At 70.0% G+C, this 48,836-nt stretch carries 43 protein-coding genes and 1 pseudogene (1 of these 44 only partly in view); 16 read left to right on the top strand and 28 right to left on the bottom strand.

The features are described from left to right. From ACIA6T_RS29340 to ACIA6T_RS29305, 8 genes are all read right to left on the bottom strand, one after another. The coding region (locus tag ACIA6T_RS29340) for an IS3 family transposase (RefSeq protein ID WP_399449514.1) at nucleotides 1-689 on the bottom strand (689 nt) is incomplete at its 3' end. Continuing rightward, nucleotides 686-994 carry a transposase gene (locus ACIA6T_RS29335; RefSeq protein ID WP_399449513.1) on the bottom strand — a complete coding sequence of 103 codons (309 nt, stop codon included), beginning with the start codon at nucleotides 992-994 and terminating at the stop codon, nucleotides 686-688. The genes ACIA6T_RS29340 and ACIA6T_RS29335, both read right to left, overlap by 4 nt. A 39-nt stretch (nucleotides 995-1,033) precedes the next feature. Then, entirely contained in the window at nucleotides 1,034-1,801 is a 768-nt protein-coding gene (locus tag ACIA6T_RS29330; protein ID WP_399449512.1) for a hypothetical protein, read from the bottom strand. Between the two features lie 20 nt (nucleotides 1,802-1,821). After that, the gene (gene uppS / locus ACIA6T_RS29325) at nucleotides 1,822-3,639 is read right to left on the bottom strand and encodes a polyprenyl diphosphate synthase (RefSeq protein WP_399449518.1); all 1,818 of its coding nucleotides are present in this window, start codon (nucleotides 3,637-3,639) and stop codon (nucleotides 1,822-1,824) included. A gap of 55 nt (nucleotides 3,640-3,694) precedes the next feature. Then, complete coding sequence (locus tag ACIA6T_RS29320; RefSeq protein WP_399449511.1) at nucleotides 3,695-4,519, bottom strand: ABC transporter permease; 825 nt, start codon at nucleotides 4,517-4,519, stop codon at nucleotides 3,695-3,697. Beyond that, nucleotides 4,516-5,121: an ABC transporter ATP-binding protein gene (locus ACIA6T_RS29315; RefSeq protein WP_399449509.1), complete on the bottom strand. Its 606-nt coding sequence runs from the start codon at nucleotides 5,119-5,121 to the stop codon at nucleotides 4,516-4,518. The genes ACIA6T_RS29320 and ACIA6T_RS29315 overlap by 4 nt, the downstream gene beginning before the upstream one ends. 93 nt (nucleotides 5,122-5,214) lie before the next feature. After that, nucleotides 5,215-5,433, bottom strand: coding sequence for a hypothetical protein (locus tag ACIA6T_RS29310; RefSeq protein ID WP_399449508.1), 219 nt, complete (start codon nucleotides 5,431-5,433; stop codon nucleotides 5,215-5,217). Between the two features lie 150 nt (nucleotides 5,434-5,583). Further along, on the bottom strand, nucleotides 5,584-6,981 hold the full coding sequence (locus tag ACIA6T_RS29305; RefSeq protein ID WP_399449507.1) for an MFS transporter: 1,398 nt from the start codon (nucleotides 6,979-6,981) through the stop codon (nucleotides 5,584-5,586). Nucleotides 6,982-7,087: 106 nt separating this feature from the next. On the opposite strand from ACIA6T_RS29305, the gene ACIA6T_RS29300 reads away from it, so the two are divergent. The 5 genes from ACIA6T_RS29300 to ACIA6T_RS29280 all read left to right on the top strand — a co-directional run bounded on the left by ACIA6T_RS29300 (nucleotide 7,088) and on the right by ACIA6T_RS29280 (nucleotide 10,616). Beyond that, a complete protein-coding gene (locus ACIA6T_RS29300; RefSeq protein WP_399449506.1) occupies nucleotides 7,088-7,729 on the top strand; it encodes a TetR/AcrR family transcriptional regulator in 642 nt (213 codons plus the stop codon). A gap of 89 nt (nucleotides 7,730-7,818) precedes the next feature. After that, on the top strand, nucleotides 7,819-8,220 hold the full coding sequence (locus tag ACIA6T_RS29295) for a DUF6153 family protein (RefSeq protein ID WP_399449505.1): 402 nt from the start codon (nucleotides 7,819-7,821) through the stop codon (nucleotides 8,218-8,220). 121 nt (nucleotides 8,221-8,341) lie between these two features. Next, the gene (locus ACIA6T_RS29290; protein WP_399449504.1) at nucleotides 8,342-8,980 is read left to right on the top strand and encodes a DUF305 domain-containing protein; all 639 of its coding nucleotides are present in this window, start codon (nucleotides 8,342-8,344) and stop codon (nucleotides 8,978-8,980) included. Nucleotides 8,981-9,074: 94 nt separating this feature from the next. Further along, on the top strand, nucleotides 9,075-9,977 hold the full coding sequence (locus ACIA6T_RS29285) for a F510_1955 family glycosylhydrolase (protein WP_399449503.1): 903 nt from the start codon (nucleotides 9,075-9,077) through the stop codon (nucleotides 9,975-9,977). Between the two features lie 84 nt (nucleotides 9,978-10,061). Further along, complete coding sequence (locus ACIA6T_RS29280; protein WP_399449502.1) at nucleotides 10,062-10,616, top strand: DUF4396 domain-containing protein; 555 nt, start codon at nucleotides 10,062-10,064, stop codon at nucleotides 10,614-10,616. A gap of 83 nt (nucleotides 10,617-10,699) precedes the next feature. On the opposite strand, the gene ACIA6T_RS29275 is transcribed toward ACIA6T_RS29280, so the two are convergent. The 4 genes from ACIA6T_RS29275 to ACIA6T_RS29260 all read right to left on the bottom strand — a co-directional run bounded on the left by ACIA6T_RS29275 (nucleotide 10,700) and on the right by ACIA6T_RS29260 (nucleotide 12,697). Further along, a complete protein-coding gene (locus tag ACIA6T_RS29275; RefSeq protein WP_399449501.1) occupies nucleotides 10,700-11,110 on the bottom strand; it encodes a four-helix bundle copper-binding protein in 411 nt (136 codons plus the stop codon). 294 nt (nucleotides 11,111-11,404) lie between these two features. Next, nucleotides 11,405-12,142: a hypothetical protein gene (locus ACIA6T_RS29270; RefSeq protein ID WP_399449500.1), complete on the bottom strand. Its 738-nt coding sequence runs from the start codon at nucleotides 12,140-12,142 to the stop codon at nucleotides 11,405-11,407. A gap of 35 nt (nucleotides 12,143-12,177) precedes the next feature. Then, nucleotides 12,178-12,390, bottom strand: a complete 213-nt coding sequence (locus tag ACIA6T_RS29265; protein ID WP_399449499.1) for a DUF2933 domain-containing protein — start codon at nucleotides 12,388-12,390, stop codon at nucleotides 12,178-12,180. A 43-nt stretch (nucleotides 12,391-12,433) separates the two neighbouring features. Continuing rightward, entirely contained in the window at nucleotides 12,434-12,697 is a 264-nt protein-coding gene (locus tag ACIA6T_RS29260; RefSeq protein WP_399449517.1) for an SHOCT domain-containing protein, read from the bottom strand. Nucleotides 12,698-12,910: 213 nt separating this feature from the next. Here ACIA6T_RS29260 and ACIA6T_RS29255 point away from each other — a divergent pair, with 213 nt between their 5' ends. Together ACIA6T_RS29255 and ACIA6T_RS29250 are read left to right on the top strand one after the other, a co-directional pair. Next, entirely contained in the window at nucleotides 12,911-15,712 is a 2,802-nt protein-coding gene (locus ACIA6T_RS29255; RefSeq protein ID WP_399449498.1) for a heavy metal translocating P-type ATPase, read from the top strand. Then, complete coding sequence (locus ACIA6T_RS29250) at nucleotides 15,709-15,990, top strand: metal-sensitive transcriptional regulator (protein WP_399449497.1); 282 nt, start codon at nucleotides 15,709-15,711, stop codon at nucleotides 15,988-15,990. Before ACIA6T_RS29255 ends, ACIA6T_RS29250 begins: the two co-directional genes overlap by 4 nt. Here ACIA6T_RS29250 and ACIA6T_RS29245 read toward each other — a convergent pair. Beyond that, nucleotides 15,882-16,820 (bottom strand): helix-turn-helix transcriptional regulator, encoded by a 939-nt coding sequence (locus ACIA6T_RS29245; protein WP_399449495.1) that lies wholly within the window; start codon nucleotides 16,818-16,820, stop codon nucleotides 15,882-15,884. The two genes, ACIA6T_RS29250 and ACIA6T_RS29245, sit on opposite strands and share 109 nt — an antisense overlap. 93 nt (nucleotides 16,821-16,913) lie before the next feature. Between ACIA6T_RS29245 and ACIA6T_RS29240 the strand changes: the two genes are divergently transcribed. The 3 genes from ACIA6T_RS29240 (at nucleotide 16,914) to ACIA6T_RS29230 (ending at nucleotide 19,025) form a co-directional block, all read left to right on the top strand. Next, nucleotides 16,914-17,312 (top strand): VOC family protein, encoded by a 399-nt coding sequence (locus ACIA6T_RS29240; RefSeq protein ID WP_399449493.1) that lies wholly within the window; start codon nucleotides 16,914-16,916, stop codon nucleotides 17,310-17,312. A 619-nt stretch (nucleotides 17,313-17,931) separates the two neighbouring features. Beyond that, the gene (locus ACIA6T_RS29235) at nucleotides 17,932-18,465 is read left to right on the top strand and encodes a GNAT family N-acetyltransferase (protein WP_399449492.1); all 534 of its coding nucleotides are present in this window, start codon (nucleotides 17,932-17,934) and stop codon (nucleotides 18,463-18,465) included. Nucleotides 18,466-18,689: 224 nt separating this feature from the next. After that, complete coding sequence (locus ACIA6T_RS29230; protein ID WP_399449491.1) at nucleotides 18,690-19,025, top strand: hypothetical protein; 336 nt, start codon at nucleotides 18,690-18,692, stop codon at nucleotides 19,023-19,025. Between the two features lie 83 nt (nucleotides 19,026-19,108). On the opposite strand, the gene ACIA6T_RS29225 is transcribed toward ACIA6T_RS29230, so the two are convergent. The 5 genes from ACIA6T_RS29225 to ACIA6T_RS29205 form a co-directional block, all read right to left on the bottom strand. Next, entirely contained in the window at nucleotides 19,109-23,944 is a 4,836-nt protein-coding gene (locus ACIA6T_RS29225) for a hypothetical protein (protein ID WP_399449490.1), read from the bottom strand. Further along, nucleotides 23,941-24,561 (bottom strand): hypothetical protein, encoded by a 621-nt coding sequence (locus tag ACIA6T_RS29220; protein ID WP_399449489.1) that lies wholly within the window; start codon nucleotides 24,559-24,561, stop codon nucleotides 23,941-23,943. Before ACIA6T_RS29220 ends, ACIA6T_RS29225 begins: the two co-directional genes overlap by 4 nt. Beyond that, a complete protein-coding gene (locus tag ACIA6T_RS29215; protein WP_399449488.1) occupies nucleotides 24,558-24,884 on the bottom strand; it encodes a hypothetical protein in 327 nt (108 codons plus the stop codon). Before ACIA6T_RS29215 ends, ACIA6T_RS29220 begins: the two co-directional genes overlap by 4 nt. 45 nt (nucleotides 24,885-24,929) lie before the next feature. Next, nucleotides 24,930-26,174: a CHAT domain-containing protein gene (locus ACIA6T_RS29210; protein ID WP_399449487.1), complete on the bottom strand. Its 1,245-nt coding sequence runs from the start codon at nucleotides 26,172-26,174 to the stop codon at nucleotides 24,930-24,932. Nucleotides 26,175-26,565: 391 nt separating this feature from the next. Beyond that, nucleotides 26,566-27,333, bottom strand: coding sequence for a transposase (locus tag ACIA6T_RS29205; RefSeq protein WP_399449486.1), 768 nt, complete (start codon nucleotides 27,331-27,333; stop codon nucleotides 26,566-26,568). A 76-nt stretch (nucleotides 27,334-27,409) separates the two neighbouring features. Here ACIA6T_RS29205 and ACIA6T_RS29200 point away from each other — a divergent pair, with 76 nt between their 5' ends. From ACIA6T_RS29200 to ACIA6T_RS29190, 3 genes and pseudogenes are all read left to right on the top strand, one after another. Continuing rightward, a complete protein-coding gene (locus ACIA6T_RS29200; protein WP_399449485.1) occupies nucleotides 27,410-27,892 on the top strand; it encodes a hypothetical protein in 483 nt (160 codons plus the stop codon). A gap of 97 nt (nucleotides 27,893-27,989) precedes the next feature. Continuing rightward, nucleotides 27,990-28,886: an aminoglycoside phosphotransferase family protein gene (locus tag ACIA6T_RS29195; protein ID WP_399449484.1), complete on the top strand. Its 897-nt coding sequence runs from the start codon at nucleotides 27,990-27,992 to the stop codon at nucleotides 28,884-28,886. A 515-nt stretch (nucleotides 28,887-29,401) separates the two neighbouring features. Continuing rightward, nucleotides 29,402-29,851: pseudogene (locus ACIA6T_RS29190) on the top strand (ISL3 family transposase); the annotation flags it as partial. On the opposite strand, the gene ACIA6T_RS29185 reads toward ACIA6T_RS29190, so the two are convergent. From ACIA6T_RS29185 to ACIA6T_RS29170, 4 genes are all read right to left on the bottom strand, one after another. After that, complete coding sequence (locus tag ACIA6T_RS29185) at nucleotides 29,781-30,401, bottom strand: winged helix-turn-helix domain-containing protein (protein WP_399449483.1); 621 nt, start codon at nucleotides 30,399-30,401, stop codon at nucleotides 29,781-29,783. The pseudogene ACIA6T_RS29190 and the gene ACIA6T_RS29185 overlap by 71 nt on opposite strands. Then, nucleotides 30,398-30,718, bottom strand: coding sequence for a helix-turn-helix domain-containing protein (locus ACIA6T_RS29180; protein WP_399449482.1), 321 nt, complete (start codon nucleotides 30,716-30,718; stop codon nucleotides 30,398-30,400). Before ACIA6T_RS29180 ends, ACIA6T_RS29185 begins: the two co-directional genes overlap by 4 nt. A 91-nt stretch (nucleotides 30,719-30,809) precedes the next feature. After that, nucleotides 30,810-32,231: an MATE family efflux transporter gene (locus ACIA6T_RS29175; RefSeq protein WP_399449481.1), complete on the bottom strand. Its 1,422-nt coding sequence runs from the start codon at nucleotides 32,229-32,231 to the stop codon at nucleotides 30,810-30,812. A 126-nt stretch (nucleotides 32,232-32,357) separates the two neighbouring features. After that, complete coding sequence (locus ACIA6T_RS29170) at nucleotides 32,358-33,542, bottom strand: glycosyltransferase (protein WP_399449479.1); 1,185 nt, start codon at nucleotides 33,540-33,542, stop codon at nucleotides 32,358-32,360. A gap of 1,846 nt (nucleotides 33,543-35,388) precedes the next feature. On the opposite strand from ACIA6T_RS29170, the gene ACIA6T_RS29165 reads away from it, so the two are divergent. Further along, nucleotides 35,389-36,630, top strand: coding sequence for a helix-turn-helix domain-containing protein (locus ACIA6T_RS29165; protein WP_399449478.1), 1,242 nt, complete (start codon nucleotides 35,389-35,391; stop codon nucleotides 36,628-36,630). Between the two features lie 344 nt (nucleotides 36,631-36,974). Here ACIA6T_RS29165 and ACIA6T_RS29160 read toward each other — a convergent pair whose 3' ends face one another. From ACIA6T_RS29160 to ACIA6T_RS29145, 4 genes are read right to left on the bottom strand one after another with little or no spacing between them, the layout of a single operon-like run. Continuing rightward, nucleotides 36,975-38,009, bottom strand: a complete 1,035-nt coding sequence (locus ACIA6T_RS29160) for an alpha/beta hydrolase (protein WP_399449477.1) — start codon at nucleotides 38,007-38,009, stop codon at nucleotides 36,975-36,977. A gap of 48 nt (nucleotides 38,010-38,057) precedes the next feature. Next, nucleotides 38,058-38,480, bottom strand: a complete 423-nt coding sequence (locus ACIA6T_RS29155; protein ID WP_399449476.1) for a RidA family protein — start codon at nucleotides 38,478-38,480, stop codon at nucleotides 38,058-38,060. Continuing rightward, on the bottom strand, nucleotides 38,477-39,694 hold the full coding sequence (locus ACIA6T_RS29150; RefSeq protein ID WP_399449475.1) for a cytochrome P450: 1,218 nt from the start codon (nucleotides 39,692-39,694) through the stop codon (nucleotides 38,477-38,479). The genes ACIA6T_RS29155 and ACIA6T_RS29150 overlap by 4 nt, the downstream gene beginning before the upstream one ends. Continuing rightward, nucleotides 39,691-42,885, bottom strand: coding sequence for an amino acid adenylation domain-containing protein (locus ACIA6T_RS29145; protein WP_399449474.1), 3,195 nt, complete (start codon nucleotides 42,883-42,885; stop codon nucleotides 39,691-39,693). Before ACIA6T_RS29145 ends, ACIA6T_RS29150 begins: the two co-directional genes overlap by 4 nt. A 129-nt stretch (nucleotides 42,886-43,014) precedes the next feature. Between ACIA6T_RS29145 and ACIA6T_RS29140 the strand changes: the two genes are divergently transcribed. Continuing rightward, nucleotides 43,015-45,969, top strand: a complete 2,955-nt coding sequence (locus ACIA6T_RS29140; RefSeq protein WP_399449473.1) for a type I polyketide synthase — start codon at nucleotides 43,015-43,017, stop codon at nucleotides 45,967-45,969. Nucleotides 45,970-46,074: 105 nt separating this feature from the next. After that, nucleotides 46,075-46,971 carry a TauD/TfdA dioxygenase family protein gene (locus ACIA6T_RS29135; RefSeq protein WP_399449472.1) on the top strand — a complete coding sequence of 299 codons (897 nt, stop codon included), beginning with the start codon at nucleotides 46,075-46,077 and terminating at the stop codon, nucleotides 46,969-46,971. Nucleotides 46,972-47,065: 94 nt separating this feature from the next. Here the strand turns inward: ACIA6T_RS29135 and ACIA6T_RS29130 are convergent, their stop codons facing one another. Further along, entirely contained in the window at nucleotides 47,066-48,400 is a 1,335-nt protein-coding gene (locus ACIA6T_RS29130; RefSeq protein WP_399449471.1) for an aspartate aminotransferase family protein, read from the bottom strand. A gap of 78 nt (nucleotides 48,401-48,478) precedes the next feature. Continuing rightward, nucleotides 48,479-48,836, bottom strand: partial view of an SDR family NAD(P)-dependent oxidoreductase gene (locus ACIA6T_RS29125; RefSeq protein ID WP_399449470.1) — the 3' end only. 380 nt of this gene lie beyond the right edge of the window; 358 of the gene's 738 nt are visible here — the last part of the coding sequence; the start codon falls outside the window, past its right edge; it ends in the stop codon at nucleotides 48,479-48,481.

The following is a 48,836-nucleotide window of genomic DNA, read 5'->3' as shown; positions in this document are numbered from 1 at the left end:
TCGGCGACCGTCCGGTCAACGACGCCATCCACTCTGCTGGCCTGCCCATCAACACCTCCGAGGACGAGGTGTTGCAACGACCGATTGAATCCGCCTTGGCAGCCGTGGTCGGCGTGGTGAATGAGCTGGCCGGGGGCGGGTTCGCGGCTGGCCAGGGCGTATTCCAGCGAGGTGAGGACCAGGTCGGCGTCTGCGCGGGCGGAGGTTTCCCAGGCCACCACCCGGCGGGAGAACGCGTCGCGGATCGCCGACAACCACAGCGGTCCCTCCAGTGTCGGGATTATGGTCAGGTCGGTGACCCACAGCCGGTTCGGCCCGTTCGCGGTGAAGTCACGTTGCACCAGGTCAGGAGCCAGATCCGCATCCGGGTCCCGGCGGGTGAAACTCTTGCCCCGCCTGGGGCTGATCCCGGCCAGGCCGGCCTGGCGCATGAGCCGTTCGACGCGCTTGCGACCGACGTGAACGCCCTCGCGCTTGAGAACGGCGTGCACGCGCGGTGAGCCGTAGATCCCACCGGACTCGTCGTGGACCTGCCGGATCCTGCTGGTCAGCGCGGCATCCTGGCGGCGGCGTTCGCACGGCTCGGTCTCGGCCTGGCGCCAGCGGTAGTAGGTGGAGGAAGGGATGTGCAGTTCCCGGAGAGTGGGCTCGACCTCCAGGTGAGGGTGCTCGTCGAAGAGCGCCGTCACCTGGACCGGGTCGGGTCGAGCTGTGCCGCGAAAAAAGCCGAGGCCGTCCGCAGGATCTCGTTCGACCGCTTGAGCTGGGTGTTCTCCTTGCGCAGCGCGGCCAGCTCGGCGCGTTCGTCGCTGGTCAGCAGATCGTCACGTTCGCCGGTGTCGGCCTCGGCCTGGCGGATCCAGCCGCGCAGGGCCTCGTGATGGACACCGATCTCCTCGGCCATACGGCGGATCACGGGCTTCGGCTCCGCGGCGCGGTACATCCGCACCGCACGCTCACGCAACTCCAGCGGGTACTTCCTCGGGGCAGGCATCAACAGGGCTCCTCTCTGTGAGTCCCATCTGACCTACTGTCACCGCTTCCCGCATCTCGGGGGAACCTCAAAGACGATTTGGTCGCACAGCACCTCGTTGGTCAGTTCCTCGCTGTCGGATGCCAGCAGGAGTCCCAGGACGTCGTCGTGCGTCGCGCCGGTGCGGCGTCGCCGTGCGATTTCCTCGCGCACCAGGTGGAGGCAGGCTCTCCAAGCCCTGTGTCCTGTGGGCCACCAGGGCAGCATGCCCAGCGCGTAGGCCATCACCGCGGGGCGCACGGTGGACTGGCGGAGCCGGGCGATGGCCTTGGTCCAGGTGTGCACAACGCGGGGGTCGTCGACGCTGAGGCACGCGCTGACGTTGGCTTCGGAGACGGCCGTGTCCAGCATGGGGAGCAGGCGAAACGGCTTTCCCACGGGGCAGGCATGCGCCATGCGCTGTGCCGCGGCGGCGGTGGCAGCCAGGTGGGCGGACAGGTGGTCACCGCGCAACGCGGTGATCATCAGCCGGCTCACCGCACGGTGCTGTTCGCCGCTGAGCTGGTTCAGCATCGCCGTCGCGCCCATGGCGCGACCCAGGAGACGGCCGGTCGTGTTGTGCTCCACTCCGGGGCTGCGCAGCACTTCCTCGATCAGGCCAGGGTCACGGAGCCATACGACTCTGCCACCGGGCAGCCAGTCGGGGACGATCGCGCCGTGCCGGGCGAAGTGGCGTTCCAGGGAGCGGGGGCCCAGCACGAGACGGCCCACCAGGAGTGGCGTGGCGGCGGGGGCGGCCAGTGGCCTGGGCAGTGGCTTGTCGGTCATATGGATGCCAATCCACGAGTTCACGGGACGCGACTGCCGACGGAGGCTCCGTGGCGGCGCTGTCGGCGGGTGTATTCGCCGATGGCCTGCCACAGGTGGCGCCGGTCGGTTTCGGGCCAGTGGTCCGGGGTGAAGTACAGCTCGGCATAAGAGGTGTGCCAGGGCAGGAAGTTCGACATGCGCTGCTCGGCGCCGGTACGCCACAGCAGATCGACATCCGGCATGTCGGGCTGGGGAAGATGCCGCGCGACGTCTTCTTCACTGATCGTGTCAGGATCGAGCTCACCGCTGCGCACCCGCCGGGCCAGGGCGGCAGCGGTACGGGTGATCTCGTCCCGGCCGCCGTAGTTGATGCAGGTGGTCAGCGTCAGGCCCGTGCGGTCACGCGTGCCGCGCTCCCGCAGCCGCATGAGGTCGACCACGTCTTGCGGCAGCCTTTCCGGTCGGCCGTGCCAGCGCATCCGGACGTCAAGGTCCTGGAAGGGGTAGTCCTCCATCTCCTGTCGCACGATGTCGAGAATGGCGCCGATCTCCTCGCCATCGCGCTTCCAGTTCTCGGTGGAAAACGTGTAGAGAGTCAGGTGCCGCAGGCCGATCTCCAGGGCGCCGTAGACCATCTCGCGGGCGGCGGCGCGGCCGGCGCGGTGGCCTTCTTGCCGAGGCAGGCCGCGGTGCTGGGCCCACCGGCCGTTGCCGTCCATGATCACGGCGACGTGGGTGGGCATCCGGTCGACAGGGATCAGTGGTGGCCGCGCACCGCCGGGGTGTGGCGGCGGACGGTCGAACACCGAGCGCCGCACGGGCGGGTTCTGCGCGGGCACGGTGTGGTTCCGGGCGCGGCGTGGAGGTGGAACGGTCACCGGGGTCAGGCTCCAGGCCAGGGCGGACCGTGCCCTGGCCGGGACGAGGAGACGGGCGGTGGTGGCGGACGAGGGCCTGGGCGGGGTGCGCAGGAGGGCGGGACCGGCGGCGCTGACGGCATCGAGCTGTGTGCGCAGCAGTCCGGCCATGGTGTCGAGGACGACGGCGGGGCCGGGGTGCATGCCGTGGGCAAGTGAGGGCTGGGTCACCCATCGGCGGGCAAGCCGCGTCAGGTCAGCGATCAGGGCGGCGGTGGCGGGGCTCCAGCGCCGGTGCGCCAAGTCGTCCGTACACCCCGGGAAACGGTCCAGGAACTGACCGGGCAGGAGAAGGTCCCCTTGGGCGAGGTCGGCGGACAGGTCGGTGAGGATGTCGGTGAGCCGGACCCCGTCGAGAAACTCCTCGTAGACCTCCTGCCTGTCCAGGCGCAGTGCCACCCCCACACCGGCCTTGTCGAAGAGGTCACGGACCTGGTCGAACCAGGGCAGCAGCGTGCCGCGACCCCAGGCGCGCCAGCTGTTCCAGTCGGAGAACCGCTGCCCAAGGCCATCCCGCTGGACCAGCGTCATGGCGCTGTGCAGCCCTGAGGTATCCAGGTGCCATCGCCGGGCAGTGTCCACCAAAGCCCGGCGGACCGGGTCTGTGCTTGATCCGGTCGCCACGTCACGATCCAACGCGGCGATCCATTCTCCGACCCGCTCGGCACGTTGCTCCGCGCCGACCGTGCGGTCGTCGGCGAGATCGTCGATGGCGTTGGCCGCTGCCCACAGCGCCCAGCACGCCGGACGCATCACCGCAGGCACGAGTTGGATCAGGGCGTATTCCGCCGGGTCCTGTCGCCTGGTTTTGGTTCGGCAGAGCCGGTATGCCGCCCGTAGCGCCGGGTCGTCACCGACCGCTTCCCACAGCGACCTCGTCGTGCGGCGGTCGGCCCGCAGGACGGCAGGTCGCCGTGGGCCTGATGAGGTGGAAAACACAATGATCACAACGAGATCCGGGCGACGAGGTTGCGCCGGTGATCAAAAGTGCTGGTCAGTGGTCCGGCAGCGGCTGCCGTTCGGCGGGCCGCGGGCCGCGTCCCCGTGCATGCCGGGTGGAGGACAGGGTGCTGCGGGTGCGCCACTGGAAGGTCAGCAGACCCAGGAGCGCTGCCGCGGCGAACCAGGACAGTTCGACGAGCAGGTACCCGGGGACGGCGGTGCGGGAGTAGGCCGCCGCGGTGGCCGCCTGCATGGCCCCGTAGGAAGGCAGATAGCGTGTGATGGCGCTGTCCGCACTGGAACTGATGACGGGGTTCTGCAGCGCGAGGTCGACGACACTCGTCATCACGATGGCGAACATACCCTCCACTTCTTTGCGCAGCAGGGCACCGAAGCCGATCCCGAGAATGCCGTAGGTCAGCCCGGCGCTGAACAGCGCCCCGGCGAGCAGCAGGGGTTGATGCGGCGCCCAAGCCAGGCAGATGACGCCTGTCGCGTAGGCAGCCACCAGGGCCGACGCGAGGGTGAGGCCGGCCAGCTTCGCCGCGATCAGATGAGGCCGGGGAAAGCCGGCCATGGCGAGGCGCCGGTCGAACATGCCGCCGCTGAAGGTCGCGGCGAACATCAGGAACGCAGTGATCAAGGTGACCGCGTTGAGCGCACCGCTGACCGCGGTGAGCTCGTTGCCGCGGGGCACCAGCAGTTCCCCGGTGGCCCGAAGGCGCAGCTGTACCGGCTTGTCCGGCATCGACACGTACGCCAGTAGCGTCCACAGGGGAAGGAAGACCGCGATGAGCACCGCGGCGAATCGGTTCCGGGTGTGTTCGACCAGCGTGTACCGGGTGGCCGTGACGAGCAGCACCACCTGCTCCCTCATGCGCCTTCCCTCTCCTGCGTGCGGAGGTGGCCGCCGTCCAGGCGCCACAGTGCGTCCAGGCGCTCGGCGTCGTAGGCGAGATGAGAGACGACCAGAACCGAACGCCCCCGCTCGCGCAGCCGGGCGGCAAGATCCCAGAACCGCAGGTAGGTCTCCCAGTCGAAGCCCTGGTAGGGCTCATCCAGCAGCAGCACCTGCGGGTCGTGCATCAACGCGAGTGTCACGTTCAGCTTCTGCCGCGTCCCCCCGCTGAGCACGCCGGCCCGCTCGTCCATGTAGTCGGCGAAGCCGAGCACGTCCATGACCTCCCTCGCGTGGGCGAGGTCGTCGAGACGGAATGCCGCCTGGAAGTACGTCAAATGCTGGCGCACCGTCAATGCGTCGTTGAGCACCACCTGCTGCGGGCAGTAGCCGAAGCGGCCACCGTGACGCACGCTGCCCCGCGTGGGGCGCAACTCCCCGGCGAGGATCTTCAGCAAAGTGGACTTGCCCGTGCCGTTCTCCCCCACCACCCCGGTCAACGAGCCGGTGGGCAAGGTGAAGTCGACACCCCGCAGCACCAGCCTCTTGCCGTACTGATGATGCACATCCACAACTTCCACGCTGCGACACTCCCACGCTGCTTGCCCAGGCGACCGAAGGCTTCAACGAACCCAACCGGCCACAGGCACGCAGCCATACGTTGTCGCCATCTGCTACTGGGAACTGGTCGAGCCGGTTCTGGCGGCCTGGCGATCCGAGCGCCACCGTCGAGCCCCGGCGTTCGGCGTCACCAAGGTCAGGCCGGAGACGGCCATGGCGGTGAGGACGGGGCCGAGGACGAGAACGAACGGGCCGCCGCCGACGAGGGCAGTGCGCTCGTCCTGCTCCACCCCCACGCGCCAGGAGGCTCCCACGGCATGCTGCGCGGCCAAGGCGGGGTACGGCCCCCTGCTGCCAGCCGCATCCCGGACGGCGTTCGGTGACCTCCCGCATGATGCCGGGCTGCGCCCGAACCAGGCGCCTCAACGGATGCGAGATCGAAACGAGCCTCCGGCTGCTCGGGCGGGCGGTGAGCGCAGTGCTTATTCGCTTTTCGACGGGATCAGCCACAGGGCGGTCACGGCGGAGACCGTGGCGATGCCCGCGGCGACGAGGAACGCGTCGTCGAAACCGGCCGCCGAGGTGGTGCCGGTGTGGGCGGCGATGCCGGTGGCTGCGGCGCTCGAGACGGCTGCGGCGCCGACCGAGGCACCGAACTCGTGGAAGGTGCTGACGATTCCGGAAGTCACGCCGGCTTCGTGCGGGGCGACGCTGCCCAGTGCGGTGGCCGAGGCGACCACGAACAGGGCACCCAGACCGGCCGCGGCGATGGACACGCCGGTGACCATGGCGGCGGTGCCGGACCAGAGCACGGGGACGAGGAACCCAGCGGCCGCCACGCCCAGGGCCACCACGGCCGGCACCCGGGCCCCGAGACGGCCGATCACGCGGCCGGCTCCCGTGGCGGCGGCCATGGTCACCAGCGCCACCGGAAGGAACAGCACCCCGGTCATCAGGGCACCGTGGTTCTGGTGGTTCTGGAGGTAGAAGGAGCCGAGGAAGAACACGCCCACCATCAGGGCAGTGGCTACCGCGATGACGAAGATGCCCGCCACCACCGGGCGCCGGCCGAGCAGGCGCAGGTCCATCAGGGGAGCGGAGGTCCGGCGCTGCCAGGCGGCGAAGGCGGCGTAGGCGGCTGCCGCGACGGCGAGCAGGACGAGGGAGGCGGTGCTGAGCCAGCCGTGGTCGCCGGCGCGGATCAACGCATAGATGAGGGCGGCGGTTGCCGCGGCGACCAGGGCGGCGCCCGGCACGTCCAGGGAGCCGGTGGTCGCCCGTGGCAGGTCGGGCAGCATCCGGGCGAGCGCGACGAGGACGATCAGGCCGACGGGGACGTTGACGAAGAAGACCCAGGCCCAGCCCGGTCCGGCCGTGATCAGCCCGCCCAGCAGCACGCCGAGGGCGGCACCGCCGCCGCCGAGCGCCGACCAGATGCCCAGTGCCTTGTTGCGTTCGTCGCCGTCGAACAGCCTCACCACCACCGACAGGGCGGCCGGCGAGAGCATCGCGGCGCCCGCGCCTTGGGCGATCCGTGCGGCCAGCAGCAGGGGGGCGTCGGTGGCGAGCCCGCCGGCCAGGGAGGCGGCGGTGAAGACGGCGAGCCCTGCCAGGACGATGCGCTTGGCGCCGAACAGGTCGGTGGCCCGGCCGCCGAGCAGCATCAGGCTGCCGAAGGTGAGGGCATAGCCGCTGACCACCCAGGTCAGGGCGGCGCGGTCCAGATCTAGTTCGGCACCCATGTGGGGGAGCGCGATGGCGACCACGGTGATGTCGAGGATCAGCATCAGCTGGGCCAGCCCCAGCAGGCCGAGGACCGGCCAGCGCTGCGAGTGGGGTGTTTCCGGCGCATGTGTGCTCGTGGTTTCCGTGTCGCTCATGACACTCACCTCTCCGTAGCTAATCCGTACAGTGCTGTTCAGGTTAGATCCGAGGGTCTCATAAGCCAAACAGTACTGTTCGACTTATTCGGGTAGGGTGGGATGCATGGGCAGTAAAAGCACCGCCAAACGCGCCGACGCCCTGCGGAGCATCGACGCGATCGTCAAGGCCGCGGCCGAGTGCCTGGGGGAGAACCCGGAGGCGAGCCTCAGCGAGATCGCGCGCGCCGCGGGCGTGGGCCGGGTGACGCTGTACGCGCACTTCGCCTCCCGGGCGGAAGTCGTCGATGCGGCGATGAGCCGCGCCGTCGACCGGGGCAATCAAGCGCTGGACGCGGTCGATCTGACCGGGGACCCGCTGCTCGCACTGGCGCGCTACGTCGAGGCCGGCTGGCATCTGGTGGACCAGGCGCGTGCACTGCTGGTCGCCGCCCAGAGGGAACTGTCCCCCGGGCGCATCCGCGAACTGCACAACGGCCCGGCCGCCCGGGTCGAGACGCTGGTCGCCCGCGGCCGTGCCGAGGGGGTCTTCCGCACCGACCTGCCGATCACATGGCTGGTCAACGTCCTGCACTCGGTCATGCACAGCGCCGCCGACGAGATCCGCGCGGGCCGTCTCACCTCCGAGCATGCCGCCGGCCACATCACCGCCACGGTGCTGGCCGCCTTCGCCCCTCCGGGAAAGCCGGTCCCGGAACCCGGCGCGGGCGCGTGGCGCGCGTCAGACGGCAACCACCGGCAGGCGTAACAGCAGGCATGCGCGTCGGGGGAGGGCGAGGTGGTACGGCAACTGGCGGGTGCACCCGCTCGACGCAGAGCTCCCCGTACTATGAGTTCGTGACCGCAAGCACCCGTTCAAGCAGCCGCCCGGCCGGGCGGCTGTTCGTGTTGCTGGTGCTGGCGGTGCTGGCCGGTGTGCTGGGCATGCACGGCCTGGCCCCGGGCGGGGTGCCGACGGCGCAGACAGCGGCGGGCCACGGGATGGTGATGGCCGCGGCGGACGGCGTGCCGCACGCGGACGGGGGATGCGCGCACACGGACGGCGGATCAGGCCATCTCGATCACGCCGACGGAACGTGCGCGGCCACCGGCACCGCTTCGGCATACACGCCGCCGGCGCTGACCGGCACGGTGCTTCACGCGCCCGCCGCCCTTCCCCCCACCATGGCGGCCACCGGCTCGCCCCATGACGGACGAGCCCCGCCCGACCTGTCTGAGCTGCAACTCCTGCGGATATAGAGCGGCCCGCCCGGCACCTCTTGCGCCCCGTGATGACCGGTGGCGGGTGCCGTGCTCTCATACGCCCCATATTCGATCCACCGCGCGCCGTGACCGGCGCGTGCGAAGGAGTTGCACCACCATGAACCGCAAGCGTTCCCTCGTCCGCCGTGCCGCCGCCGTCGCTGCCTCAGGTGTGGCAGCGCTCGTCCTGGCCGCCTGCGGCGGCAACGGCGACGACACCGGCTCGGCCGGACACGGCGGCCACAACGCCGCCGCTTCCCCGTCCGCCTCGGCACCGACCTCGCAAGGACAGCACAACGCGGCCGACGTGGCCTTCGCCAAGGGAATGATTCCCCACCACCGCCAGGCCGTGGAGATGGCCGACCTCGCGCCCGAGCGAGCTGAGTCGGCCGAGGTGAAGAAGCTCGCCGCCGACATCAAGCAGGCCCAGGACCCGGAGATCAAGACCCTGTCCGGCTGGCTCTCCTCCTGGGGCGAGGAGGTTCCCGCCGAGGGCGCCATGGACCACTCCATGCACGGCGGCATGGAGGGCATGATGACGGAGCGGGAGATGACCGAGCTCGAGGGCACCTCGGGCAAGGCGTTCGACACCGCCTTCATGGAGATGATGATCAAGCACCACGAGGGTGCGGTCGAGATGGCGAAGACCGAGCAGGCCGACGGCGTCCACGCCCCGGCCCGGGGAATGGCCGCGGACATCATCGCCTCGCAGAGCGCGGAGATCGAGCAGATGAACAAGCTGCTCGGCAAGGACTGATCCCCACCACGCGAGTGTGGGGCGGGCACCGCTCGGTGCCCGCCCCACACCGGCATGCCCGCCTGCCGTCCTCCTCCTGCCTGGACTTCACACCATGACTCGCATACCGCGGCGCCGCCCGCGTGCCCTGATCCTGCTCGCCGCGGTCGGCCTGCTGCCGGCCGCCTGCTCCGCCACCGACATCACGGCCGGGACCGGCCAGGACGGCACAGTCCCTGACCCGGGGACCGGCCACCTGCACGGCCTGGGCGTCGACCCGGCCGACGGCGCCGTCTACGCCGCCGGCCACCACGGCGTCTTCCGCCTGGACGGCGGCGAAGCGCCCCGGGTGGCCGGCCGCTACCAGGACACCATGGGCTTCACCGTCACCGGGCCCTCCACATTCCTGGCCGGCGGCCACCCCGCCCCGGCCGACCCCGATGCCCGCTCACCGCACCTGGGGCTGATCCGCAGCACGGACGCGGGCCGGACCTGGCAGACGCTCTCCGCCGAGGGCGAGGCCGACTTCCACTCCCTCGTACAAGCCGGGGATGTGCTCTACGGGTTCGACAGCCAAAGCGGCAGGGTATGGGCCAGCACCGACGACGGCCGCAGCTGGGACAGGCGCGCAAAGGCCGAAGCGTTCGACCTGGCCTCCCACCCCGGCAGCACCAAAACCGTGTGGGCCGCCACCGGCACGGGCCTTCAGCGCAGCACCGACGGCGGACGCACCTTCCGTCCCGTCCCTTCCGCGCCCGCCGTGGTCGCGGTGGAGGAGCCGCAACCCGGCCGGCTCGTTGCGCTCACGGCCGACGGCCGCACACTCACCGCCGAAGGTGGCCGGCGGTGGACGCAGGCGGGCCGCCTGCCCGGGGGCGGTGAGGCCATCGTGCTGACCGCGGTGAGCGCCCGGCGGCTGCTGGCCGCGGACAGTACCGACGCCGTCTACGAGTCCGCCGACGGCGGCCGTACCTGGAAGGTCCTCCACCGTCCGGCGATCGGTCAGGAACACCCCTAGTTATATACCCCCTGGGGGTATATGGTTCCGGGTGTGGGGCCGCCACCGGCCCATGTGGGGAAGTCGAACAGGGGATGACAGGTCATGGACCACAGCACGCACCGCACCGGTACCGCGCACGGCCGCACCGCCCCTGAAGGCGGCCACGGCCACCATGGCCATCAGGAACACGCCGGCCACTCGGCACACGGTGGCCACGGCGAGGGCGCGTCCTGGCCGACGGCGGTGAAGGCGACGCTGCACTGCCTGACCGGGTGCGCCATCGGTGAAATCCTCGGCATGGTCATCGGCACTGCCCTGATGTGGGGCAACGTGCCCACCATGATCCTGGCGATCACCCTGGCCTTCGTCTTCGGTTACTCCTTCACCCTCTTCGCCGTGGTGCGCGCCGGGGTGTCCCTGAAGGCCGCCGTCAAGGTGGCGCTGGCCGCCGACACGGTCTCCATCGCGGTGATGGAACTGGTGGACAACGCGATCATCGCGCTGACCCCGGGAGCGATGGACGCGCATCTGTCGGACGGACTGTTCTGGTCGGCGCTGCTCGGCGGCTTCGCCGTCGCCTTCGTGATCACCACGCCGGTCAACAAGTGGATGATCGGCCGCGGCAAGGGCCACGCCGTCGTCCACGCCCACCACTGACGCACTCGCCGCCAGCACACACGCGGGCCGGGCGGTTCCCTCGACAACCAGAGGGAACCGCCCGGCCCGCGCGGTTGCGTCCCTCAGCCCAGGGAGGCGAGCAGGCCGTTGCACGCCTGCTCGCAGCGCCGGCAGGCCTCGGCGCAGATGCGGCAGTGCTCGTGCATGTCCGCGTGGGCGGCGCACTCGTCCGCGCACGCCTTGCAGACGGTGGCGCAGGCCTGAAGCACCGCCCGGGTGATGTTGGCGTCGTAGCCGGTGTGCCGGGACAGAACGGCCGCGGTCGCCGTACAGACATCGGCGCAGTCCATGTCCGTGCGGATGCACTTGGTCAGCTCGCCGACCATGCCCTCCGACAGGCACGCGTCCGCGCACGCGGTACACGCCTGCGCGCAGGCCAGGCATTCCTCGATGCACCGGGCCATGGCCTCCCGGTCCACGCCGCCCAGGTCGGCCGGGTAGGTGCGGAGCATGTCGTTGACGGAAGTGGTCACAGGGTCGCTCCTGTTCTGCCGCGGGGCAGGGTGTGAGAACACCCGCCGGTGGATGCCCCTCGGGTATCACCGCGCCAAGCGCCGCAAACAGCTCCCGCTCCAGGACCTCCCACCTACGGCCTCAGTGATTCGAGGAATTCCGTCGGCGCTGACGGCAAGGCTGCGGTCGGAGCTTGTTCCCGGATGCCGCGGGAGTTGCGGCGGCCGACGCAGGAGGTACGAAGGGGTTGTGAGATGCCCTGACACGAGGCGCTCTCACCGGTGGTGCGTGAGCTAGCCGTATCGCCGTTTGCTTCACCGGCTCGCTCGAGAGGACGTGGGGTCGTGTGCCCAACGCTGCCGGGGCCATCTGAGAACGGTGGCGGTGCGGCGGAAGAGGACGGCTGCGGCGAGGGTGAGGCCGGTCAGCCAGGCGAGGGCGATGAGCGGGGGGCCGGTTCCGTCGAAAGCGGGGGTGAGGGCTGCGTCGATGAGAACGCGGGTGGCGCCATAGCCGGGCAGGGCGTGCGCCCAGCCGGGTGGGTCGGGGCGGAGCATGGGGCTTTGCTCGAGGCCCAGGTCGATGAAGGGCACCAGGAAGGCGATGAGCACTCCGCCGACACGGCCGAACAGCGGGCCGAGCATGACGCCGATGAGGCCGCAGGCGAGGGCGATCAGGACGCTCGCGGCGATGTAGAGGCCCCATTGGCGGGCGCCGAAGACGGCGGCGGTCACCACGAGGGAGGCGGCGGTGGCCAGCAGCGCACCGAGGGCCACCACGGTCAGGCGGGAGGCGAGCAGGGCGGCGGGGCGGAACCCGGCGAGGGACAGGCGCTGGTCACCCGCGCGGGCATTCAGGACGGTGAACAGCCCGGCGAGCGTGACCAGGGATGCGATAGCGATCGGTGCCATGGTGCCGCCGTGGATGTCGGGCAGCCACGCCTGCTGAAGGAGGGTACGGCCGCCCTCGCGTACGGTCAGCGATGTGGATTTCTCTGGGGTGGTGGCCACGGTGAGGAGGATGAAGACCACGGGCACCGCGATGAGCAACATCCACAGCACCCGGTTGCGGCTGGCCTCCCGCAGTACTACTGGTGGCGCTTGTGCAGCAGGTCGTCGTCCCGCTCGTCGCGGCTGTGACCGCCGTGCATGCCCTTCACCATGAAGAACATCATCGGCGGGCAGGCGGCCACGAGGACGAGCCAGATGAGGCTCTCCAACGAGGCGCCGACAATCAGGGCTCCGACGACGACAATCGCGGCGGCAAGCGCGTACATGCCGTAGTTGCGCTGGTTCCTCACGAGCCTCCTTCAGCGGAGGTGCCGTAGCCGGTGCGGCCGGCTTTCAGGGTTTGGCGAGAGGGCCGGCGCGCAGGGCGTTCAGGCGGCGCCGGTACTCCTCTTCGCCGATCTCCCCGCGGGCGAACCGGTCCCCGAGGACTTGCTCGGGTGTCTGCGGCGCGGCGGGGGTGCGGGTGTGTTCGTGAGGCCGGTTCACAGCGCGGAAGAGCAGCACGCCCACTGTGATGATCAACGCCCAGAACAGGATCATGCTGGCGGACATCGCGAACCAGCCCCATCCGCTGACGTCGTGGCCGTACCAGAACATCGCCATTCACCTGCTTCGGATCGTTCGGCGATCGGGTGCGGGCCCGAAGACCCGGCGCCCTTGGGGATCCTGTGTCCTCATATGCATCGTCCCTCCGCCGGGGGCGGCGCGCGGGGGCCGGATGGCCCCGACCGGGTGGGCCGTTCAGCCCCTACCAGGTAGGAGTAGCCGGGCGGAGGCTGGAAGCAGCGAGCCGGAGGGAGGCGGACCGCCGTGGGTGCCATCGACGTCGTCGTTGTCATCGCTGCCGCAGGTCTGATCGCCGCGCTGTGCTGGTTCTTTTTCGGCCCTCGCCGTGCGGGTGCCGCCCGGGTGGAAGGCGGAGTGCAGCGAGTGGAGATCACGGTGCGGGGCGGCTACAGTCCCAGCCTGGTCAAGGTCCGCCAGGGCACGCCCGTGGAGCTGGTCTTCGACCGGCAGGAATCCGGGGAGTGCACCTCCCGGGTGGTCTTCCCCGAGCTCAAGGTCGGCGCCGGACTGCCTGCCCACACGCGTACCGCCGTGCGGCTGACTCCGGACCGGGCGGGGTCCTTCGGCTTCGCCTGCGGCATGAACATGATCCACGGAACACTGCTGGTCGAACCCGCCGACGGCCCCCCGGCAGCCCTTCCGACCTCACGCGACGGCCATGACACCGACGCTGCGCACCCAGCTTCGGCGGGCGGCGAGGAAACGGAGGCCGCCGATGCGGAGGCCGCGGATGCCGCCGAGCGGCAGACGGAGATCAAGGATCTGACCCGCAGGGTGGCCGTGGGTGCGGTGCTCACCGCCCCGGTGCTGTTCGCCGTGATGGCGCACGAGCTCTTCGGCGCCGACTGGGTGCCGGGCTGGATGCTGAACCACTGGCTGCAGCTGGCGCTGATCACGCCGGTGATGTTCTACACGGGCCGGCCGATCCATGTGACGGGCTGGCTGACCCTGCGCCACCGCGCCGCCGACATGAACAGCCTCATCACTCTCGGCACCACTGCCGCGTACGGCTACAGCCTGCTGGTCACCCTCGCCCCCTCCCTGCTGCCGGAAGACGTGCGCGAGGTCTACTACGAAGCCGTCGGCGTCATCCTCACCCTCATCCTCCTCGGGCGACTGCTGGAGGCCCGCGCGAAGGCCGGCACCGGCGAGGCCATCCGCGCCCTGATGGGCCTGCAGGCCCACACCGCCCGCGTCGTGCGCGACGGAACCGAGACCGAGATTCCCGTCGAGGACGTGGCCGTCGGCGACGAGGTGGTCATCCGGCCCGGCGAGAAGATCCCCGTCGACGCCGAGGTCCTCTCCGGTTCCTCCGCGGTGGACGAGTCCATGGTGACCGGCGAGCCCATTCCGGTCACCAAGCACACCGGCGACATCGTCATCGGGGCCACCGTCAACGGCACCGGGTCCCTGCGCGTGAGGGCGGCCAAGGTCGGCGCCGACACCATGCTGGCCCAGATCATCCGGCTCGTGCAGCAGGCCCAGGCGTCCAAGGCTCCCATCCAGCGGCTCGCCGACGCGGTTTCGGCGTACTTCGTGCCCGCAGTGATCGCCATCGCGATCGGCACCTTCGCGGTCTGGTTCACCACCGGTCCCTCGCCCGCGCTGACCCTCGCCCTGGTCTCCGCGGTCGCGGTCCTGATCATCGCCTGCCCGTGCGCGCTGGGGCTTGCCACTCCGCTGTCGGTGATGGTGGGCACCGGCAAAGGCGCCCAGGCCGGCATCCTGATCCGCTCCGCCGAGGCCCTGGAGACCGCGCACAAGCTGGACACCGTGGTGCTGGACAAGACCGGCACCGTCACCGAGGGCAAACCCGTCCTGACCGATGTCCACCCGGCCGACGGTGTCGAGGAAAGCGACCTGCTGCGTCTGGTGGCGGCGGCTGAGGCAGACAGCGAGCATCCGCTGGCACAGGCCATCGTCACCGGCGCCCGTGACCGCGGCCTGCCATGGCCGGCCGCGACCGGCTTCGACTCGGTCACCGGCAAAGGTGTCCAGGCCACCGTGGACGGGCGTGCCGTCCTGGTCGGTACCGCCCGGCTGCTGGGAGCCGTCGGCATCGACACCACCCTGCCGGCGTCCGTCGCCTCCGCCTTGTCGGCCCAGGGCAAGACGCCTGTCCTGGCCGCCATCGACGGGCGGCCCGCCGGGGTGCTCGCAGTCGCCGACACCATCAAGGACGACTCCGCCGCCGCCATCACCACCCTGCAGCGCATGGGCGTCGATGTCGTGATGCTCACCGGCGACAACGCCCGCACCGCCGCCGCCATCGCCGCCCAGGTGGGCATCACCCGAGTGCTGGCCGAGGTGCTGCCCGAGCACAAGGCCGACGAGATCCGCCGCCTGCAGGGCGAGGGCCGCACCGTCGGCATGGTCGGCGACGGCATCAACGACGCCCCCGCCCTGGCCGCCGCCGACGTCGGCCTGGCCATCGGCACCGGCACCGACGTGGCCATCGAGGCCGCCGACATCACCCTCATCTCCGGCTCCCTCAGCGGGGTCGTTACCGCCATCCGACTGTCCCGGGCGACGATGCGCAACATCCGGCAGAACCTGTTCTTCGCCCTGATCTACAACGCCGTCGGTATCCCGCTCGCCGCCGGCGCCCTCTACCCGCTGTGGGGCATCCGGCTCAGCCCGATCATCGCCGCCGCCGCGATGGCCCTGTCCTCCCTGTCCGTCGTCACCAACTCCTCCCGCCTGCGCCGCTGGCACACCAGCCCGCTGCCACCCGCCACACCTCGAGTGGAGTCCGCGGCCAACCGCGTCACGGCCCAGCCCGCTGCTGCCGACGTCGAAGGACAGCCCCACCACTCGCCCGGGTCCGGCACCGGCCACGAGCACCCGCCAGGCGGGGAAGCGATGGCCGTGGACCCGGTGTGCGGGATGCATCTGGACCCGGCAACCGCCGCCGAGCGACGCGACACTGCATCGGGCAGCTACTTCTTCTGCTCCACGCCCTGCGCGGCCGCATTCGAGGCCGACCCGGGCCGATACCCCACACCGGCAGCAGGCGGAACACGCGAGGGAGGACACAACCGATGACCACCATCCCCGCCCACACCCCCATCGCGGATCCGACAGCGAACACCGTCACGCGCGGCTACGCCGACCACAAGGACGACCACCTGTCCCGGCTGCACAAGGTCGAGGGCCAGGTACGAGGTGTCACCCGCATGGTGAACCAGGACCGGTACCGCATCGACATCCTCACTCAGGTCAGCGCCGTCACCCACGCCCTGCAAGAAGTCGCCCTCGGCCTGCTCGACGACCACATCCGGCACTGCGTCCACGACACGGTGAGCGCCGATAACTGGCCCTGACAAATCCCGAGGAACGGGGGAACCTCAGACTTGCACTCCTCCAGGCTCGCGACGCTGGCCGGAAGGCGGGTGCGGATCTGCTCAACTGTCCCGTGGATCCGCAAGGTCACCTCATACTGGTACTCGGCCGTGGCGAACCCCGACAACACGCGCTGTGCCGGACCGGGGCCCACGGGCGCTTCGAATGAACCGGGCAGGGTCCGCGCGTCCGCGATGCGATCGAGCCGGAAGGTCCGGTCCTCGCTGATCCGGGCGTCCTTGCCCGTGACGTACCACCGGCCCGCATGGGCGACGACCCCGTACGTGTGCAGCGTGCGTTCGCTGCGCCGTCCGTCACGGTCGGTATAGCGGATCGAGACCGGTCGGTGGTGGCGCACCGCATCGGCGATCGTGAGCAGGACCCCGGCGTCCGGGGTGTCGAACTCGCCGGGCTGATCCGTGAAGGCGAGAGCGTCCAGGAGTGTGTCGAGCCGACGGGCGAGGTGCTTGGGCAGCACCCGTCGGATCTTCGCCGATGCCGTCTCGCTTGCCGTGTGCTGCGTCGTCGTCAGCCCTGTTCGGCGGCCGGCGACCAGGCCGAGCAGCACGGCCAGCGCCTCGTCGTCGCTGAGCATGAGCGGAGGCAAGCGGTACCCGGGGCCAAGCCGGTACCCGCCGTAGCGGCCGCGCACCGATTCCACGGGCACGTCCAGGTCGATCAGCTGGTCCACGTACCGCCGCACGGTGCGCCCTTCGACGCCGAGCCGGTCGGCCAGTTCTGCCACCGTCCGGGTGCCGCCCGACTGCAGCAGCTCCAGGAGTGTCAGCACGCGGGCGGTGGGTCGAGGCATGTCCGCAGCCTAACGTGAATACAGGACCGATTCTGTCCACTATTTCTCCTAGCCTGCGCGGTGCACGCCCCCAGCACAGCCAAGGAGATCCCCATGGACTTCGTCTCGATCCGCATCATCACCAGCGACGTAGCGCGCCTCGTCGACTTCTACGAGCGAGCCACAGGGACGCGGGCGACGTGGGCCACCGAAGACTTCGCCGAACTCAGGACCGCGGGCGCCACCCTCGCGATCGCCGGCACCCGCACCGTCCCGCTGTTCGCCCCGGGCTCCGCCCGCCCGGCGGACAACCACAGCGTGATCACCGAGTTCCTCGTCGACGACGTGGACCGCGTCCACCGGAACCTGACCGGCTTCGTCACCGACTTCGTCAACGGGCCCGTCACGATGCCCTGGGGCAACCGGTCGCTGCTGTTCCGTGACCCCGACGGCAACCTCGTCAACTTCTTCACCCCCGTCACCCCGGCGGCCGTCGAAAAGTTCTCACGCTGACGCCACGCACGGCCGCTCACGCGGGAGCCCTAAGATCCCAGGGCTCCCGGTGAACGCGTCCGCCGAGTCCAGGAGCGCCACCAGCAGGGCATGTCGGAACGCACCACTGACCCCCGGAGGACGTCTGCGCGGATCCACCGTCCTGGTCTGCGCAGTGTCTGCGCATGGCGTTGACCTGCTGTGGTGGGGGCTGTGGTCGGGTCTGCGTAACGCCTGGCCACGATCCCGACCACGGCCCTGACCATGGTGGTGGTCGGGGGTGGCGGGTGTGCATCCAGCCGACCCGCTGGTCGGGGTGGGCGACGGGCCGTCATGCGGACGCGGTGGGGCCGTGCTGGAGCAGGCAGGTCAATGGGAGCCGCCAGGATGATGGCGCTCCTTGAAATCGGCTCTGGCCGCGATTCTGTGAATGATCTTGGTGTTGCGGCAGGCTGCCACCGAATCGGTCGGGCCGCTCGACCGCACTGTCGAAGCGGCGCGTCGTCCGCCCGGCCGTCGGCCCGATGTTTCCCCCGTCACGGTGTGCGGTGCGAGGGACTGACGCGTTGCGGTTTCGAAGCGGCAGGGCGGGCGAGCGCCGGATTACCGATGTGGTGCCTGCGTTCGGCAGGATGGGCGCATGACCGAGATCCGCACACCCCGTCTTCTCCTCCGTAGCTGGCACGACGACGACCTCGCGCCGATGGCGGACATCAACGCGGACCCACGGGTTATGCGCTGGATTGACGACGGCTCGGTGCGCGACCTGGACCACACGGCCGAGGACATCGAACGGTGGGAGGAGGAGTGGGACGAGGAGGGCTTCGGACTCTTCGCCGTCGAACTGCTGGCTTCGGGCGAACTGATCGGCTTCACGGGACTGTCCGTGCCCGAGTTCCTGCCGGAGGTGATGCCCGCCGTGGCGATCAGCTGGCGGCTCGGCTCACCGTTCTGGGGCCAGGGATACGCGTCCGAAGCCGCGCACGCCACACTGGAGTTCGCACTCCAGGACCGCGGCCTGGACCGTGTCATCAGCATCAACCGGGTGGGGGACAACGCCTCCGAGAACGTCATCCGCAAGCTCGGCATGACGCCCGAGCGGGAGACGGCCCACCCGGTGTACGGCTACCCACTGCGCGTTCACGCCATCGACCTCACCGAGTTCCAGGCATGAACCGGCCCAACCGTCGATCATCACAAGACAGCCGACCACTGTCCCTACGTCCCTGAACGCATTGAACGCGGCGGCACGGACACCCAGGAAGGGACGGCCCCTCCCTGTCACTGACCCGCATCTTCACGGAACTGGGGCCAGAGCCTTGAGAATGGCTCTGGCCCCGGTTCCGCGAACGGACATATGGCAGGGAGCGCACGTGCCGCATGTGGCACTCTGGCCGGATGACAGAGAGCGACCGGGAACGCGCGGTAGAGGGCTGGATCTGGAGCGGGAACGTCCAGCCCTTCTTGGCTCTCCTGGCGCGTTACGCCGGCTATGACTTCGATGGCACCGACTGGCAGGCGGTCGAACTCGGCCTTGCCGCCACCGATGATGAGCACCTGGGTCGCTGGTACAGCTGTCCACTCGTCGGATCGGACCATCACCTTGAAGCGCACCTTGTCCAGGCCGTGGGTGGCGATGAGGTTTCTGTCCGTGTGGCGGGAACTTCCAGCCCTGAGCTGCTGCTGAGGGCGGACACCCTGGTATCGGCCTTTGCCGCCGGATTCGTCCCTTGAGGCGAGCGTGAGTTGCACGCAGCCTTCATGACTGAGTGAGGGTTTTCCATCTTGATCAGTTGGCCCTCGAACTCGCCAACTGATCAAGATGGAAAACCCTCAGTGTCCTGATCAGCTGCGGCATCCGGGTCGGGGGAGTCCGGCGCGTCGGAGGAGTCGGCGGAGAGTCTCGCCAGCATGTCCCTGGCGTGGGCCGCCGACTCCTCCCAGGCTCCGTTGGCGGCCCACTTGAAGGCCTCGACGGCGCCGTCGATGTCATCGGCTCTGCCCAGGCTCATGCCGAGGTTCATGGCTGCCATGCCGCCCTGGACCGGGTGCCCGCTGGTCATGAGGTGGCGGTACGTGCTGCGGGACTCCTCCTCACGACCGGCCTCGCCGAGCATGACCGCCATGTAGAAGGCGGCGGCGAGGGAGAGCTGGGGGTGACCGGCGCGGATCGCCCGCTGGTAGGCGTCGTGGGCGTCGTCGAAGTCCTTGCGACGGTGGTGGTGTGAGGCCTGTGTCAGGGCAGCGACGGTGGCGAGTTCCGCGTCTCCCTGGGTGACGGCGGCGCTGTAGGCGTCGTCGAGGATGCTGATGGCGCCCTCCTGGTCTCCGCGGAGCTCGCGCAAGCGAGATCTGGCGATGAGGGCCAAGGGCGTACCGGTGCCGGGGGACAGGGCGAGCACACGGTGGAGACATTCCGTGCTCCACTGCGGCTCGGGGTTCCCGTGAAGTCTGGTGACGTCGCAGAGGTAGTAGTGGACGCGGGGATCAGCGCACCCTGCCCCGATGGCTTGGTTCAGGGCGGTGAGGGCCTCCTCCATGGGGCGGCGGTGGGCCAGCCAGTAACCGTAGTCGAACGCAAGAGGGGTCTCCTGGGCGTCGGAGGGCTCGTCGGGGGAGGGGACGGAGAGGGCCGCGAGGCGGGCGCGGGCCTCGTCGGCCAAACCAGGGAAGTCCAGGGCGCGGGCATAGGCTGAGCGGGCCTCGTCGAGCGTGTACTCGCAGGTCAGGAGATCACCGAGACGCAGGGCGGCGTACGCGGCGACCTCGGGATCCTCGGCGCTGAGAGCGAGTTCCCAGGCGCTGCGGGCCCCCGGTACGTCACCGGTCCGCTGGCGGACCAGGGCCAGGGACGAGGCCATCGCGGGATGGCCCTCGAACGGGATGCGCGGGAAGGCACGCTCCAGGAAGAGGCGGCACTCGGAGAACTGCCCTTGCTGCAGCAGATGACCTGCCATGGCGAGGAGCTCCGGGACGTCACCGAGAACCAGGAGGCGGGCCGGACCGGGGGCGAGCCGGGTCTCAGCGGCTTCGATCTCGTCGAGCCGCCCCAGCCTCGCGGCCGCCGAAACGGACTCCTCCTGGTCGTCCGAGTCGCGGGCCCGTTCGTAGGCGGCCCGGGCGCCCGCGTAGTCATGGGTCGCCAGCAGCAGGTTGCCCAGCGTGTTGGCTGCGGCGGCGGCGAAGGGGCTGTCGTGTTCGGAGGCACGGACGAGTGCCTCACGGGCGGCTTCCGGTTCCCCGCGGTCGATGAGGGCAAGGCCCCGGCCGAACTCCGCGTAACCGGCGACACGGGGATCGTCGGCACTGGTCAACGGGCCGAGGTGGTCGTACAGGCTGTCCCTGTCGCCGCTCACCGAGATTCGTTGTGCCTCCTGGATCCTCGCGCTCCAGTCGGGGTCGACGGGGGTCGGGGGAACCTGTCCCAAGGGTTCGGTCACCGACGGAAGGTCCGCTGCCTCGCCGTCCGCCGCGGGAGAATCCAGGGCCTCGCGGACCGCGGCGAGCCTGGCGGCGAGCTCAGGGTCCGCCTCCTCGATCTCGGCGAGGTCGGTACGCAGGTTGAGGCTCTGGGACCAGAGGACACTTCTCCCCAGTTCCAGGAACTCCACCGCCTCGGCGGGCCGGCCCGCCTCAAGGGCGGCCAGGGCCGCCATGGGCGTCAGGACCGACTCGTCCTCGAGGACCGCCTCCCGAACGGTCCGGGGGGCTCCCACCCAGGCGACCAGCGGCATCAGCTCCATCAACTGCCGGCAGGCGGCCAGGGTCTCCTCGTCCGGGCGGCCGGTGACCGTGGCCCATCTGCGGGCGGCCTGGAAACGCGTCCTGGAGGGGGCGGAGACGCAGGTAGCCAGGGAACGGAAGGCAGCGGCGGCCTCCCGCCGTGCCTCCGGGACGGAAACCGACGAATCAAGGGCGCACACCATGTCGTCGGTCCGTGAGTGGTGGAGCAGCGTCACTCCCAACACCAGAGCCGACAGCGGGGAGCGTTCGAGGCCTGCCCGGTGGAGCACCTGCCGGAGGAGGGAGATGGAGCGGTCCAGATCCTTGTGGTCTCCGGAGGCACGCCACCGCATGTAGAGCGTGATGGCGGTGTTGTGCGTCAGGGGGATCCAGCTCCTGAGGGGCAGCCCCTCCTCCGACTCGGCCTGCCGGAGACCGAACTCGATGGCCTGGTCGAGCGACTCGGTGTGACCGCCGAGGAGGTCGTCGCCGGGCGCCTCGGCGTCGGGCTCGGTGCCGCCGTTGTCCGCAGAGACGCCGCCATGGGTGTCCCAGCCATGGGCATGGACGGCGAGCAGGGCGGCGACAGCGTTGAAGTGGGCGTGTGATCCCGGATTCGCGGTGGCCGCGGCCTGTTCCGCGTAGGGCAGGGCCTGGCTGAGGTCGTCGGGCGAGTCGTCGCGTGAGCAGCGGCTATAGAGCATGTTCGCCGCGGCGGTCAACCGGTCCGGCCACAGCGAGTGGTTCTCGGGCGTGTGGCGGAGAACGATCGCCATCGTGTCCAGCGCCTCGTCGAGGTCCGAGGGAATGCGGTGGAGGTTGTAGCGCTGGGCGAGTGCGGTCGCCAGGTTGTAGGCGATGGAGAGAGCGTAGTCGCCGTAGCGGGCGGGCGGATCGCCGTCCTCCCCACCGAGCCTCGTGCGGATGGACGACCAGGTCGCACGCCAGATCTCCAGTGCCCGGTCCAAGTGCTCCACCACGCCGCTCTGCTGGTACTTCTGGCTGAGGCAGGTGGCCAGCTGATTACGGGTGGCCGACTCCGGTCCCGTCGGGACGGGAGCGGCGACCGCCTGCTGGGCGTAGTTCAGCGCCTCGTCGAGGTCGGAGGGCCGACCGAAGACGTTGAAGCGGTCGTGATGGGTGGCGGACCGGACGGTCAGGAAGTCTCGCCGCATGCGTGGGGGGACGTCCGGACGCTCCAAAGCCTCGGTCACCCATGAGAGAGCGCGTTCGAAGTCGGCGGGGTCGTGGCCGGCCAGTGCGCGCAGACGGTAGGCCTCGGCGACGGCGTAGACGGTGAGCTGCCCTACTTCGCTCGTCAGGCCCGGCTGTCGGTCGCGCAGCGCGTGTTCGCCGTGGTCGATGGCGCGTGCGAGGTCCCCCACATCCGTCCCGTGGTCGTAGCGACGCCAGTAGTTGATCGCCAGGAGCGCCCGGCACAGAATGGCCGGTCCGGGAAGGGAGCAGGACGTGGCCCGGGCGAGGATGCGTTCCCATGCGGCGAGAGCCGTGTCGTGGGCCGCCGCACTGTCGTCGTGCATCGTCAGCGTGAGCACGTTGACCGCGTAGGCGTGGAGGAACCCGCCCAGTTGCGGTTCGCCGTCCGGCAGGAGGGAGAGAGCTTCGGCCATGGCCTGGTTGGCCTGGTGGAGCTCAGCGGCCGGACGGTCGTCGTGCTCGGCCAGCTGGGCCAGTGTGGACCCGTAATTGATGAGCAGCATGGCGCGAGTTTGTGGCGACAGGGGAAGCGCTAACGCTTCACGGTATGCGTCAAGGGCTTCGGTCTTCAGGTCCCGGTCGTCGGTCACCATGCCCAGCCGCAGTCGCACCATCGCCAGGTTCGGGAGGAAGTTCCGCAGCAGTTGGAAGTTTCCTGTGCGCCTCCCGTGCTCGACGACCTCTGTGGTCTGATCCAGAGCGGCGCGGAGGTTGTCCTCCTGGTCCCGGAATTCGCTCAGGTGGGTGAGGGCGGCGGCCAGATCGCCACGCATCGACACATGGTCGTCGGAGTCCTCGGGAGTGAACTCCAGAGCTGTGAGACCGAAGCCGACGGCCTCCTCGAGGAGTTCCGGGTCCCCGTCGAGTGCGCCGGCTTCCCTGAGGGCGAGACCCAGGTTGGCCACCGACGTGCCCTCGGTGGGGCGCAGCGCCGCAGCCTGGCGGTACGCCTCGATCGACCGTGTCAACAGGCTTCGGTCCCCGGTCCGGTCCCAGACGTGGTTCAACAGTTGCCCCAGCCGGTGGTACCGAAGCCCGCGGACGCTGTCGGACGCGGGCCGGTGGGCGAGCGTCTCCGCCTTGGTGATCAAGGCGAGATGCAGGTCCGGCATGACCGCTTGTGCGTGGACGCAATCGATCAGCGTGTTCCAGACGCAACTTTCCGAAACGGGGTTGGTGGCGGCCTCGTCCAGGAACCGGAAGGCGAGGCCCTGGGCCTCCTCGCGCGGCTCGGGACGATCCGAGCGCTCGGCGACGGCCAGCAGCTCCGGCAGCATGTTGGACACACAGGCGAGGCGCTCCTCGCCGGTCAGCAACTCGAGTGCCTGCCGGTAGGCGCCGACCCCCTCGCTCAGATTGCCGAACGACTCGGCGAGCTCCCCCTTGGTGAGCAGGTTGCCGAGGTTGAAGAGAAGAGTGCCACGGAGACCGGGTGGGGTTTGCGGGTTGGCTGTCGCCGCCCTCAGCAGCTCCACGGCCCTGACCAGGTCCTCCCGGCTCTCCGTCCGCTTGCCGCGGGCGGCGCGGAGGTTGCCTGTCACGGCCTGGTAGAGGCATCGAAGGGGGCAGTCGGGGTGGGCGGCGAGGTGTGCCTCGTTGGACTCGATCGCGGCGTCGAGGTCCGACAGCCGGGCCTCGTCCGCGTTCTCCACGAAGTAGACCCTCTCCTCGTGCGCGTCCGCGTCGTCCTGGTCACCGGATCGTGGCGTCACGGGCATTTCTCCACCGTCTCGACAACCAGGATGTCCGAGAGCGGGACACCGACCCGCCCCGGCTTGGTCTTCAGGGTGAGGCGACGTCCGTCGCCGGTCGCCCCGTCACCGCACAGCACGGCGCCTGTCGTGGTGCGCACCAGCAGCTTCGGCTTCGCCTTCTCCGGCCCGTACCAGGTGGTGCCCACGGCAGCCACCAGGAACATCGTGCAGAGAAATGTCGCGGTGATCCCGTGACGCAGGTCCTTCAAGGCCGTCAATGCCAGCAGGTGATTCTGGGTGGACGCGGAGGTCCGGCGGTCGACCGGACGAGGCCGGGGCCTGCCGTTGTGGGCGCTCAGCAGGCGGTACGCGCCGTACGCACCCGTGGCCAGGGAGACGAGCAGCAGGCAGCCGATGACGACGTTCCAGGGCGGCTCCACCTTGTCGACCTCACTCGGGCCCCGGATCAGGCTGAAGGCGACAAGCGCGAGGAGCAGGCCGCCCAGACCGATCCGCCAGGAGTGGGCGGCCTCGCGCACGAGGGGGAGCTCGGCCCGCAGGGCTTGGTGGTGCTCCCGAGCACGGGCGGCGTCGGACGCGTCCATGGGGCGGCCCGGACGAATGGAGACGCTCATGACGTGGTGATCTCCAGTGACCAGCAGGCGCCGCAACCGAACTGGCCTTCCCGCCGACCGGGATGCTCCTCCTCGCAGGTGCAGATGACGTCTTCCTCGCGGACGTTTCCAGGGAGCGGAATCGGCCCGGCGTTGTTCCGGCGCCGCGGCCAGAAACTTTTGTAGACCCCGTCGACCACGGGAACCCGGATGGCGTGACCGCAGCGCGGGCACGGTCCGTGAAGTTCGGCAGTGCCGCTTCCGATCTGGATGAAGGTGAACTGCTGTGCCGCTTCCTCCGCGTACTCGTCCTTGTGGATCTCTTCGTACGGTACGAGTGACATGAAGGGCCTCCTGAGATGTGACGTCGGGCGGACGGGCGGGGCGTCTCAAGGGCCGATGTGGGTGAACGCCGCCCACCGGCTGGGGTGTTCGGCGTTCTCGTTCCTCAGCCCGATCACGGCCTCCGTGAGGGCGGTCGCGGAATCCCGCGGGCGGAACAGTCCGCTCCGTGTCAGTGATCCGAACACCTCACGCGTGAGCCGAGTGGCCATGTCCGCGTCGATCGACCACAGGGTGGCCACCACACGCCGGAAGCCGGAGTAGTGCAGCGCGGCCCCGATGGTGATGCCCTCGTCGCTCAGCGAGAGTCCGCCGGAAGCCGTCATGCAGGCGGAGAGGAAGGCGAAGTCGCCGCTGTAGGAGCGGCCGTCGAGTTCCCTGATGCCCAAGGTCCCGTCGGTGAGGAGGAGTCCGCCGTTGGACGGGGCGAGCGGGTCCTGCCGACCGTGGCAGCTGAAGTGTGCCCAGCGGTGCTTCGGCAGTTGGCCGAGGACCGCTTCCCGAGTGGCGTCCGGACCCTTGAGCACAGTCAGCCGGTCGGACCCGAACGCGTCTTTCAGCGCCTGGAGTTCGTTCTCGACTTGCGGAAGGGGAGGCATGCCGTCTGCCTCCTGGACGGCGACCACCAGCAACTTGTCGTTCTCCGTCGGCTCCGGTTCCGGCGAACGGGTCGCCCGGGCCAGCGCCCGGAGGGTCGGAACGTAGGAGGAGACGGTGCGGTCCAGGACCGTACGGCCGCTCCCGTCGTGGTGCCCGGCGGCGTGGAGCGGGAGGAAGGACAGCAGTCCGGTCGGACACCACCAGATCCTGTGCCTGGCGTCGGCGCCGGCTGTCGTGGAAGCGTCCATTGCCCGGAGGACCGGCTCGGCGACGGTGTCCCAGAGCCAGGTGAGCTGCGGTACCAAGGTCCCGTCCAGCTCGGTCTGGGCCTTGCCCATCTCGATCTTGGCGGCGTGGTGGGCCTGGTAGGTGGCGGGCACCCTGCGCGCCCGGACCCGCTGCTGTGTGTGGTGCAGCCGCTGAGCGGCCAGGTCTGTCCGGCGGAGTCCCGTCAGGTGCCTCGCGGTGCGGTCGGCGACCTCCTCGGCGGACAGGCCGGGCAGAGGCACGGCCGTCACTCCGGCTGCCGTCACCAGGAGCGCGTGGCATTCGCTGGCCACGTTGACCAGCACACCGGTACCGTCACCGACCGCCGACACGAGGTCCTGTGCGCGCGGCGGTGCCAGGAACGAGGCGAACTGAGGTCCTAACCGGCGCACGCGGGCCACCAGTTCGTCCCACTCATGGGCCAAGGCGATCCGCTGGTCCGTTGCGCTTGCCGACTGTGGATCCGTCCCCCGTAACATCCTCAGAATCTAAGGCAAGGGATGAACCGTGCTCAACCCGTTGGTCCCTGTCCGCGATGTCCGCTTGGGTCCGCCCGGTACGGCGAGCGGTGACGCAGGCAGGCGAGGACAAAGTCTCAGATGGCCGGGTCGGCGTCGCTCGATGGCGTACAGACGACGCCAGCCTGTCTCGGGCTGACCCCGGTGACGGGGCGACAGATACGCCAGAGCGCTGGTAGAGGCAGACGGTCGCCTCGGGGATGACGCCATAGCCGTTGGCCGTCAACCACAAAGGGCTGTCCCGTAAACGATCTTTGCCGCAGCCCGGGCTTGGGTGGTCGGCGTGCTGGCTGCTCGGTTAACCGCCGAAGGTAAGGTTGTGCAGTCGGGCGATGCCGAGCAAGGCATGGTGCACGCCGTCGCCTTTGAGGCGGCAGTCGCGGAGGATCTTCCAGCCCTTCATCCGGGCGAAGGTGTGCTCGACGCGGGCACGGACCTGTTTATGGGAGCGGTCGTGCTTCTCCTTCCAGGCCGGGAGGTCCTGGCCCTTGCGGCGACGGTGCGGGAGGACCAGACCGGTGCCCTGGCAGCCGCCGTCGGCGATGGTCGTTGTGGTGCCGACGGCAGCCTTGGCCCCGGACTCCTCCCAGCCGCGGGAGTCGTGCCGGTTTCCCGGCAAGGGCCGACCGACCACGACGACCAGCCGGGTGTCAGCGTCGATGACGACCTGGTGGGCAGTGGAGTAGCGGTAATTCTTCGGCTGCTCGGCCACCGAGTGATCGCGGGTGGGCACTAGGGTGCCGTCGACGATAAGCACGGTGTCCTTGCGAAACTGCTTCCGCTGCCGGAGCGCCGGCAACGGACCGATGTGGTCGATGATCCGGTCAGCGGCCGACCTGGAGATCCCGAACAACAGAGCAAGCTGTCGCATCGTCAAGTTCGTGCGCCAATACGCCGTCACCAGCAGGATACGGTCCTCCAGCGGCAGGCCCCAGGGCCGGCCGCGCTGCTGATCCGAGGCTTGCTCGCGTCGCACCGAGGTCACCAACTTGCCGAAGCAGCGCGAGCTCAGCCCGGTGAAGGGCTCTATCCAGGACGGCACCGACGCCGTGATCACACCAGCCACAACATGATCGTTTCACTCGGCGGAAAGCAACCAGCGCTCCGTGCCTTCCCGACCCGAGCCGGTCCAGAATGCCGCCATGGCCGACGAAGAGCACAACAAGCCAGATGCACACTCCTTTCTGTCATGCGTCACCGAGGTGGCGCGGCTGATGGATCTCGGGAACGCGGCCGACGTGCCGGAAGCACGCCGCGCACGGCACCTGGCCCATGCGGTGCGCAAGCCATTACTCAAACGCACCCACCTGCCCGAAGAGTTCTTCGCCCCGTTGCTGGCCGCAGCCGTCTACGACCCGGACCCCAGCTTCTGCCGCTGGTTCGTCGAACCAGCGGTCCACGCCTTCGGGCGCCGCCGAGTCATGACCGCACTGCTCGACTGTCTGCGGACCGGCACAGAGGCGGAGCAAGCAGGCGCCGAGCGGGCCTGGTACTGCGCCCATGTGCCGCTCCGCGCAGACCGGTCTCCGGCCTACGCGCCCGACGGAAGTCGCGATCCCGCCATGGCTGAGTCCCACGATGTAGTGGCCGAGTGGCGGGAAACCGTTCGGCGATCAGCCATGTGACCGGGACGCCACGAAACCTGAGCCGGCCCCGTTGCCATGAGATTGTTGGTCACTCTGACCAGTTACGGGACAGGTCTTAGTGGAAGGCCCTGCGAGAATGACCATGCACGATGACCAAGTGGACGTGACCACCGAAATCGTTGCGACCTTGATCCAAGAGCAATTCCCTCAGTGGAGCGGCAAGGCGATCCACCGCGTGTCGTCGACCGGGACGGTCCACGCCATCTTCCGTATCGGGCACGACCTCTCCGCGCGTTTCCCACTACGCCTGACCGATACCGCGGAGGCGCTGACGGTTCTGGAGCAGGAAGCCCAGGCGAGCGCGGAGCTGGCACAGGTGTCTCGGTTCCCCGTCCCGGAACCCGTCGCCCTGGGAAAACCTGGAGCGGGTTACCCCATGCCGTGGTCGGTCCAGACATGGCTGCCGGGAACGGTCGCCTTCGATGCCGACCCCAGCGGGTCGGACCCTTTTGCCGAGGACCTCGCGGCGTTCATCGCAGCCCTGCGGGACGCCGAGACGCGGGGGCGGCGTTTCAGCGGCGACAATCGTGGCGGCGTTCTCACCGACCACGACGATTGGATGGCGGAGTGCTTCGAGGAGAGTGAGGGGCTGCTCGACGTGCCCCGGCTGCGCGAGTTGTGGAGCCACTTTCGGGAGTTACCGCGCACGGGTGCCGACGTGATGAGCCACGGTGACCTGATTCCCGGCAATGTACTGGTCGCGGGAGACCGGCTCAGCGGCGTACTCGACACCGGCGGCTTCGGCCCGGCCGACCCGGCGCTGGATCTGGTCAGCGCCTGGCACCTGTTGCAGTCAGGCCCGCGGGAAGCGCTCCGGCGGACACTGGCCTGCGACGATCTGGAGTGGGAGCGCGGCAAGGCATGGGCCTTCGAACAGGCGATGGGCCTTGTCTGGTACTACGTCGAGAGCAACCCGACGATGAGCAGGATGGGGCGTCGGACACTCAATCGCATTCTGGAGTCGATGGAGTGACGCCCAACGGGAACAGCTCGGCCGCATCGCCCAGCCGGAAGCGGCACAGCCACACCCCGCCTGAAGCGGATGTACCCCCGGTTCGTGGCCCTGCGGATCAGGTCCGCCGGATGCGAGATCCGCAAGCACGCCGACGGCCCGGGGCTGCCAGTTCTGGCTGCTCCAAGTGGGGTAGACGCGGAGGATGGTGACAGAGGGGCAGACGGTGCTCATGAGAGGGCACAGGCCACGGCTGCCCCCAGGCAGTACTCGTGGGGTTGCGTGAGCTCGCTGTCGACCTCGGAGTGCACGCCGAGGTCGACAGCGAGCTCATCGACGAGGAGTCGAGAGGGTGCCCCGGGGAGCTGAACGCCCCCTCCTTCACCTACTACCGCTGGCGCCGAGCGCGAGACGGGGACACGTGCGCCGGGACGCCGAGTCGGACGTGGGCGCAGGCGCCGGCGGTGACGCCGATGTGGGTGCCGAGGAGTTCCTTGATCATGGACGAGGCCGATGCCTTGTCCGGGTGTGCCGATTGCCGGGACGGCTCGGGCCGCCTGCGCCGAGGCGGTCCGCCGGGTCCTGCCCGACGCGGTGCAGGTCAGCGACCGCTGGCATCTGTGGCGGAACCTGTGCGACAAGGTCCTGGCCGAGGTCCGCGCCCACGCCCCCTGCCGGGCCGCCGTCAACCCTCCCCGGCCCGGCGGCGTCCGCGAGCAGACCACCCGCGAGCGCCGGCACAAAGGTCCACGCCCTCCTCGACTCCGGCGTCGGCCTGCTCGACTGCTCCCGCAGACCGAACCTCGCCCTGAACACCGTCAAGCGCTACGCCCGCATCCCCGAACCGCCCGCTACCGGCCCACCCCTACCGCGACCACCTGCGCCGGCGCCGGTCCGGCAACCCGGCCGTTCCCGTCACGCACCTCCTGCACGAGACCGGGGAACCGGGCTATACCGGCAGTGCCGACCTGCTGGTCCACTACGTCGATCCTCCGCCGATCCGGATGGGGAGTTCGGCCGCGCGGAGCCGAGCGTGCGGACTCGGATTGAATTGGTGATGTCCGGTTTGTTGATCAGTCCGTCGAGGTCCAGACCGGTGGTCGGCAGGCAACCGGTGATCAGGTGCGGACGGTACTGGATCTTCTTCGGCTTCCGCTTGATGACCCGGGTCAAGTGCGTGAGGTCGGCAGCAGCAAAGCCGGCGCGGGATCGCTTGAGCAGGCTCCAGATGCCTTCCCGCGGGGTGATCTCCGGTGCGTAGGGCGGCAGGTGGAAGATGACCAGCCAGTCCCTGTGTTCCGCTTCGGAGTCGAAGAGTTCCTGCTGGAGATGCACGCTCAAGTTGTCCCGGATCCACACCACCGGCGTGCCGAGTTGCAGGTGCACCATGTGGATGGACCCGATGGCCGCCTCGTCCCGCTCCAGCGCCCGGCGGACCGGCACCTGGCAGCTCCAGCCGTGGTGCCGCTTGAGCAGCCGCCACACGCCCTGGACCGTGTAACCGACGTGGAACAGCCGCCCGATCAGCAGCTTCACGCGCTTGAGCGTCCAACCCTGATCCTCGTCATCGAAGCCATGGGCCAGCGGGCCCCGTTCAGCTCCGCCTCCAGCCGCTGCCACTGCGCCGGCGACAGCCGTTCGACGGCCATCGGCCCCGCCGGTTCCAGCGCCGCAGCACCCTCTCGCCGCCAGGCCGCCCGCCACCGGCGCACCGACCGGTCCGTCACCCGCAACTCGGTCGCGATCCGCGCCGTGCCCGCCCCGGCCTCGAACCACCTGGCCGCCTCCAGCCGCACGGCCTCCCGCTTTCCCTGCTCCGCAGGCGCCAGCCCGCCCCCTTGCGCATACCGCATGAGACCGTCGTACCGCAGGGATCATCACTCGTCACGACCGCCGGGCATCGCCAATTCAACCTGAATAACCAGCGGGGACGAGTCCCCTTGTTCAGCTTGTTGCGGTTTCGACGAACCTCTGAACCCACTTGCGGCGATAAACACGATAGCCGCTGATGACGGCCTTCACTATTTCCTCGCTGTTGATGGCGACAAAGACAAGCGGGAACGGGAGATCCCATACGAGCGCAGCCATGAATGTCAGCGGAATGGCGATCAGCCACTGGCAGGTAAGATCCGCCCTCAAAATGTAGACCGTATCTCCCCCGGCCCTCAGGAGACCGTTCTGGAGAGTCATGCATGTCATCCGGAAAATGAACACGAATGCCAAGACTGCGGCGGTGTCCCGGGCGACGCCGATCGTCTCGCCGTCGATTTCCCCGTAGATCTTCCCCACCCAGAAGCTGGTCAACAGCAGGAGCAGACTGCATACGGCCGCGACAGCCGTGCTCCAGATCAGCAGGGCCTTGCTCATGCACCATGTGCGCTCTTCGTCGGCGCCTTCCCCGATGCTGTTCCCGATGAGCACCGCCGCCGCCGTGGCCACACCGTTCGCGAAGCACACGGCGGTGTCCTCGATCGGGTTGATCATCGACAGAACCGCGAGCTCCTGTGTGCCGGCCCGGCCGACGATGGCGCTGTAGCAGAAGATTCCGATCGCCCACGACATCGAACCCAGGGATACCGGAAGGCCGACACGCCAGATCTTCTGCAGGATTCCGTTGCCGGCGCCGTCGCGGAGGTCCCGGATGCGGAAGGCCATGGGATGGCGCCTTCCGTACAGGTACACGATGAACAGAAGGCATTCCGCGTAGGTGCTGATGACGGTTGCCCAGGCCGCCCCGGCCAGTCGCAGTTCGGGCATTCCCCAGTTACCGAAGACAAGACCGTATGCCAGAGCCACATGGAGGAACAGGCTGATCAGGGCGAGATGCATAGCCGTCTTCGCCTGCCCCAGGCTTCGCAGGCTGGCGGCCAGCACCGATATCACAGCGAAGGGAATGATCATCGGAATCACAGTTCTGATGTACTCGGTACCCAGCGATATCACGCGGGAATTCTCCGTGCCCACTGCCATGATCTCCCTCGCCCAGACGAAGCAGGCGGTGCAGACGACCACGGCGATCGCTCCGGCGATCACAACGGTCAACGTCGTGGCCTGGCGGGCTTTCTGCGCACTGCCACTGCCCCAGAACTGAGCGACGATGACCGCGCCGCCATTGGCCGTTCCCAGCATGGCCATGATGACGATGAAAATGACGCGGGTGGAATAGCCGATGGCGGCTATCTCATCGGTACCCAGGTGCGATACGAAAAGCGCGTCAATGATTGTCCTGGACGAGGACATGAGCGACTGCAGCGTCACGGGAACCGCCGTGGCGCACACCAACGCCATGAACCTCCGGTCGAGCGCCAACCTCAAACCGCTGTGCACCGCCCCTCCCGCGCCGTCCACCGTCTGCGTCACGGTCATGCCGCCTCATCTTCCCGAGTGCGTTGTTGGAGTTCACGACCGCCAGCCCGAGCGGGCGGGCCGGGGATGACGGTCTCGTGCCTCCCCGGCCCGCGACGTTCCGGCGCGGTCGCCGGTGGGGCGGTCTCAGCGCGGCGCTGCGGCTTCCGGAGCCACGACCTTCACAGCGACACGCTCGGCTTCCCGAAGGACGGTGTCGCGGAACTGCGTGCTCAGCTCGAGGACAGGGGCCAGAACGCGGCATTCGTCGATGCTCTGGTCGGTGTAGGGCAGGGCGAGCCCCGCCAGCGGGAGAACCTCGCGAGAGGTGTGCTCGTCGAACATCGTGCTGATCCAGGGGGCGGGAGTGTGCGACTCGGTGTCGATGGCGGCGCCCACCACGAGGACACTGCGGCCGTTGGTCGTGCCACGCACGACACCCATCTGCTGCCCGTCTGCGGGCACGGCGGCGGCCACTTCACGCGCGGCGTCCGGATAGAGCCGGTCCGCATCGAGCTGGTCGTACGCGATGGCCATCTCCACGTCCAGGACCGGCCACTTGGAGAGGTAGAACCGCCAGTTGATGATCTCCGTCTCGGACTGGTCCACCTGGTTGCGTGGATGCGGCAGGTGCACGCCGTAGACCCCTTCACCCAGCACGATGGGCGTGCCCGTGAGTGAGACACGGCGGGCCCACTCCTGGTCCTCGGGCCCCCAGCCGCGGAAGCCCTCCTCGTAGGTGAGGCCGTGCTCCTCGACGATCGCCGCGGGGACGGCGACGAGGGCACCGCAGGCGTAGACCCAGGGGAAACGAGCGAAAGCCGACGCGTACTCAGGAGTCCAGCGGTAGTCGAGCTGGACGTTTCCCTCTGTTTCCAGCTCCGCGAGCACCTTTCGGTAGTCGCTGAACGGGCGGACGTCGACGGCCTCCACGTCACGCCTGACGACGTCGTTGTAGCCGATCATCTGCCCCACCACGCAGATCTTCTGCCCGTGCTGGAAGTACCGGGTGTAGAGGTTCTCCAGGAATCGCGAGGGCACGACCATGTCCGCGTCCAGAACGACGAGGACCTGCCCGGACACGTGCCGCAGTGCCAGGTTCCTGGCGTGGCAGAGGTTCCAGTCGACGCCCGACATCACCGTGACGATGTTGAGCCGGTCCGAGAACTCCTCGCACACGGAGGCGAATTCCGGCGAGTTCTCCAGCGCACCGATGATGACTTCGAACTCCGAACGGTCCATGGTCTGTTCGGCGAGGGCGGCGAAGGCGAGCTTGATGTTGTCCAGGCGCTGCTTGTACGGAATCACGATGCTGAACTTCGGGGCACCCATACTTGCTCCTCCTGCGAAGTCGTCTGCCTTCCCGGTGGCCCGTCGAGGGACCGGGAATCTTCAGGCAAGAGTCTGGCGCAAGGTTGCCAAAATTGGCAAGTGCCTGGAAACCCGCTCTCGGTGGAAGGAAGGGAGCTCCCTGTGCGTGGATGTCCCGCACACGGGGAGCTCTGTCGTAGGGGAGTTGGATGAGGGCAGCGGACAGGGCCGCCCCGACACCGCGCCCTCCGGGCACCGGCGGGAGGCGGGGTGGTGCCGTCGAGCCGACGGATGACCGACCATCCGCAGGTCTCGGGCAGCCGGTGATGTTCGCCCGCCACTTCCCGCCGCGGACTCGATACCCGGCTCACTCGACAGAACGGCCCACCGCGGAAACCGGGCTGCGATCGGCCGGCGGACGAGCGGGACGTCGATGTCGGCCTCAACCTGTGGATTCGGCTGTCGCAGAGACGGCATCCCGAGACGGCTTCCGAGCAGTGCCCGGTCACCCGGCGGGAATAGCCGTCGGTGCGGACTCGTCTGCGCGAGCCGCCACCTCGTCCACCGTCCGGGTGCGGTCGCCTCCGCCGTCGTGCAGCAGTACACGCACACAGATGGCCGATCAGCTCCCGCCGGGCACCATGGCCGACGCCCAGCCTCTGTGTGCACCGCACCATGGGCCGCCGGTACGGCTTCACCGGTGACCGGGCGGGGCCGATCTGACAGTACGAGGCATCGACGACGTGACGACCTCACCGGACAGCTGCTCGGTGTCCACATGCGTGCCGGCGTCGATGCTGTCCAAGTGGTGCAGCGGGTGGATCACCGCATGGGCGGTCGGTCTGTGGCCCGTTGCGCCGTAGTCGTGGTGCCAGGGCGTCCAGGCGCTGCCGGTCGCTGTGCAGGTGGTGGAAGACGAAGTCGGGTCCCATCAGCCTGCTGAGCGCCCGGAGGAGCGACTCGTAGCCGATGGGTTCGGCGCGCTCCAAGACTTTCGAGCTCCATCACGGGCGGAGCCGCGGGGACGTCCGGGTCGAGGCGAGAGGCGATCGACCGCGTGCGCAACCCTTCGGCTACCCGGTGGTCGACCTCGCCGCGCGCCCCGACACCAGGTCGGCGGGGAGGAAGCACGGCAGGATCAGGTGTCCGTGCTGCTCGGGGCTCGGACGCGGGGCCGGCTCGGTGGTGAGCGATGCGAAGTCATGGCGAAGCGTCCGGGTGGGGGGGTGAGGGTGGGGGTGAGGGGGCCGGTGGACGGCGTGCCTCAGCGGAACGAGTACGGAAGGGGGTGCGAGGGCCAGGTCGCTCGGCAGAACATGAGAAGCCCGCCGTCACAGGAACGGGACGCCGCGGCGCATGTGTCGCGCCGACGGGAGGGGCGGTACCACCGCTCCAGCCCGTGTTACGGCCAGTCAATCGTGTCGTCGGAAGCTAAGGCAACGATCGACGTCTGCTGCTTGGGCCAGTCTATGCCCTGTTGCCAAGAGGCGATCGAGGCGCTCAGAACCAGGACGGAGAGAGCTGCTGCGGATGCCGTACGAAATCGCCTGAGCATGTTCGAATCCATTCATGAAGTCGCAGGTGGGGGACTTTCGAGGACGCAGCCCCAGCAGGGCGAGACCAACCTAGCCCACTCCGGTCGCGAATGGCAATGTCTTGCCAAGAGTGGCAAGTAAGCGATTGTCATCGATGGGGTTGCTAAAATTGGTTGACAATCGAATCTGGCAAGTTACTTGCCTGATCAGTCGGCGTTTCCCTACACTGAGACCAAGCAGCACCTTCAGTTCGCTGACTGCTCGCCGAGCGTCGGGGGGAGGGTGAGCGGTGTACTGTCGCTGCATCCGTGCATCTGAATAGTGAGACTCATATGCTTGAACAGCCAGCTTTCGGACAACGCCTCAAGGAACTGCGCCTTGAGCGCGATCTTTCGCAGGCCGCGCTGGCCGGCAAGGAGATCTCCACCGGATACTTGTCCCGTCTCGAGTCGGGCGCGAGGCAACCCACGGAACGCGTGGTCAACTACCTCGTCCAGGCACTCGGGGTCGAGCGCTCGGCGTTTGACACCCCGCCAAGTGGAGGCTCCCTGACCCAGGCGCTCTCCCTCGCCATCTCCACGGAGAGCGACGAGAGCAGCGAGAACCTCATCGCCGTACTCGCCCAGGTGCGGGAGGAGAACCTGTTCCTGCGCTGGCAAGCCTTGTGGCACATCTCGCGGTACCGACAGCGTCGCGGCGAGCGGGCCGAGGAGCTGGCGTGCCTGGAGGAACTGGTCCAGGTTGCCGACAAACTCGCCCTGCCCGAACTCCAGTGCAGGGCCCGATTTCAGCTCGCCCGTGCCCTAAGGTCGACGGGTGAGGTGTCACGGGCACTGGAGCTGGCACTCCATGCCTACCAACTGGCCAAGGGCGCCGCACTCGCCGTCCCGGACACCGGGGGCGCGCTGCTGACGCTCGTCTCCGTGGAAGCCGAGACGAGTCGGCTGCCCGATGCCCGGGCGCACGTCGACGAACTGGTCGACCTGGTGGCGGGGCGGTCCGACACGCTGGCCATCAAGGCACTGTGGTCGGCCGCCACCGTGCGGTTCCGGCAGGGCGACCACGAGGGCGCCCGGGGCTTCCTCGAGCGGGCCATGAAGGAACTGGACAGCGGCGTCGACCTGACGTTGTGGGCGCGGCTGCGGCTGGCCGCCGCCTCCCTGCACCTACAGAGCACGCCGCCGCAAACCGAGCGTGGCCGGGAGTGTCTCCAGGAGGCGGCCGGCGCCCTCGCACTCATCGGTACGGCCGTGCTCCGCCAGGAGTTGCTCACCCTCCAGACCCACCTCGCCTTCCACGAGGGCCGGTACACGGACGCACGGCAGCTGTACGACGAGCTGAACCGCGAAGAGCTGCTGGTGACCTACCGGGACCAGGTACGGCTGCGCATCCTCGACAGCCGGCTGATGATCCTGGAGGGCCGCGAGCAGGAGGGCATCCGCCACCTGAAGGAACTCGGTGAGCAGGCCCAGCAGCAGTCCAACATCGACCTGGCCGCCGAAATCTGGCGGATCCTCGCCGAATGCCTGGAGGACGTGAGCCAGTTGCGCAGGACGGAAGCGGAAGAGGCGTAAGACGACAACAGCACACGCCCTGACGGCCCGTCGGAAATCCGACGGGCCGTTTTTGCCATGGTTACCGGGATTGTTGGAACCGGGTCAGCGACCGGCCGTGGCCAGTCCGGCGTCGGCCCAGTTCGCCGGCCGCCTCCGGCGTGGGGCTGCCGCCAGGTGCGACGGTCGGCTCGGCGCGCAGGACGGACTGGTGGGCCCAGATCCCCCGGGCAGAAGTGTCGCGCGCCCTCGACGGGCCGCTCTGCGAGCTGACCCCGGCGTGCGGGCGCCGCTCGATGTCGATGCCGGAGGGCAGGGGGTTCCCCTCCCTCGGCGAACAGCAGCGATTGAGATGGAGGCCGGAGTCAGCGGGTGTTCCGTCCCTCCGGCGCCAGTATGCGTCGTAGCCAGGACACCCGGGCCCCGTGGGCCGCGCGGGAGATCGCGGCCTTCGGGACCCACTCGTCGAAGCTGTGGAAGGCACCTGACCAGACGTGAAGTTCGGCCTGTCCGCCCGCCCGCCAGATGCGGTCGGCGTATGCGACGCCCTCGTCCCGCAGCGCCTCCACCGAGCCGACCTCGATGAACGCCGGCGGCAGCCCCGACAGGTCCCGGGCCCGTGCCGGGGCCGCGTGGTACGAGACGTCCTCGGTGCCGCGCCGTGCGCCGAGCAGTGCCGTCCAGCCCACCCGGTTGGACGCGCCGTCCCAGAGCCCGACGTGTTCCATCTGGATGTGCGAGAACGTCTCGCACCGGTCGTCCAGCATCGGGAACTGGAGCAACTGACCCCGCGGCCGGGGGCCTCGGCGGTCCCGGGCGAGCAGCGCGAGCCCTGCCGCGAGCGCGCCACCGGCGCTGTTTCCGCTCAGGACGATCCGGTCCGGGTCCAGCCCGAGGTCCGTGGCGTTACGGGCGAGCCAGATGAGGCCGGCGTAGCAGTCCTCCACCGGGTGGGGGTCGGGGTGTTCCGGGGCGAGCCGGTAGTCGACGGATACCACGGCCAGGTCCAGTTCCTGGGCCCGGTCCAGCTCACCGGCCAGCTCCGTACTGCGGTGGCTACCGGCGACCATGCCGCCGCCGTGGGTGTGGTAGATCACCGGGTGCGGCCCCGTCGCGGCCGTCGGACGGCAGATGAGCAGGGGCAGGTCGGGCGCGCCGGGCGGCCCGGGGACCGTACGCTCCTCGATCTCGAACCGTCCGCCGCGCCGGATGTCGGCATCGGCCAATCGGCCGGCGGCCGACCTGCGCCGCCGGTCGGCGACGAGTTCGGGCGTCAACGGCATCGGCAGGTCGTCGAGGACGGCATGCAGAGGTGCCGCCAGCTCGGGATCGAAGGGCGGCGGACCGCCCACTCCTCCATCTGCCGCATCTGGGCGTGGATGTGCGGGAGTGATGGTCATGGTGCTCCTGAGGTACGCGGTGGAAGAGCGCTGAGGGGAGGGGAACCGTCAGCCGACCGTGTCCGCGCCGGTCAGCGCCAGGGCGTCGACTTCGAGCAGCAGGTCAGGGCGATAGAGCGCCACCACCTGGACCACGGTGCTCGCCGGTGGCCGCGTGGTGTCGATGAACTCGTCGCGCGCGGCGAGGACGGCCGGTACGTGGGCGATGTCCGTCACGTAGTAGGTGAGCTTGATGACGTCGTCGAAGGTGAGTCCGGCGGCGGCCAGACAGCCGCGCATGTTCTCGAAGATCTGCCGGGTCTGCGCGGCCGGGTCGCCCTCGCCGACCAGCTCGCCGTCCTCGTCGAACGGCATCTGGCCGGCCACGGCGGCCACGCGGCCCGGCCCGGTCACCACATGGGTGTAGCCGTCGCTCGGGTGGACGCCCGGCGGGTGTGAGATGTGGGTGATGGTGGTGCGCCTGGTGGTCATGGGAATCCTCCGTCTCCCGGCGTCGTTCTTGGAGTCAGGCGTACGGGCAGTGCCGCGGGTCCGTTGACGGCGTTCGACCGCACGCGAGTGACGGGACCTGCCTGTTCGATCACGCCCGTCGAGTCGAGGAGCTCCGTGAACAGAGCCCGCATCTCGGCGCGGGCCAGTGTGCTGCCGATGCAGAAGTGCTCGCCGGAGGCCAGGGCGATGTGCCGGTTGGGACGGCGGTCGATGTCGAAGCGGTACGGGTCCTCGAAGATGTCCTCGTCCCGGTTGGCCGAGGGTAACCACAGCACGACCCGGTCGCCGGCCTCGATCCGCTCGCCCCGGATGACGCGGGGCCGGGTGGCGGTCCGCATGCTGTGCGTCGCGCTGGAGGTCCAGCGCACGATCTCCTCCACCGCGCCGGGCAGCAGCGCGCGGTCCTGGCGCAGCCGGTGCCACTGGTCGGGATGCTGGAGGAAGGCGAGCATGCCGCCGATCAGGGCGAGCCGGCCGTTCTCCGTGGCGCCGATGAGGTTCTCGCAGTTGAGCAGCACCTCGTGCTCGCTCAGCAGCTCGCCGTGGACGGTCCCGTTGACCAGGGCGCTCACCAGGTCGTCGGCGGGTTCGGCCATGCGGTCGTAGAGCAGCTCCATGAAGTACTCCATGAGCTGCGGGTGCGCGGCCAGCGAGGTGTGTGCGGAGAACGCCTCCTCACACCACCGGTAGACGTCCTCGTGGTCCCGCTCGGGGATACCGATGATCCCGCATATGACGGAGTGTGAGAACCGTCCGGCGAGGTGGACGAAGTCGCAGCCGCCCTCGACGAGGGCGGCTGCGACGGCCGTACGCGCCGCTGTCCGGATGGAGACCTCCAGCACGCGCACGGCACGGGTGCTGAACCAGTCCGCCATGAGCGACCGCAACTCCTTGTGGCGCGGCGGGTCGGACAGGGCGAGGGTCAGTCCGCCACCGGGGTCGTCGCCGAGCCGGGCCGGGCGCAGCAGCACCCCGCGGGCCGAGCTGAAGTCGCCCGGGTCGCGGTAGACGGACCGGATGTCCTCGTACTTGGTGAGCGACCAGAAAGCGGGCAGTTCCCCGGCCTCGTGCCGGTATATGGGGGAGAACTCCCGCATCCAGCGCCACAGCGCGTGCGGGTCGCCGCTGACGTGCAGTTCGGGGTCGGCCACACGGGAGAGGAGGTGTTCGGGCGACACGGCGGTTGCCGTCATGACAGTGCCCTTCCGGAAGTGAGCCGGTCCGGTCGGTCCAGCCGGTCCAGTTGGTCGGAGAGGTGTTCGGTGATCTCGCGGGCCACGGCGGGCGGTACGGCCTCCGGGCGGAACGTCGTCTCCACACGCAGCCCGTCCGTGCCGTCCGGCCAGCACTCGGTGTGCAGTTCGAGGGGCAGATCCGGGTAGGGCTGGCGCAGGAACGTGCTGCGCAGACCGGGGAGTTCGAGGTCCGGGGTGGGGTTGTCCTGGAACGCGAAGAGGGCCTGGTAGAGCGGGGGCCGGCCGGTGCGGGGCGGGTCGACGAGAGTGAGGACCTCCCCCAAGGGAACCTCCTGCGCGGCGAAGGCACGGGTGACGATCCCGCCGGTCTCGCGCACGGCGGCCGCGCCGCCGTCGAGGGCTGTACCGCGCAGTCGCAGGCACAGCATGGTGATGTGACACCCGACGACGTCCTCCAGCCCCGCCGCGTCGCGCTGCGCGACCGGGACACCGACCGCGAAGTCCCGCTGTCCGGTCACCTCCGCGACGCTTCGCGCCCACAGGGCGAGCAACACGACGAACCGGCTCACACCGCACTCGGCGGCCAGCGCGTCGACCGCGCCGACTCCGGGCACCGGGACCTTTGCCACCACCAGCGCGGGCTCGCTGTCGGTCGTGGTCTCGGGCAGGCCCGGTGGCCAGCACAGCTCCGGCACGGCGGTCAGTTCATCCACCAGGTATGCGCGGTGGGCGTCGGGGGTGGCGAGGGCCCGGCGCAGGACGCGTTCCGTGTGCAGCTGACGCAGCGACGGGGGAGCCGGGCGCGGGCCGGCGCCGGACAGCGCGGCGGCATAGGCCGTGCTCAGGTCGCGGGCGAGCACCGACTCCGACCAGCCGTCGAAGGCGATGTGGTGCACCACGCAGCCGAACACCACCGTCCGCGACCCGGCCACCGGCACCAGGGCCGTGCGCCACACCTCTCCCGCGGCCAGGTCGAGTTCGTCGGTCAGCTCGGCGCGCAGCGCCCGGACTGCGGCGTCGACGGACGGCTCCTCGTCCAGTTCCTCGACGTCGGGGGGTGGGATGTCCACGAGCACGGCCGACGGGCCCGGGTCCGCGAGATAGGCGGCGCGCAGCGCCTCGTGCCGGCCGTGCACCTCGTCGACGGCGGCGCCCAGAGCCGCCCGGTCCAGCTCGCCCTCGACGGTCCAGGTGAGCAGACAGTGCGAGGCCAGATCGGTGGGGGCGACGAGCCGGCGGGTGAGGTACACGATCTGCATGGGCGTGAGCGGAGTGGTGCCGTCCGGGGCGGGCGGCTCGGGAGCCACTGTCACGTCGGCCGTGTCCCGCAGCCACCGCGCGAGCGCCGAGACGGTCGTACGGCCGTAGAACCGCGCGACCGGAACGGGGCGGCCGAACCGGGCCGCGAGCCGGGCACACACCCGCCCCGCCCCGAGCGAGGTCCCGCCGAGCTCGGCGAACGGCACGTCGAGCGGTACGGAGTCCTGACCGAGCACGGCGGCGAAGGTCTCCGCGACGGCCCGTACGACGGGGTCGGGCACGACGGGGTCGGGCACGGTCTCGGTCCGGTCCGGTCCGGGCGTGGACGGCGGCCGGGCCGGCTCCGGTGCCAACGCGAGCAGGGCCCGCTCGTCGAGTTTTCCCCGGTCGGTGGTCGGGAAGCCGTCGACGACGACCAGCAGTACGGGACGCTGGTAGGGGACGAGCGCCGCGTGGAGCGTGGCGAGGGCGTCGGGCAGCGGGTCGTCCGGCCGGAGCGGCACGCAGAACGCGATCAGTTCCAGGCTCGTGCCGGAGGCGTCCTGGCGGGCCAGCACCCGGCAGGACCGTACGCCCGGCAGCAGCTCCTCCACCTGCCGCTCGACCTCGGCGGGTTCCACACGATGGCCCCGGATCTTCACCTGCCGGTCGGCCCGGCCCCGGTAGTGCAGCAGTCCGTCCGGGTCCCACTCGACCAGGTCGCCGGTGCGGTAGACCCGTACGCCCTCGCCGGCACCGTCACCGGATCCGTCGGCGTCGCCCGGATCGAGCGGGATCCGGGTGAACTTCCGCTCGGTCAGGCCGGGATCGCCGAGGTAACCCAGCGCCAGCCCGTCCCCCGCGACACACAGTTCGCCCGTCTCGCCCACCGCGCACGGGCGGATGCCGTCCGGCTCCAGGACGTACACCCGGGTACCGGGGACCGGACGGCCGAGGGGGATGCCGCCGGGGCGGTCGCAGTCGGCCTCGGTGACGCGGTGCGTGGTGGTGAACACGGTGGACTCGACCGGACCGTACCCGTTGGTCAGGGCGATGCCGGGATGCCGGCGCAGAAAGCGGCGCACGTGGGGAACGGAGAGCCGCTCACCGCCGATGAGTACCTGGCGCAGGCCGCGGAACGCGTCCGGGTCCTCGTCCACGACCATGTTGAACAGGCTGCTGGTGAGCCACACGGTGTTCATGCTGTGCCGCAGTACACCGGAGCGCAGCGCGGTGGGTGACAGATAGGGCTCCTCGACGATCACGGAGGTGCCACCGTTGAGGAATACCGACCACAGCTCCAGGGAGAACGCGTCCCAGGACACGGCCGCCGCCAGCGGCATCACGGTGTCGGCGGTGAACGACGCGAAACCGTCCGGGGGGAAGAGCCGGGCCGTAGCCCGGTGCGAGGTCACGGCCCCCTTGGGGCGGCCGGTCGTGCCCGAGGTGAAGAAGACGCAGGCAGGGGCGGAGCCGTCGACACGGGCGGGCCGGAAGTCTGGTGGTGCCGGTTCGGGAACGGGACCCTGCGGCGGTGACCAGGTCCGCAACGGCGTTCCGCTCAGGAGGAGTTCGGTGCCGTGCTCGGCCACCGCGAGGGGTGGGTCGAGTTGCGCGCGGATGTCGCGCAGTCGCTGCTCGGGCCAGGCGGGGTCCAGCAGCGCGTAGGCCGCGCCGGTCTTGAGGACCGCGAGCAGGGCGACGACCAGACGGGCGCCGCGCGGCAGCAGGACCGGGACCAGGTCGCCGGGGCCGGTGCCTGCGGTGGCGAGCCGGGCGGCCCAGGAGTCGGCGGTACGGTCCAACTCCTCGTAGGTGATGGCGTGTTCAACGTCGAGGAGGGCCACCGCGTCCGGCCGGGCGCGGGCGTGGCGGGCGAACGTCTCGTGCAGGCCCTCGTCGGGCGCGGCGCATGGGCGTCCCGCGCTCCAGGCGGCGTTCGGTCGCAAGCGCACCCTCTCCTCTCGACTGCGACGTGTCGGCACGAACCAAATGATTGCCAGGCTTGACAAGACATTGTCATAGTATTGCCATTGCTGGCAACCTATCCAGGTGCCTCGATGCGGAAGGTGGTTTCGATGACTCGCGACCGATCCCTGGACATAGCCGTCACCGGCATCTCCGCGCGGTTCCCCGGCGCCGCCGACCTCGACGCGTGGTGGACGGCCCTGACCGAGGGCAGGGTCCTGACCAGTCGCTACGAGAAGTCCGACCTGCTTGCCGCGGGCGTGCCCAAGGACCTGCTGGACGACCCCGACTACGTACCCGTCCACGGTCATCTCCCGGACGCCGACCGCTTCGACAACGTGCTGTTCGGGGTCAGCCCGCGCGAGGCCGAGATGATGGACCCACAGCACCGGCTGATGCTGGAGGCCGCGTGGGCGGCCCTGGAGGACGCGGGCGTCACCCCGCGCGGCCGGGGCGCGGAGCGGGCGGCGGGGGCGCGGAGAACGGCCGTGTTCGCCTCCGCCAGCGGCAGCGGCTATCTGCGCGCCATGGTCGCGAGCGGGGAGCTGGACGCGCTGACCATCGAGGACGCGATCCACGGTACCGAGCCCGACTTCATGGCCAGCCTCCTGTCGTACAAGCTGGACCTGAACGGGCCCGCGATGGCCGTCCAGACCGCCTGCTCCTCCTCCCTGGTCGCCCTGCACATCGCCGTCCAGTCGCTGCTGAACGGCGACTGCGACCAGGCCCTCGTCGTCGCCGCCGGGATCCCGTACCCGCAGGCCGGACACCTCGCCGTGGCCGGCGGCATCCACTCTGCCTCTGGGGAGTGCCGGCCCTTCGACGAGAGCGCCGACGGTGTCGTCGCCGGGGCGGGGGTGGCGTGCGTGGTGCTGCGCCGGCTCGCCGACGCGGAGGCGGACGGCGGCGACCCCTACGGTGTGGTGCTCGGTACGGCGATCAACAACGACGGTGCGGCGAAAGCGGGCTACTACGCCCCGTCCGTCGGCGGCCAGGAGGCCGTCATCCGCGCCGCCCTGTCCACGGCGGACGTCGGCGGCGACACCATCGGGTACCTGGAGACACACGGCACCGGCACCCGGGTGGGCGACCCCATCGAGTGGTCGGCGGCCTCGGCCGCGCTGAGCGGGGCGGGCGCCCCCGAGGGCTCCATCCCGGTGGGGGCGGTCAAGGCCAACGTCGGCCATCTCGACAACGCCGCGGGGCTGGCCGCCCTGATCAAGGCACTGCTGGTGGTGAAGACAGGCGTGGTGCCGCCGGTGGCCGGGTTCACCCGCCTCAACCCGCTGCTGGAGACGGACGGTTCACCGCTGTACGTCCCCACCGAGTGCGGTCCGTGGACGGGGCCCGAGCCGCGCCGGGCCGGGGTCAGCTCCTTCGGCATCGGCGGCACCAACGTGCACGTGGTCGTCGAGGAGCCGCCCGTCGCACCGGCCGGGCCCGAGCCCGACGACCGTGCGCGGCTGGTGCTGCTGTCCGCCGCCGACACCGAGGCACTGGAGCGCTCGGCCGCCCGGCTGGGCACCCGGCTGGCCGACGGCGCGGACCTGACGGACGTCGCCGCCACCCTCGCCACGGGACGGGCCGAACTGCCGGAGCGGCTCGCCGTGACCGGGCGCACCACCGCCGAGGTGGCGCGGCGGCTGACGCGGAACACGGCCGTCGTACGCGGCAGCCGTCCCGCGGGCGGGCCCGGGCCCGTCGTGTTCGCCTTCCCCGGGCAGGGCACCCAGTACCCGGGCATGGCACTGCCGGCCGCCGAGGCCCTGCCGGGCTTCCCGGCCGCGCTGGAGCAGTGCCTCGCCGCCTTCGGGCCGGCGCTCGCCGAACGGATGCGCCGCGCGCTCCACGACCCCGGCTTCCCCGCCCCGGACCTGGCGGCGACCGAGCTGGCCCAGCCCGCCCTGTTCGCCCTCGAGTACGCGGCCGCCACCGCCCTCGTCGCCCTCGGCGTCACCCCCGCCGCGGTGGCCGGGCACAGCCTCGGCGAGATCACCGCGGCCTGTGTCGCCGGGGTCTTCGACCTCGCCGACGCCGCCCGCCTGGTGACCGTCCGGGGGCAGGCCATGCAGGAGTGCACCCAGGGCGCCATGCTCGCGCTCGGTTGCGAGGAGGAACGCGTCCGCGAACTCATCGCCGTCTCCGGCCTCCCCGGTCTGGAGCCGGCCGCGGTGAATTCCCCCGATGGCTGTGTGGTGGCCGGCCCCGTCGGGGCCGTCACCGAGTTCGAGGCACGCCTCGCGGGCCGGATCCCCGTACGCCGTCTCGCCGCGGACCGCGCCTTCCACAGCGCGCTCGTCGAACCCGCGCTGCCCCGGCTGACCGACGCGCTCGCCACCCTCACGGTCCACAGGCCCTCCGTGCCCTTCGCGGCCAATGTGACCGGGCGCCTGTTCCCGCCGGACAGCGACATCCGACCGCAGCTCTTCGTCGAACAGGCGCGGCGCACCGTGCGGTTCGGGGACGCCCTGGCGTCGATCGCCGACCACCTTCCCGACGCGCTGGTCGTGGAGGTGGGGCCCGGCCGGGTGCTGTCCGCCCTCGCGGAGGCGGCCGGCCTGCCCTCCGTCCCGCTCTCGCCCTCCCGTACGGCCCACCCCGCCGACGAGGTCCTCATCGCCCTCGGCACCCTGTGGACCCGGGGCCAGCCGCTCTCCCCACGCGCCCTGTGCGCCCCCGGCCACCGCCGTGTCCATCTGCCGACCTACCCGTTCGCGGGCCCGCGCTGGATCGCCCCGGAGGCGGCGCCGTCGACGGACGTGTCACGGTTCGTCAAGGCCGGCGAAGTCGTCGAGGAGGCCGCCCCGGTCCAGGAGTCCCCGCCCGCCGCGCCGGAGGACCCCACCGCCCTCCTCACCCGCCTGTGGACGGAACTCCTCGGCCACTGCGACCTCGCCGCCCACTCCGACTTCTTCGATCTGGGCGGCGACTCCCTGCTGGCCACCCGCCTCGCCCGCCGGGCCACCCTCGAACTCGGCGTCCCGATCCCCGTCCGGGACCTGATGACCGCCCGCTCCCTGAGCGGCCAGGCGGAACTCCTGACCGCCCTCACGACGGCCCGCTAACCGACAGTCCGCCCGACCGACCACACGGAGACCGACAGACCGACAGACCGACAGACCGACAGACCGACACACCGACACACCGACACACCGAGAGAGGCACACATCGTGACCATCACCCCCGCCAGGACGGCCCGGCCGACCGTCACCCCGCTCGCCGGAAGTATCGGTGCGCTGATCAGCGGTGTCGATACCGGCACCACGCTCGACGCGGACACCGTCGCGGAACTGCGCCGGGCCCTGCTCCGGTACAAGGTCGTCTTTCTCCGGGACCAGAGTCTGGACTACGACAGTCAGGCCGCCCTCGCCCGCGCCTTCGGCGAACTGACCCTAGGGCACCCCATCTACGCCGCCCCCGAGAACCGGCCCGAGGTCAGGGAGATCGACTCCCGGCAGGGCACTCGCGCCAACCACTGGCACACCGACCTCACCTTCGTCGACCGCCCGCCGGCGATCGCCTTCCTCCACAACAAGATCGCGCCCGAGTACGGCGGCGACACCATGTGGGCCAACACCGTGGCCGCGTACGAGGCGCTGCCCGAGCCGCTGCGGGCCCTCGCCGACCGGCTGCGGGTCGTGCACAGCAACGACTCCGACTACACCGACGCCACGGTGGCCGCGCGCCGCGAGTACGTCTCCACCCTGTTCGAGACCGAGCACCCGGCGGTGCACGTCCACCCCGAGACCGGTGAACGTGCCCTGCTGCTCGGCGGGTTCGCGCGCCGGGCGGTCGGCCTCGGACCGCAGGCGTCACGCGACGTGCTGCGCATCCTGCAGGAGCACGTGACCACCCCGGAGCACACCGTCCGCTGGCGCTGGCGCGCGGGGGACCTGGCGATCTGGGACAACCGGGCGACACAGCACTACGCCGTGTTCGACTACGGCACCCGGGACCGGCGCGCGGAACGCTGCACCGTGACCGGAACGGTCCCGGTGGGCGTCGACGGGCGGCTCAGCACGGTGGTCAGCGGCGACACGACGGCCTACAGCGACGGCGTGTCCTGACAGACGGGTCCTGACCGGGCGGGTCCTGACAACGATCAACAGGGAGGGGAGGCCCTGGCCTCCCCTCCCTGTTCGTCTGCGTTCCGTGAGCGGATCAGCCCGACACGTCCGTCACCGCCTCCGTAAGGCCCTGCGCGACGGCCGCCGCCCCCTCGTCGTCGATCACCAGCGGCGGCACCGCCATGACCGCCGCGCCGACCTGCCGCAACAGCAGCCCCCGTTCCCTGGCTCGGGTCAGCACACGGCTCGCGAGGTCGGGCGAGGTGGTCTCGACGATCAGGATCAGGCCCAGCCCGCGTACGTCCACCACCTCCTCGGCATCCGTCAGCGGTGTCAGCCGGCCGAGGAGGTCGGTGCCTATGCGCTCGGCCCGCTCGGGCAGGCCCTGTTTCTCCAGGACGTCGAGGGTCGCGAGCGCCGCCGCGCAGGCCACCGCGTGACCGGAGGTGGTGTGCCCGTAACGCAGGCCGCCGATGACGGGGTCCCGGTCGAACGTGTCGTGGACGCGCTGCCGTACGGTGACCGCCGCGATCGGCACATAGCCGCCGCTCAGTCCCTTGCTGCTGACGAGGATGTCCGGCGTGACGTCCTCGCGGCGAGCGGCGAACATCGCTCCGCAGCGGCCGTACGCGGTGAAGACCTCGTCGAGGACCAGCAGGGTGCCTGTGACGTCGCACAGCGCGCGCAGCTCCCGCAGGAAGCCGGGTGGCAGGACGACGCCGCCGCCGACGTTGAGGAACGGTTCGACGACGACGGCGGCCGGGAGATCGTCGGGGTCGTCGCCGATGGCCCGTTCGAAGGCGGCGAGCAGGGCGGGCAGCGCCTCCTCCTGGCGTGACAGCCGTGGTTCGATGGGTAGTTCGACCCGGGTGACGGGCAGCGGCGAGTCGAGTAGATGCCTGTTGCGCGGCAGGGTGGACAGGCTGCGGCTGAGGAGCGTGGCGCCGTGGTAGGAGCGGGCGAAGGTGACCACCCGGGACCGGGGCCGGCCGAGGTGGGTCCAGTAGGAGACGGCCATCATGACGGCGGCGTCGAAGCCCTCGGAGCCGCTGTTGACGAACAGCGTCTTGTCCATGCCGGGCGGCAGCTGGCCGGCGAGGCGCTCCGCGAGCAGCCCCGCGGGCTCGTGGCCGGCCACGGAGAGGTCGAAGTGGTGGAGTCGGGACGCCTGCTCGACGATGGCCCGCAGGACGTCGGGATGGGCGTATCCGCAGGTGGAGTTGAGCGCGGAGGCGTCGAGGTAGACGCGGCCGTCGATGTCCCACACGTGGTGGCCCGAGCCGTGCGAGAGGGTCAGCGCGGAGCGGTCGGCTGCCAGCGGCGTCCAAGTGTGCCAGACATGCCGCCGGTCGCGGGCCCGCACGGCCTCGGTGTCGGGGCCGGGGATCGCCGGCCGAGGGGATGCTGTGGTGCTCCAGGATGCGTTCATGGGCGCTCTCTTCTGACTGCGTCGGGGTCGGTGAGCTGCCTTCTCGGTGACACGGGGCCCGCACCGGCGGGCCGGGGCCTACCAGGCCAGGGCGCCGTGCTCGTCGAAGAAGCCGCCGCTCGGGCCGTCGTCGGCGAGGGTGGCGAGGGTGACGAGGGCCCGGGCGCCCTCCTGTGCGGTGCGAGGAGCGCTGAAGCCGTTCATGGCGGTGGCCGTCCAGCCCGGTGACGCCGAGTTGATCTTCATGTGCCGCAGATCGGGGTCCTGCCGGAACGCCAGCGCGTACTGGACCGTCAGCATGTTCAGGGCGGCCTTCGAGGCGGTGTAGGCGAGGCGTACCGAGGCGTCGCCCGGCAGGTCGGCGCCCGAGGCGGTCAGCCCGAACGAGGCCGTCGTACTGGAGACGTTGACGATGCGGGGCGCCGGGGAGCGGCTC

This window comes from Streptomyces sp. NPDC051740, assembly GCF_044453165.1.
In the GTDB taxonomy this organism is placed as follows: domain Bacteria; phylum Actinomycetota; class Actinomycetes; order Streptomycetales; family Streptomycetaceae; genus Streptomyces; species Streptomyces atrovirens.
The sequence above is the reverse complement of the archived record's forward strand: the minus strand, read 5'-3'. Positions and strand labels throughout refer to the sequence as shown.

Bases quoted from the DNA above. Each gene is read 5' to 3' on its own strand.
- ACIA6T_RS29335 (WP_399449513.1), bottom strand. From the start codon at position 994: ATGCCTGCCCCGAGGAAGTACCCGCTGGAGTTGCGTGAGCGTGCGGTG.
- ACIA6T_RS29330 (WP_399449512.1), bottom strand. From the start codon at position 1,801: ATGACCGACAAGCCACTGCCCAGGCCACTGGCCGCCCCCGCCGCCACG.
- ACIA6T_RS29320 (WP_399449511.1), bottom strand. From the start codon at position 4,519: ATGAGGGAGCAGGTGGTGCTGCTCGTCACGGCCACCCGGTACACGCTG.
- ACIA6T_RS29305 (WP_399449507.1), bottom strand. From the start codon at position 6,981: ATGAGCGACACGGAAACCACGAGCACACATGCGCCGGAAACACCCCAC.
- ACIA6T_RS29300 (WP_399449506.1), top strand. From the start codon at position 7,088: ATGGGCAGTAAAAGCACCGCCAAACGCGCCGACGCCCTGCGGAGCATC.
- ACIA6T_RS29290 (WP_399449504.1), top strand. From the start codon at position 8,342: ATGAACCGCAAGCGTTCCCTCGTCCGCCGTGCCGCCGCCGTCGCTGCC.
- ACIA6T_RS29285 (WP_399449503.1), top strand. From the start codon at position 9,075: ATGACTCGCATACCGCGGCGCCGCCCGCGTGCCCTGATCCTGCTCGCC.
- ACIA6T_RS29280 (WP_399449502.1), top strand. From the start codon at position 10,062: ATGGACCACAGCACGCACCGCACCGGTACCGCGCACGGCCGCACCGCC.
- ACIA6T_RS29270 (WP_399449500.1), bottom strand. From the start codon at position 12,142: ATGTTGCTCATCGCGGTGCCCGTGGTCTTCATCCTCCTCACCGTGGCC.
- ACIA6T_RS29260 (WP_399449517.1), bottom strand. From the start codon at position 12,697: ATGTTCTGGTACGGCCACGACGTCAGCGGATGGGGCTGGTTCGCGATG.
- ACIA6T_RS29250 (WP_399449497.1), top strand. From the start codon at position 15,709: ATGACCACCATCCCCGCCCACACCCCCATCGCGGATCCGACAGCGAAC.
- ACIA6T_RS29245 (WP_399449495.1), bottom strand. From the start codon at position 16,820: ATGCCTCGACCCACCGCCCGCGTGCTGACACTCCTGGAGCTGCTGCAG.
- ACIA6T_RS29240 (WP_399449493.1), top strand. From the start codon at position 16,914: ATGGACTTCGTCTCGATCCGCATCATCACCAGCGACGTAGCGCGCCTC.
- ACIA6T_RS29235 (WP_399449492.1), top strand. From the start codon at position 17,932: ATGACCGAGATCCGCACACCCCGTCTTCTCCTCCGTAGCTGGCACGAC.
- ACIA6T_RS29230 (WP_399449491.1), top strand. From the start codon at position 18,690: ATGACAGAGAGCGACCGGGAACGCGCGGTAGAGGGCTGGATCTGGAGC.
- ACIA6T_RS29220 (WP_399449489.1), bottom strand. From the start codon at position 24,561: ATGAGCGTCTCCATTCGTCCGGGCCGCCCCATGGACGCGTCCGACGCC.
- ACIA6T_RS29215 (WP_399449488.1), bottom strand. From the start codon at position 24,884: ATGTCACTCGTACCGTACGAAGAGATCCACAAGGACGAGTACGCGGAG.
- ACIA6T_RS29200 (WP_399449485.1), top strand. From the start codon at position 27,410: ATGGCCGACGAAGAGCACAACAAGCCAGATGCACACTCCTTTCTGTCA.
- ACIA6T_RS29195 (WP_399449484.1), top strand. From the start codon at position 27,990: ATGACCATGCACGATGACCAAGTGGACGTGACCACCGAAATCGTTGCG.
- ACIA6T_RS29180 (WP_399449482.1), bottom strand. From the start codon at position 30,718: ATGCGGTATGCGCAAGGGGGCGGGCTGGCGCCTGCGGAGCAGGGAAAG.
- ACIA6T_RS29175 (WP_399449481.1), bottom strand. From the start codon at position 32,231: ATGACCGTGACGCAGACGGTGGACGGCGCGGGAGGGGCGGTGCACAGC.
- ACIA6T_RS29170 (WP_399449479.1), bottom strand. From the start codon at position 33,542: ATGGGTGCCCCGAAGTTCAGCATCGTGATTCCGTACAAGCAGCGCCTG.
- ACIA6T_RS29165 (WP_399449478.1), top strand. From the start codon at position 35,389: ATGCTTGAACAGCCAGCTTTCGGACAACGCCTCAAGGAACTGCGCCTT.
- ACIA6T_RS29160 (WP_399449477.1), bottom strand. From the start codon at position 38,009: ATGACCATCACTCCCGCACATCCACGCCCAGATGCGGCAGATGGAGGA.
- ACIA6T_RS29155 (WP_399449476.1), bottom strand. From the start codon at position 38,480: ATGACCACCAGGCGCACCACCATCACCCACATCTCACACCCGCCGGGC.
- ACIA6T_RS29150 (WP_399449475.1), bottom strand. From the start codon at position 39,694: ATGACGGCAACCGCCGTGTCGCCCGAACACCTCCTCTCCCGTGTGGCC.
- ACIA6T_RS29140 (WP_399449473.1), top strand. From the start codon at position 43,015: ATGACTCGCGACCGATCCCTGGACATAGCCGTCACCGGCATCTCCGCG.
- ACIA6T_RS29130 (WP_399449471.1), bottom strand. From the start codon at position 48,400: ATGAACGCATCCTGGAGCACCACAGCATCCCCTCGGCCGGCGATCCCC.